This is a genomic window from Streptococcus sp. SR1, from assembly GCF_000526075.1.
In the GTDB taxonomy this organism is placed as follows: Bacteria; Bacillota; Bacilli; order Lactobacillales; family Streptococcaceae; genus Streptococcus; species Streptococcus halitosis.
The window spans coordinates 1-56,918 of sequence record NZ_JATR01000026.1; the positions used below are offsets into that span (position 1 = coordinate 1).

At 42.5% G+C, this 56,918-nt stretch carries 52 protein-coding genes; 8 read left to right on the forward strand and 44 right to left on the reverse strand.

The features are described 5' to 3' along the window. The 3 genes from HMPREF1518_RS09575 to HMPREF1518_RS09585 form a co-directional block, all read left to right on the forward strand. On the forward strand, positions 1–242 hold a 242-nt coding region (locus HMPREF1518_RS09575), incomplete at its 5' end, for an IS3 family transposase (RefSeq protein ID WP_033585757.1). 185 nt (positions 243–427) lie between these two features. After that, positions 428–1,996: an ABC transporter substrate-binding protein/permease gene (locus tag HMPREF1518_RS09580; RefSeq protein WP_033585758.1), complete on the forward strand. Its 1,569-nt coding sequence runs from the start codon at positions 428–430 to the stop codon at positions 1,994–1,996. After that, positions 1,993–2,733, forward strand: a complete 741-nt coding sequence (locus tag HMPREF1518_RS09585) for an amino acid ABC transporter ATP-binding protein (protein WP_000193355.1) — start codon at positions 1,993–1,995, stop codon at positions 2,731–2,733. Before HMPREF1518_RS09580 ends, HMPREF1518_RS09585 begins: the two co-directional genes overlap by 4 nt. 92 nt (positions 2,734–2,825) lie before the next feature. Here the strand turns inward: HMPREF1518_RS09585 and HMPREF1518_RS09590 are convergent, their stop codons facing one another. The 24 genes from HMPREF1518_RS09590 to HMPREF1518_RS09705 all read right to left on the reverse strand — a co-directional run bounded on the left by HMPREF1518_RS09590 (position 2,826) and on the right by HMPREF1518_RS09705 (position 24,872). Next, entirely contained in the window at positions 2,826–3,041 is a 216-nt protein-coding gene (locus HMPREF1518_RS09590) for a capsule biosynthesis transcriptional regulator (RefSeq protein WP_000241003.1), read from the reverse strand. Positions 3,042–3,147: 106 nt separating this feature from the next. Beyond that, positions 3,148–4,044, reverse strand: coding sequence for an SPFH domain-containing protein (locus HMPREF1518_RS09595; protein ID WP_000244068.1), 897 nt, complete (start codon positions 4,042–4,044; stop codon positions 3,148–3,150). Between the two features lie 82 nt (positions 4,045–4,126). After that, on the reverse strand, positions 4,127–5,377 hold the full coding sequence (ilvA, locus tag HMPREF1518_RS09600) for a threonine ammonia-lyase IlvA (protein WP_033585759.1): 1,251 nt from the start codon (positions 5,375–5,377) through the stop codon (positions 4,127–4,129). Between the two features lie 76 nt (positions 5,378–5,453). Further along, positions 5,454–6,476, reverse strand: coding sequence for a ketol-acid reductoisomerase (ilvC, locus tag HMPREF1518_RS09605; RefSeq protein WP_000290683.1), 1,023 nt, complete (start codon positions 6,474–6,476; stop codon positions 5,454–5,456). A gap of 91 nt (positions 6,477–6,567) precedes the next feature. Further along, positions 6,568–7,044 (reverse strand): acetolactate synthase small subunit, encoded by a 477-nt coding sequence (gene ilvN, locus HMPREF1518_RS09610; protein WP_001253806.1) that lies wholly within the window; start codon positions 7,042–7,044, stop codon positions 6,568–6,570. Next, the gene (locus HMPREF1518_RS09615) at positions 7,037–8,737 is read right to left on the reverse strand and encodes an acetolactate synthase large subunit (protein ID WP_033585760.1); all 1,701 of its coding nucleotides are present in this window, start codon (positions 8,735–8,737) and stop codon (positions 7,037–7,039) included. Before HMPREF1518_RS09615 ends, ilvN begins: the two co-directional genes overlap by 8 nt. Positions 8,738–9,067: 330 nt before the next feature. After that, a complete protein-coding gene (gene fusA / locus HMPREF1518_RS09620; RefSeq protein ID WP_000090342.1) occupies positions 9,068–11,149 on the reverse strand; it encodes an elongation factor G in 2,082 nt (693 codons plus the stop codon). A gap of 276 nt (positions 11,150–11,425) precedes the next feature. Further along, positions 11,426–11,896, reverse strand: a complete 471-nt coding sequence (gene rpsG, locus HMPREF1518_RS09625) for a 30S ribosomal protein S7 (protein ID WP_000087876.1) — start codon at positions 11,894–11,896, stop codon at positions 11,426–11,428. Positions 11,897–11,915: 19 nt separating this feature from the next. Next, positions 11,916–12,329: a 30S ribosomal protein S12 gene (rpsL, locus tag HMPREF1518_RS09630; RefSeq protein ID WP_001142332.1), complete on the reverse strand. Its 414-nt coding sequence runs from the start codon at positions 12,327–12,329 to the stop codon at positions 11,916–11,918. Between the two features lie 315 nt (positions 12,330–12,644). Then, the gene (locus HMPREF1518_RS09635) at positions 12,645–13,244 is read right to left on the reverse strand and encodes a response regulator transcription factor (RefSeq protein WP_000772061.1); all 600 of its coding nucleotides are present in this window, start codon (positions 13,242–13,244) and stop codon (positions 12,645–12,647) included. A 1-nt stretch (position 13,245) separates the two neighbouring features. Beyond that, entirely contained in the window at positions 13,246–14,343 is a 1,098-nt protein-coding gene (locus HMPREF1518_RS09640) for a sensor histidine kinase (RefSeq protein ID WP_033585761.1), read from the reverse strand. A gap of 4 nt (positions 14,344–14,347) precedes the next feature. Continuing rightward, a complete protein-coding gene (locus tag HMPREF1518_RS09645) occupies positions 14,348–15,082 on the reverse strand; it encodes an ABC transporter permease (protein ID WP_033585762.1) in 735 nt (244 codons plus the stop codon). A gap of 12 nt (positions 15,083–15,094) precedes the next feature. After that, positions 15,095–15,970 (reverse strand): ABC transporter ATP-binding protein, encoded by an 876-nt coding sequence (locus HMPREF1518_RS09650; RefSeq protein WP_033585763.1) that lies wholly within the window; start codon positions 15,968–15,970, stop codon positions 15,095–15,097. Further along, positions 15,957–16,151: a hypothetical protein gene (locus HMPREF1518_RS09655; protein ID WP_033585764.1), complete on the reverse strand. Its 195-nt coding sequence runs from the start codon at positions 16,149–16,151 to the stop codon at positions 15,957–15,959. The genes HMPREF1518_RS09650 and HMPREF1518_RS09655 overlap by 14 nt, the downstream gene beginning before the upstream one ends. Next, entirely contained in the window at positions 16,148–16,354 is a 207-nt protein-coding gene (locus HMPREF1518_RS09660) for a hypothetical protein (RefSeq protein ID WP_033585765.1), read from the reverse strand. Before HMPREF1518_RS09660 ends, HMPREF1518_RS09655 begins: the two co-directional genes overlap by 4 nt. Before the next feature lie 123 nt (positions 16,355–16,477). Then, entirely contained in the window at positions 16,478–18,145 is a 1,668-nt protein-coding gene (locus tag HMPREF1518_RS09665) for a DAK2 domain-containing protein (protein ID WP_033585766.1), read from the reverse strand. Between the two features lie 2 nt (positions 18,146–18,147). Further along, positions 18,148–18,513, reverse strand: coding sequence for an Asp23/Gls24 family envelope stress response protein (locus tag HMPREF1518_RS09670; RefSeq protein ID WP_000216435.1), 366 nt, complete (start codon positions 18,511–18,513; stop codon positions 18,148–18,150). Positions 18,514–18,771: 258 nt separating this feature from the next. After that, complete coding sequence (gene rpmB / locus HMPREF1518_RS09675; protein WP_001140948.1) at positions 18,772–18,960, reverse strand: 50S ribosomal protein L28; 189 nt, start codon at positions 18,958–18,960, stop codon at positions 18,772–18,774. Positions 18,961–19,066: 106 nt separating this feature from the next. Beyond that, positions 19,067–19,741: a LiaF transmembrane domain-containing protein gene (locus HMPREF1518_RS09680; RefSeq protein WP_033585767.1), complete on the reverse strand. Its 675-nt coding sequence runs from the start codon at positions 19,739–19,741 to the stop codon at positions 19,067–19,069. A gap of 5 nt (positions 19,742–19,746) precedes the next feature. Then, on the reverse strand, positions 19,747–20,193 hold the full coding sequence (locus tag HMPREF1518_RS09685) for a LytTR family DNA-binding domain-containing protein (protein ID WP_000776578.1): 447 nt from the start codon (positions 20,191–20,193) through the stop codon (positions 19,747–19,749). 113 nt (positions 20,194–20,306) lie between these two features. Beyond that, positions 20,307–20,810, reverse strand: coding sequence for a phosphatase PAP2 family protein (locus HMPREF1518_RS09690; RefSeq protein ID WP_000800935.1), 504 nt, complete (start codon positions 20,808–20,810; stop codon positions 20,307–20,309). Positions 20,811–20,907: 97 nt separating this feature from the next. Continuing rightward, a complete protein-coding gene (locus HMPREF1518_RS09695) occupies positions 20,908–22,668 on the reverse strand; it encodes an ABC transporter ATP-binding protein (protein WP_033585768.1) in 1,761 nt (586 codons plus the stop codon). Beyond that, on the reverse strand, positions 22,658–24,427 hold the full coding sequence (locus HMPREF1518_RS09700) for an ABC transporter ATP-binding protein (protein ID WP_033585769.1): 1,770 nt from the start codon (positions 24,425–24,427) through the stop codon (positions 22,658–22,660). Before HMPREF1518_RS09700 ends, HMPREF1518_RS09695 begins: the two co-directional genes overlap by 11 nt. Next, a complete protein-coding gene (locus HMPREF1518_RS09705) occupies positions 24,411–24,872 on the reverse strand; it encodes a MarR family winged helix-turn-helix transcriptional regulator (protein ID WP_033585770.1) in 462 nt (153 codons plus the stop codon). The genes HMPREF1518_RS09700 and HMPREF1518_RS09705 overlap by 17 nt, the downstream gene beginning before the upstream one ends. A 193-nt stretch (positions 24,873–25,065) precedes the next feature. Here HMPREF1518_RS09705 and HMPREF1518_RS09710 point away from each other — a divergent pair, with 193 nt between their 5' ends. After that, a complete protein-coding gene (locus tag HMPREF1518_RS09710) occupies positions 25,066–25,755 on the forward strand; it encodes a DUF308 domain-containing protein (protein WP_033585771.1) in 690 nt (229 codons plus the stop codon). A 47-nt stretch (positions 25,756–25,802) separates the two neighbouring features. On the opposite strand, the gene HMPREF1518_RS09715 is transcribed toward HMPREF1518_RS09710, so the two are convergent. Beyond that, complete coding sequence (locus tag HMPREF1518_RS09715; protein WP_033585772.1) at positions 25,803–26,519, reverse strand: YebC/PmpR family DNA-binding transcriptional regulator; 717 nt, start codon at positions 26,517–26,519, stop codon at positions 25,803–25,805. Between the two features lie 96 nt (positions 26,520–26,615). Then, a complete protein-coding gene (locus HMPREF1518_RS09720) occupies positions 26,616–27,986 on the reverse strand; it encodes an MATE family efflux transporter (protein ID WP_033585773.1) in 1,371 nt (456 codons plus the stop codon). Between the two features lie 109 nt (positions 27,987–28,095). Here HMPREF1518_RS09720 and HMPREF1518_RS09725 point away from each other — a divergent pair, with 109 nt between their 5' ends. Beyond that, positions 28,096–28,650: a GNAT family N-acetyltransferase gene (locus tag HMPREF1518_RS09725; RefSeq protein WP_000060287.1), complete on the forward strand. Its 555-nt coding sequence runs from the start codon at positions 28,096–28,098 to the stop codon at positions 28,648–28,650. A 119-nt stretch (positions 28,651–28,769) separates the two neighbouring features. Here HMPREF1518_RS09725 and recA read toward each other — a convergent pair whose 3' ends face one another. The 9 genes from recA to rpoB all read right to left on the reverse strand — a co-directional run bounded on the left by recA (position 28,770) and on the right by rpoB (position 41,987). Continuing rightward, the gene (recA, locus tag HMPREF1518_RS09730; RefSeq protein WP_033585774.1) at positions 28,770–29,918 is read right to left on the reverse strand and encodes a recombinase RecA; all 1,149 of its coding nucleotides are present in this window, start codon (positions 29,916–29,918) and stop codon (positions 28,770–28,772) included. Between the two features lie 54 nt (positions 29,919–29,972). Then, on the reverse strand, positions 29,973–31,229 hold the full coding sequence (locus HMPREF1518_RS09735; protein ID WP_033585775.1) for a competence/damage-inducible protein A: 1,257 nt from the start codon (positions 31,227–31,229) through the stop codon (positions 29,973–29,975). A gap of 74 nt (positions 31,230–31,303) precedes the next feature. Next, positions 31,304–32,344 (reverse strand): glycopolymer--peptidoglycan transferase LytR, encoded by a 1,041-nt coding sequence (lytR, locus tag HMPREF1518_RS09740; protein ID WP_000592173.1) that lies wholly within the window; start codon positions 32,342–32,344, stop codon positions 31,304–31,306. 4 nt (positions 32,345–32,348) lie between these two features. Next, positions 32,349–32,870 carry a GNAT family N-acetyltransferase gene (locus HMPREF1518_RS09745; RefSeq protein ID WP_033585776.1) on the reverse strand — a complete coding sequence of 174 codons (522 nt, stop codon included), beginning with the start codon at positions 32,868–32,870 and terminating at the stop codon, positions 32,349–32,351. Then, entirely contained in the window at positions 32,860–33,303 is a 444-nt protein-coding gene (tsaE, locus tag HMPREF1518_RS09750) for a tRNA (adenosine(37)-N6)-threonylcarbamoyltransferase complex ATPase subunit type 1 TsaE (RefSeq protein ID WP_000288252.1), read from the reverse strand. The genes HMPREF1518_RS09745 and tsaE overlap by 11 nt, the downstream gene beginning before the upstream one ends. Before the next feature lie 85 nt (positions 33,304–33,388). Then, a complete protein-coding gene (locus tag HMPREF1518_RS09755) occupies positions 33,389–34,012 on the reverse strand; it encodes a hypothetical protein (protein ID WP_081730854.1) in 624 nt (207 codons plus the stop codon). A 136-nt stretch (positions 34,013–34,148) separates the two neighbouring features. After that, the gene (ndk, locus tag HMPREF1518_RS09760; RefSeq protein ID WP_033585778.1) at positions 34,149–34,568 is read right to left on the reverse strand and encodes a nucleoside-diphosphate kinase; all 420 of its coding nucleotides are present in this window, start codon (positions 34,566–34,568) and stop codon (positions 34,149–34,151) included. 109 nt (positions 34,569–34,677) lie between these two features. Next, on the reverse strand, positions 34,678–38,343 hold the full coding sequence (gene rpoC, locus HMPREF1518_RS09765; RefSeq protein ID WP_000228779.1) for a DNA-directed RNA polymerase subunit beta': 3,666 nt from the start codon (positions 38,341–38,343) through the stop codon (positions 34,678–34,680). A 32-nt stretch (positions 38,344–38,375) separates the two neighbouring features. Further along, a complete protein-coding gene (gene rpoB / locus HMPREF1518_RS09770; protein WP_033585779.1) occupies positions 38,376–41,987 on the reverse strand; it encodes a DNA-directed RNA polymerase subunit beta in 3,612 nt (1,203 codons plus the stop codon). Positions 41,988–42,430: 443 nt separating this feature from the next. Between rpoB and HMPREF1518_RS09775 the strand changes: the two genes are divergently transcribed. Further along, positions 42,431–46,189, forward strand: a complete 3,759-nt coding sequence (locus HMPREF1518_RS09775) for a pullulanase (RefSeq protein WP_033585780.1) — start codon at positions 42,431–42,433, stop codon at positions 46,187–46,189. A 201-nt stretch (positions 46,190–46,390) separates the two neighbouring features. Here the strand turns inward: HMPREF1518_RS09775 and HMPREF1518_RS09780 are convergent, their stop codons facing one another. From HMPREF1518_RS09780 to HMPREF1518_RS09810, 7 genes are read right to left on the reverse strand one after another with little or no spacing between them, the layout of a single operon-like run. Continuing rightward, on the reverse strand, positions 46,391–47,155 hold the full coding sequence (locus tag HMPREF1518_RS09780) for an amino acid ABC transporter ATP-binding protein (protein WP_000942251.1): 765 nt from the start codon (positions 47,153–47,155) through the stop codon (positions 46,391–46,393). 9 nt (positions 47,156–47,164) lie between these two features. Then, on the reverse strand, positions 47,165–47,887 hold the full coding sequence (locus tag HMPREF1518_RS09785; RefSeq protein ID WP_000350563.1) for an amino acid ABC transporter permease: 723 nt from the start codon (positions 47,885–47,887) through the stop codon (positions 47,165–47,167). Between the two features lie 3 nt (positions 47,888–47,890). Continuing rightward, positions 47,891–48,583, reverse strand: coding sequence for an amino acid ABC transporter permease (locus HMPREF1518_RS09790; protein ID WP_033585781.1), 693 nt, complete (start codon positions 48,581–48,583; stop codon positions 47,891–47,893). Between the two features lie 32 nt (positions 48,584–48,615). Further along, complete coding sequence (locus tag HMPREF1518_RS09795; protein WP_033585782.1) at positions 48,616–49,494, reverse strand: transporter substrate-binding domain-containing protein; 879 nt, start codon at positions 49,492–49,494, stop codon at positions 48,616–48,618. Between the two features lie 11 nt (positions 49,495–49,505). Then, on the reverse strand, positions 49,506–50,504 hold the full coding sequence (locus tag HMPREF1518_RS09800; protein ID WP_033585783.1) for a uroporphyrinogen decarboxylase family protein: 999 nt from the start codon (positions 50,502–50,504) through the stop codon (positions 49,506–49,508). A gap of 2 nt (positions 50,505–50,506) precedes the next feature. Continuing rightward, positions 50,507–50,710: a hypothetical protein gene (locus HMPREF1518_RS09805; protein ID WP_033585784.1), complete on the reverse strand. Its 204-nt coding sequence runs from the start codon at positions 50,708–50,710 to the stop codon at positions 50,507–50,509. An 11-nt stretch (positions 50,711–50,721) separates the two neighbouring features. Then, complete coding sequence (locus HMPREF1518_RS09810) at positions 50,722–51,726, reverse strand: uroporphyrinogen decarboxylase family protein (protein WP_033585785.1); 1,005 nt, start codon at positions 51,724–51,726, stop codon at positions 50,722–50,724. Positions 51,727–52,093: 367 nt separating this feature from the next. On the opposite strand from HMPREF1518_RS09810, the gene HMPREF1518_RS09815 reads away from it, so the two are divergent. Continuing rightward, positions 52,094–52,951, forward strand: a complete 858-nt coding sequence (locus tag HMPREF1518_RS09815) for a 5'-nucleotidase, lipoprotein e(P4) family (protein WP_033585786.1) — start codon at positions 52,094–52,096, stop codon at positions 52,949–52,951. 227 nt (positions 52,952–53,178) lie between these two features. On the opposite strand, the gene HMPREF1518_RS09820 is transcribed toward HMPREF1518_RS09815, so the two are convergent. Then, positions 53,179–54,231 carry an LLM class flavin-dependent oxidoreductase gene (locus tag HMPREF1518_RS09820; protein WP_033585787.1) on the reverse strand — a complete coding sequence of 351 codons (1,053 nt, stop codon included), beginning with the start codon at positions 54,229–54,231 and terminating at the stop codon, positions 53,179–53,181. A gap of 110 nt (positions 54,232–54,341) precedes the next feature. Beyond that, positions 54,342–56,150 carry a glutamine--fructose-6-phosphate transaminase (isomerizing) gene (glmS, locus tag HMPREF1518_RS09825; RefSeq protein WP_033585788.1) on the reverse strand — a complete coding sequence of 603 codons (1,809 nt, stop codon included), beginning with the start codon at positions 56,148–56,150 and terminating at the stop codon, positions 54,342–54,344. A 215-nt stretch (positions 56,151–56,365) separates the two neighbouring features. Here glmS and HMPREF1518_RS09830 point away from each other — a divergent pair, with 215 nt between their 5' ends. Beyond that, the gene (locus HMPREF1518_RS09830) at positions 56,366–56,779 is read left to right on the forward strand and encodes an EamA family transporter (RefSeq protein ID WP_033585789.1); all 414 of its coding nucleotides are present in this window, start codon (positions 56,366–56,368) and stop codon (positions 56,777–56,779) included. Positions 56,780–56,918 lie beyond the last annotated feature (139 nt).

A 56,918-nucleotide genomic window follows, 5' to 3' on the forward strand; every position in this document is an offset into this window, starting at 1 on the left:
AGAGTAAGGGAATTCAAGCATCTATGTCCCGCAAGGGCAACAGCCCAGACAATGGGATGATGGAGTCCTTCTTTGGCATTTTGAAATCCGAAATGTTTTACGGCTATGAGAAGTCGTTTCAGTCGCTTAAGCAATTGGAACAAGCCATTGTAGACTATATCAATTACTACAACAATAAAAGAATTAAAGTCAAACTAAAAGGACTTAGTCCTGTGCAGTACAGAACTAAATCCTTTCAATAATTATTTGTCTAACTTTTTGGGGTCAGTACAAAGTCACCAACCATCTTTTTTTCATAATTGGTTCCCTTTCAATCTTTTCACCATTATATCATTTTTTATAAGTAAAGGCTTACTTGTATTGAAAATCTCACCATTTTTAGATACAATAGAGAGAAGTCATTTTTAGACTAGAAATAGGAGAAAACATGAAAAAATTATGCTTATCTATTCTTGCTAGCCTAGCCCTTACATTAGGACTGGTTAGCCAAGTCCAAGCCGACGAATATTTACGCATCGGGATGGAAGCAGCTTACGCTCCCTTCAACTGGACCCAAGACGACGATAGTAATGGTGCTGTCAAAATCGACGGTACCAACCAATATGCCAACGGCTATGATGTTCAAATCGCTAAAAAGATTGCCAAAGATCTAGGTAAGGAACCTTTGGTCGTGAAAACCAAGTGGGAAGGACTTGTTCCAGCCCTTACTTCTGGCAAAATCGATATGATCATTGCCGGTATGAGCCCAACCGCTGAACGTAAACAAGAAATTGCCTTTTCAAACAGTTACTATACTAGCGAGCCAGTTCTATTGGTTAAAAAGGACTCTGCCTATGCAAATGCCAAATCTTTGGAAGATTTTAGCGGAGCAAAAATCACTTCTCAACAAGGTGTTTACCTTTATGATTTGATTTCTCAAATTCCAGGTGCCAAAAAAGAAACAGCTATGGGCGACTTCGCTCAAATGCGTCAAGCTCTGGAAGCCGGTGTTATTGATGCCTATGTTTCGGAACGCCCTGAAGCACTGACTGCTGAAGCCGCTAACTCTAAGTTCAAGATGGTCCAAGTAGAACCCGGTTTCAAAACTGGCGAAGAAGATACAGCTATTGCCATTGGACTTCGTAAAGATGACAGCCGCATCAGCCAAATCAATGCGAGTATTGAAACCATCTCCAAAGATGAACAAGTTGCTCTGATGGATCGTATGATTCAGGAGCAACCTGCCGAAGCCACAACAACTGAAGAAAGTAGCAGTAATTTCTTCAGCCAAGTTGCTAAAATTCTTTCTGAAAACTGGCAACAGCTCGTGCGCGGCGCAGGTGTCACTCTTTTAATCTCAATCATCGGAACTATCGTAGGTCTCATTATCGGTCTTGCCATTGGTGTCTTCCGTACGGCTCCTCTCTCTGAAAACAAAGCCATTTACAGCCTACAAAAACTAGTCGGTTGGATTCTCAATGTCTATATTGAAATCTTCCGTGGTACACCGATGATTGTTCAATCCATGGTTATCTACTATGGAACTGCTCAAGCTTTCGGAATCAACCTTGACCGGACACTTGCAGCCATTTTCATCGTCTCAATCAACACGGGTGCCTACATGACAGAAATCGTTCGTGGTGGTATTCTAGCAGTTGACAAGGGACAGTTCGAAGCTGCAACCGCTCTTGGTATGACCCACAATCAAACCATGCGTAAGATTGTCCTTCCTCAGGTTGTCCGTAATATTCTACCTGCTACTGGTAATGAGTTTGGCATCAATATCAAAGATACCTCTGTATTGAACGTTATTTCAGTTGTCGAGCTTTATTTCTCAGGAAATACTGTAGCGACGCAAACCTATCAATACTTCCAGACCTTTACCATCATTGCAGTGATTTACTTTGTCCTCACCTTCACTGTGACCCGTATCCTACGTTTTATCGAACGCTATATGGACATGGACACTTACACTACAGGTGCTAACCAAATGCAAACGGGGGATTTGAAAAAATGACACAACCAATCCTTGAAATCAAACACCTAAAAAAATCCTATGGGCAAAACGAAGTGCTAAAAGACATTTCTCTCACCGTCCATAAAGGAGAGGTTATTTCCATCATCGGAAGCTCGGGAAGCGGAAAATCAACCTTCCTTCGTTCAATCAATTTACTCGAAACACCTACAGGAGGAGAGATTCTCTATCGCGGAGAAAATGTCCTGGAAAAAGGCTATAACCTCACCCATTATCGTGAAAAGCTCGGTATGGTTTTCCAATCTTTCAATCTCTTTGAAAATCTGAATGTCCTTGAAAATACTATCGTTGCCCAAACGACTGTACTCAAACGCGACCACTCTGAAGCTGAAAAAATTGCCAAAGAGAATCTCGAAAAAGTTGGTATGGGAGAACGTTACTGGCAAGCCAAGCCTAAACAACTTTCAGGTGGACAAAAGCAACGTGTAGCTATCGCTCGTGCACTCTCCATGAATCCTGACGCCATTCTCTTTGACGAACCTACATCTGCCCTTGACCCCGAAATGGTCGGGGAAGTCCTCAAAATTATGCAGGACCTAGCTCAAGAAGGCTTGACCATGATTGTTGTAACCCACGAAATGGAATTTGCTCGCGATGTCTCCCATCGTGTCATCTTCATGGACAAGGGAGTCATTGCAGAAGAAGGTAAACCTGAAGAACTCTTCACGAACCCTAAAGAAGAACGGACAAAAGAATTCCTTCAGCGTTATCTCAATTAATAAATAAAGACTGCATAAAGAATGCAGTCTTTTTAGTTTGTAATTGTAAAGAAAAGGCAGACTCGATTCAGGAATCTGCCTGTGACCACAGTTCAATCTTCAAATTTTTCATGATTTTTTTCATAGAAATCGATTAAACTAAGAGCTGTTTCAAATGAAATATTTTTAACTTTTGCGCGTCCTTGTGCTAGGGCAATGATAGACATTTCACGCGCATTCGTTTCTTTAGAGATACGGTATCCTGTAATCTTCTTATCACGAACCCAGCCAACAACTGCTTCTACCTTTTCAAAGTTTGACTTAACCATGTTCTTCTCCTGAATTATTCTTTACAATTCTTAATTGTATACGTTTTTATTTCATCTGTCAATAAAAAAACATATATTCGTCACAACTATATTATTCTGCATATTTTTATTTGGCTTTTAAAGCCGATAATATATGAGTTCTTATATCCTCAACTCCATTAGGATTTGCTGGTAGGAAGATTGTATTATTACCTTCTTTTTCTGCAAAATTATTCAACGTATCTAAATACTGGTTCGTTAATAGGATAGACATGATTTGTTCTTCAGTCAGCTCAACATTAGCTCCCTTTAACTCTTTGATAGAATCAGCCAGTCCGTCAACAATCGCTTTACGCTGTTCTGCAATCCCTACACCATGTAGGCGATCTTTTTCTGCTTCTGCTTCTGCTGCGGTCACGATCTTAATCTTATCTGCTTCAGCAAGCTCTTGCGCCGCAACTCTCTTACGTTGAGCCGCGTTAATTTCATTCATTGATTGTTTTACTTCAGCATCAGGTTCAACCTTAGTAATCAGCGTTTTGACAATGATATACCCATACGTAGACATTTCTTCAGCCACTTGTTTTTGAACTTCTAAGGCGATTTCATCCTTCTTCTCAAACAACTCATCTAGGGTTAGCTTTGGTACAGATGAACGCAAAGCATCTTCAATATAGGATTTGATTTGGGCTTCTGGACGCATCAATTTATAATAAGCATCTGTGACATTATTTTCATTCACTCGATACTGAGTTGCCACATTCATCGTTACAAATACATTATCTTGCGTCTTTGTCTCTACAACGATTTCACTCTGCAACAAGCGTAGTTGTACTCTTGCTGCAATTCTATCAATCCCAAAGGGAGCCCGCAAATGAATACCACTATTGCTCAACTTTTGGTATTTACCAAAGCGTTCTATAATAGCGACAGATTGTTGTCGTACCACATATACAGAACTAATCGTAATCACTGATGCAATCACCACTAAAATCAATACAACAAGTAAAATTTGTAAAACCATGGGAATCTCCCCCTTTCATCAACCTCATTATAACACCATCGTTATCATTACGCAAATAATATGATAATAATTTTATTTTAGTTTAAACTAACATGTTATACAATGTTTCATTTCCATTCAAATTAATATAAGACGGGTCGAACTTTTCCATTCGATGAATCAATCCAGCATAATCATGCTTATTGGCAAGAGCTACCCCAATCAATACAGGGCCTGTCCCCTTGCTTGCTCGTTTGATATATTCAAAACGAGTGATGTCATCATTTGGCCCCAAAATGTCATTTACAAACTCTCGGAGAGCTCCTGGACGTTGTGGGAAATTCACTACAAAGTAATGCTTGATTCCATCGTAAATCAAGGCACGTTCTTCCATCTCTGGCATACGGTTGATATCGTTATTTCCTCCAGAAATGATACAGCAGATCGTCTTGCCTTTGATATAGTCTGATAAAACTTCCAAGGCTGCAACGCTGGCAGCTCCGGCTGGTTCTGCTACAATTCCTTGTTTGGAATAAAGATCAATCAAGGTTTCAGAAATCAAGCCCTCGTCCACCCCAATCAGCGTTTCAACATTCTGACAGGTCGCTTCATAGGTTAGTTGTCCAACTTTCTGCACAGCTATACCATCAGCAAATTTGTCGATTTCTTTGAGTTTAACTGGTCCTCCAGCTTCAAAGGCAGCTTTCATAGAGCGGGCCCCATTAGCTTCTACCCCGATCACTTCAATAGTCGGATTGGTTTCCTTAATATAAGTAGAAACACCAGCAATCAATCCGCCACCGCCTACTGGTACAAGTACTGTATCAAAATCGATAGACTCTTTACGAGCTTCTTCAAGAATTTCATAAGCGACAGTCCCTTGACCTGCTTGGACATGAGCATCATCAAAGGGATCAATAAAGGTACGATTTTCAGAAACTGTAAATTCTTGAGCTGCTTTAGCTGAGGCATCAAAGGTATCTCCAACTAGTTTAATGGTCACGAAGTCTCCACCAAAAAAGCGGACCTGTCCAATCTTTTGTTGCGGTGTTGTGATGGGCATAAAGATGGTTGCAGGAATCTTCATCTCATTACAAGTATAGGCGACGCCTTGAGCGTGATTTCCCGCAGAGGCACAGACTACACCACGCTCACGTTCTTCTTTTGATAGTTGAGAAATGGCATAATAGGCTCCGCGAATCTTAAAGGAACGAACACGCTGGGCATTCTCCTTCTTCAAATAAATCTTAGCACCATACTTCTCCGATAAATAATGGTCATAATCAAGCGGAGTATTGACTACTACACCACTCAATACTTTGTGAGCTTTCACCACGTCTTTTGCACTTAGCATTGTCCCCTCCTCAAATACTTTTTAAGATAAAAAGCGAGTTAGTCCCCCAACTCGCCTTCACCTTAATTTCTATCAATTAGTTATAGATTTTGAATGCATCATCGTCGTTTTTACCAACGAAAGGCATTGCTTTACGCAATTCTGCACCAACTTTTTCAATTTCAAGGTTCGCTGCTTGTTCACGGTAAGCAGTCAATTTTGGACGTCCAGCCTTGTAGTCATTTACAAAGTCATTTGCAAATTTACCATTTTGGATATCTGCCAAGACAGCTTTCATATTTTCTTTAACTTGCTCAGTAATCACACGTGGACCTGATACATAGTCACCGTATTCAGCAGTGTTAGAAATTGATTGACGCATTTTCTTGAATCCACCTTCATAGATCAAGTCAACGATCAATTTCATTTCATGAAGAACTTCAAAGTAAGCCAATTCTGGGGCGTATCCTGCTTCTGTCAAGACTTCAAAGCCTGCTTCAATAAGGGCAGTCAAACCACCACAAAGTACGGCTTGTTCACCAAACAAATCTTCTTCAGTTTCTTCTTTGTAAGTTGTTTCAAGCAAACCAACACGAGCTGCTCCAACACCTTTACACCAGTCCATAGCAATATTTTTCGCATTTCCCGTAGCGTCTTGGTATACTGCATAAAGAGCTGGAACACCAAAACCTTCTTCGTAAGTACGACGTACCAAGTGTCCTGGCCCTTTAGGAGCACACATGAAGACATCTACATCTGCAGGAACTTTGATAAATTCAAAGTGGATGTTAAAACCATGGGCAAATCCAACTGCATTTCCAGCTTCCAAGTTTGGAGCGATTTCTGCTTCGTACAATTCTTGTTGGATTTCGTCTGGTGCCAAAATCATGATAACGTCAGCCAATTTAGTGGCTTCTGCTACTGTATAAGTGTCAAATCCATCTTCTTTTGCTTTGTCAAAAGATTTACCAGGACGTACACCGATGATGACATCGCGACCTGAATCACGCAAGTTTTGCGCATGCGCATGTCCTTGTGAACCATAACCGATTACGGCGATTTTTTTACCGTCAAGTGCTGCTACTTTAACATCTTTTTCGTATTCCATTTGAACTGCCATAGTTTTTTCTCTCTTTTCTATTTTTTATTGCCTTATAGGCCGGTTAAACAAATTTATGCTGGATTTTATACTCATTGAAAATCTAAGAGTATTAGTCGCGGGTAAATCCAGTTGCACCCGTACGAGCGATATTTTTAATACCATATGGTCGAATCACTCGCAATAAAGCTTCACTCTTTTCAGCATTTCCAGTCATCTGAATAGTGATGGAGCTTGGAGCCACATCTACTACCGTTGCACGGAAAGGTTGGATAATGGCCAAGATTTCTGCACGCTTTTCAGCAGGAGCAGATACCTTCACCAAGATAACTTCTCTTTCCAAGTGTGGTTTATCTGTGATATCTCGAATGCGAATCACATCAATCTGACGATTGAGCTGTTTAATGATTTGCTCTACTTCATCGTGTGAAGCTACATCGATAATGATGGTAATCCGTGATACATCAGGATTCTCTGTCGCACCAACTGAGATACTCTCAATATTGACTTGACGACGTGAAAGGACACCTGTAAAACGATTCAAAACTCCTGAACGATTTTGTAGTTTTGCTGTTAACATTCTACGCATGGAACTTCACCCCCAACATCTCATGATTACTCTTACCAGCTGGTACCATCGGTAAGACCTGTTCCTTACGAGAAATATCCACCTCGATAAACATGGGCACATCCTCCAGAATGACTTCTAGATCCTTCTCTATCGTCTCTGGATTATCAAATTTATAGTTTTTGATGCCGTAAGCCTGTGCCATCAGCTGGAAGTCAGGAAGTGTATCAAAGACTGATTCTGAAGTTCTACCCTCATAGAAGGATTCCTGCCACTGACGAACCATTCCTAGTGAGTGGTTATTCAACATGACAACCTTAATCGGCACCTTGTAGATGTTTAGGATTGCTAGCTCTTGGTTGGTCATTTGGAAACCACCATCACCGACAAAAAGGATGACCTCTTTTTCCGGATTGGCAATCTTAGCTCCGATAGCTGCAGGAACTCCGAATCCCATGGTACCCAAACCACCTGAAGTGACTAACTGGCGCTCATTTTGGTAAGGATAATACTGAGCCGTCCACATTTGGTGTTGACCAACATCAGTTACAACAATGGCATCTCCATTCGTCAACTCACCGATGCATTCAATAACGGCCTGCGGTTGAACCACACGTTCTTTCTTATCATAAGAACGGACTCGATTCTTGTCCTTGGTGACTTTTTCAATCCATTTCTCAGTATTGTTATGAACAGTTGGCTCTGCCAACAACATCTGCAAGGCTTTCTTAGCATCCCCCACCACAGGAATATCTGCACTGATAATCTTACCAATCTCAGCTGGGTCAATATCAATGTGAGCAACCTTAGCATTCTTCGCGAAGGTCTTGGGATTTCCAGTCAATCGGTCATCGAAACGGCAACCAATACTAATCATAAAGTCCGCTTCAGTCATTGCAATGTTGGCCGCGAAAGAACCGTGCATGCCTCCCATCCCTAGGAAGAGGGGATGACTCGTTGCAATCGTACCTTGCCCCAAAAGACTGGTCACTACTGGGATTTGGTAACGTTCAGCAAATTCATTGAGTTCTGTAGCTGCTTCTGCATAACTAACTCCACCACCTGCCAATAAAACAGGCTTCTTGGCTTTTGACAATTGCTTCAAAATTTTCTTGATTTGCATGTCATTTGGCTCTAGAGTCGGTTGATAACTTGGCAAATTCACTTCGGGTGAATAGATGAAGTCTGTTTCAAGAGCAGATACATCCTTAGGCAAGTCAATCACGACTGGACCTGGACGACCTGTGGTCGCGATATGGACAGCTTCCGTAATGATACGAGGAATATCAGCTGTCTCACGAACTTGGTAATTGTACTTGGTAATGGGCATGGTAATACCGACAATATCCGCCTCCTGAAAGGCATCCTTCCCAATCCCTGCTCGCGCCACCTGACCCGTAAAGACCAAAAGGGGAACGCTATCGCTCATGGCATCTGCAATCCCTGTAATGGCATTTGTAGCTCCTGGTCCACTCGTGACGACAGCAACACCCAACTTTCCAGTTGATTTGGCATATCCTTCAGCTTCGTGCAAACAACCTTGCTCATGGCGTCCTAAAATGTGACGAATGCCTTTAAAATTGTATATCGCATCATACAAAGGTAAGACTGCACCACCAGGATAGCCAAATATGGTATCAATTCCTAAATCACGAAGTGTTTCCAAAACTAGATCCGACCCCGTCTTAGGAGATTCTAAACTGATTTTCTCCATTGTTCCCCTTTCTCTTCTCTTAAAAATAGCTTGTTACTATCATACCATTTTTTCAAAAATTTTCAAGACAAAAGAAGCAATTTTCTGAATTTTCTATCTAAAAGTGTATTTATGAACTTTTTTATCATTTTTATTAACATATCATCAAAATAAGGAACTTTTCCTTGCTTTCATTTATTAAATCAGTCTAATTTCTTCGTATATGGGATGGAAGTTGGCAAGATTTTCATTTAATTCCTAAATTTCCATAATATATCCAGCAAATCTGTGTGAAATAAAGGTAATAAAAAAGGAAGCTACTAAGTGACTTCCTTCTATTGCGAAGACAGATTATTCTTCACCTTTGTTTTTCTTAATGATTTCTTCTTGTACTGACTTAGGTACATCTTCATAGTGGTCAAATACCATCATGAATGTACCACGTCCTTGAGATGCAGAACGAAGAACTGTTGCGTAACCGAACATTTCAGCAAGTGGAACGTAAGCACGAACGATTTGGCTGTTACCGTGTGCTTCCATACCATCTACACGTCCACGACGAGCAGTTACGTGACCCATAACATCACCAAGGTTTTCTTCTGGAACAGTGATTGTTACAAGCATCATTGGTTCAAGGATAGCTGGTTGTGCAGTCTTAGCAGCTTCTTTAAGTGCAAGAGATGCAGCAATCTTGAAGGCAGTTTCAGATGAGTCGACATCGTGGTATGAACCATCGTAAAGTTTAGCTTTAACGTCAACAATTGGGTAACCTGCAAGAACACCGTTAGCCATTGCTTCTACAAGACCTTTTTCAACCGCTGGGATAAATTCACGAGGAACCACACCACCGACGATTGCGTTTTCAAATTCGAATCCTTTACCTTCTTCGTTTGGAGTAAATTCAATCCATACATCACCGAATTGACCTTTACCACCAGACTGACGTTTGAAGAATCCACGTGCTTGAGTAGAAGCGCGGAATGTTTCACGGTAAGATACTTGAGGAGCACCTACGTTCGCTTCAACTTTAAACTCACGACGCATACGGTCAACAAGGACGTCAAGGTGAAGCTCACCCATACCAGAGATAACTGTTTCACCAGTTTCAACGTTTGTTTCAACGCGGAATGTTGGATCTTCTTCAGCCAATTTTTGAAGAGCGATACCCATCTTGTCTTGGTCTGCTTTAGATTTTGGCTCAACCATCAATTGGATAACTGGTTCTGGAACGTCGATTGATTCAAGGATGATTTTAGCTTTTTCATCAGTCAATGAGTCACCAGTTGTCGTATCTTTCAAACCAACGGCAGCAGCGATATCACCTGAGTAAACAGTGTCGATTTCTTTACGGCTGTTAGCGTGCATTTGAAGGATACGTCCGATACGTTCACGTTTACCTTTAGAAGTATTCAATACGTATGAACCTGATTGAAGAACACCTGAGTAAACACGGAAGAATGTCAAACGACCTACGAATGGGTCTGTCATGATCTTGAAGGCAAGAGCTGCAAATGGCTCTTCGTCAGATGCTGGACGAGTTTCTTCTTCATCTGTATCTGGGTTAACACCTTTGATTGCTGGGATGTCAAGTGGGCTTGGAAGGTAGTCGATAACCGCATCAAGCATCAATTGAACACCTTTGTTTTTGAAGGCAGAACCACACAATACTGGGAAGAATTCAACATTGATAGTAGCTTTACGGATACCCGCTTTCAATTCTTCGTTAGTGATTTCTTCACCTTCGAGGTATTTCATCATCAAATCTTCATCAGTTTCAGCAACTGCTTCGATCAATTTTTCACGGTATTCTTGTGCTTGTTCAAGATATTCAGCTGGAATATCCTCTTCAAGGATATCTGTACCAAGGTCGTTTGTATAGATTTCAGCTTTCATCTTGATCAAGTCGATGATACCACGGAAATCATCTTCAGCACCGATTGGCAATTGGATTGGGTGTGCATTTGCTTGAAGACGGTCATGAAGTGTGCTTACTGAGTAAAGGAAGTCAGCACCGATTTTGTCCATCTTGTTAGCAAATACGATACGTGGAACTCCGTACTCAGTTGCTTGACGCCAAACTGTTTCAGTTTGAGGCTCAACACCTGATTGTGAGTCAAGAACGGTAACCGCACCGTCCAATACACGAAGAGAACGTTGTACTTCGATTGTGAAGTCCACGTGCCCTGGTGTGTCGATGATGTTTACGCGGTGGTTGTTCCATTGAGCTGTTGTCGCAGCAGATGTGATAGTGATACCACGTTCTTGCTCTTGCTCCATCCAGTCCATTTGTGACGCACCTTCGTGAGTTTCACCGATTTTGTGGATTTTACCAGTGTAGTAAAGAATACGCTCAGTAGTTGTTGTTTTACCGGCATCGACGTGAGCCATGATACCGATATTACGAGTTTTTTCAAGTGAAAATTCGCGTGCCATGAGGTTTGTTTCTCCTATTTATTTTTGATTTCTATTCTATTATAACACGATTTTAATAAAAACGGATAGGCAGGACCTACCCGTTCTCAATGTTTATCTTGTTTTTGTTGGTTTCAACTTGTAGACAAGTTGAATTGAACTCGGGCTAAAGTTAATTAGCCGAGTTGAACTCAAGCTAAAAGTCTGGAGAAAAAGATGAATCTCATTGGTTGCAATCGCAACCTACTTCGATTCCCTATTTTCTCTGGGACTTTCTTAACGCTTTCGTATCCTATCTTACCAACGGAAGTGTGCGAAGGCACGGTTAGCTTCAGCCATACGGTGAGTGTCTTCACGTTTCTTAACTGCTGCACCAGTGTTGTTAGCAGCATCCAAGATTTCTTTTGCAAGACGGTCTTGCATTGTGTGTTCACCACGAAGACGAGCGATGGTTACCAACCAACGAAGTCCAAGTGTTGTACGACGTTCTGGGCGAACTTCAACTGGGACTTGGTAGTTAGATCCACCAACACGACGTGCACGTACTTCAAGTACAGGCATGATGTTTTCCATTGCTGTTTCAAATACTTCAAGTGCATCGTTGCCAGTAACTTCTTTGATTTGCTCAAAAGCACCGTAAACGATTGAAGCAGCTGTACCACGTTTACCATCAAGCATAACGCGGTTGATAAGACGAGTAACTAGTTGTGAATTGTAAAGCGGATCTGGCAATACGTCACGTTTTGGAGCTCTATTTTTACGACTCATTTCTCTTTATCCCCTTTCCTTATGCTTTTGGACGTTTAGTACCGTATTTAGAACGGCCTTGTTTACGATCGTTAACACCTGCAGTATCAAGTGCACCACGGACGATATGGTAACGTACCCCTGGAAGGTCTTTTACACGTCCACCACGAAGAAGCACCACGCTGTGCTCTTGCAAGTTGTGTCCGATACCTGGGATGTAGGCAGTAACTTCGATAAGGTTGCTCAAACGTACACGAGCAAATTTACGAAGGGCAGAGTTAGGTTTTTTAGGTGTCATTGTTCCAACACGAGTTGCAACACCACGTTTTTGTGGTGAAGAAACGTTTGTTTGAACTTTTTTATGACTGTTGTAACCAACGTTCAAAGCTGGTGATTTAGATTTTTCTACTTTTGATTTACGCGGTTTGCGAACCAATTGGTTAATTGTAGGCATCTACATTCTCCTGTGTTTTTTATTTTTGGTGATGATACACTTGGTGACAGCTACCATCTGTGTGTACTTTTGCAACATTTGTCAGCACGTCCCTGTACACTTTTGAGAGACCAAAAGTAAAAAGTACCGTCTATTATTGTAACACAATTTTCCCTTCATTGTCAAGATATTTTTCATTTTTATTCTGATCTTTTAACTCTTTGACACTAGTTTTCACCGCTTTTCTAAACAAAAAAGGAGGCAATCTGCCTCCTACATTCTAGTATGGATTTCCTTCGATTTAGTAATCATTTGAGTTGTTTTTTATCTTTCTTATCAAAGCCAACCAGATTCTTTTGCGATGTTGGCTGCCTCTGTTCGATTACCAGCATCTAGTTTCGAAAGAATATTGGTGACATAGTTTCGGACGGTTCCATTTGATAGATAAAGCTGATCCGCGATTTCTTGATTAGACAAACCCTGAGCGATTCCCTTTAAAACAGCGATTTCTTGCTCTGTTAACGGATTGGGGTGCGTCATCACCACTTCCATCAATTCAGGCGAATATTCCTTACGCCCTTCAAGAACAGTGTGCAAGGTTTGCATGAGGTCTGCAATGCTTCTTTCTTTTAAGACATAAGCATCCACTCCAGCCTTGACCGCACGTTCAAAATATCCGGGACGCTTGAAGGTCGTCACCACAACCACCTTTGTTTCTAGCTTTTCTGCTCGTATCCACTCCAGCACTTCGAGGCCTGTCTTAACAGGCATTTCTACGTCAAGAATGGCGATATCCACAGACTCTTTTTCTAAAAGTTGGATTGCTTCTTGGCCATCCTTGGCTTGTAGGACAGAATCTACATCTGGTTGAAAGGTAAGCAACTGGCACATAGCATCTCGCAACATACTTTGATCTTCTGCAACAAGTAGTTTCATCTTAGTTTCTCTCCTTATAAGGTAGTCGAACCTGCACTTCAGTCGGCTGTTTCTGACTGATCACTGTTACTTCTCCTGAAAAAGGAAGGACACGGTCTCGAACGGTATGGAGCTCATCTCCTTTTAAAGAAGCAAAGCCACATCCATCATCTCTCACTGTTAGAATGAGTTCTTTCTCAGTTCGTTCTAATTTCAAGTAAGCTTTCGATGCTTTAGCATGTTTGATGATGTTGGTCACTAACTCAAGTAAAATCATGGAGGCCGTTGATTCTAATTCCTGAGTAAGGCTAGCTGTATCTAGTTGGTGATTGATTTCCGTTTCAATTCCTGCAATTTCCAGCATTTTTTTAACAGTCGCAAATTCGGAAGCTAGAGTTCTGGTTTTAAGATTTTCGATAATTGTACGAACTTCATTCATGGATTCTTTACTGATCTGATGAATTTCTTTTAATTCTTTTTCCACTTGAGGATAGGCCTGCATTTGAAGAAGCTGGAGGGCAAGATCTGTCTTCACACTCAACATGGCAAAGGTATGACCTAGGCTGTCATGAAGATCCTGACCGATACGACTGCGTTCATTTTCAGCCAAGAAAAAACTGAGTTTGGCATTTTGTTTCATCTTTTCTTCTTTTATCTGTTCAGATACCTGAATCCGATAAAGACCGAAGGTCAAGGCATCAGAAAAGACAAAGGTCACCAAGAAAAAGAGCAGTTGCCAGGGACTAACTTGATCGACCATATAAATCCCTGTTAGAATCAATGGCTGCAAGACAACAAAGCTGACAAAACGCCAAGAGTGAAAAGAAATCTCATCCAGCTCATAAATAAGGAGATTGGATAAATAAAAGATAAACCATGTGAAACCCGAATTCAGCCAAACCGATGTATAAAAAATGTAGACAAGCATGGACCACCATGCTAGCCACTGCACGGTGCGATTCTGACTGATTAAAACCGAATAGAAGGCAAGTACAAATAGTAGGGTCCATAACAAGGTTAAAAGCGGGTACTCTCCAACGATGACACCCGCTATAGGAAAGATGATAAACACTATTGAAATATGAAACATATAATGAGTGTTTTTTAATTTTTCCAACATAGATTTATTTTACCTCGATCCGTTTTTTCAGTTGGATTACCAATACACTAAAGAAAACTGTATAACCTAGCACAACTAAGACAGCAAGAATGTTAAACTCGTGGTGCTCCAAATAAGTAGAGACAACCTGCATCAGTTGATAGGTTGGAGTCAGTTTTCCAATAGATTGGAGCCATTCTGGGAAGGAATTCAAAGGAAACCACAGTCCACCTAGGACAGCCAAAGCAATATAGGCAATATTTCCAATAACCGTCATCAGTTGAGCACTGGGAAGCAAGCTCACCAAGACACCCATGCTGATAAAGACCACGCTGCCGATCAGCAAAATAACTCCAATCACCAACCAATCAATCCAAGGCAGAGTCACTCCACGGACAAAATGACCAACCGAAAAGACAACAATAATTGATAACAAGAAAGTCAGTAGCGTACTGAACAGTTTTGATACATAATATTCTACCATAGATACAGGAGAATGTTGAATCAATTTTTGCCAGTTGTTTGTCTTATCAGACTCGAGTGTGCTAGGGATACTGAAAAAAGCACTTGACATGATACTAAAGAGCGTCATGGCAAAAAGGTAGGCTTGAAGAACAATTTCTGGAACATCTGACCCTGACATCATACCAGAAAAGATAAGGTAAAACACACTTGGAAGTCCGATGGATAGCAAGTAGTAGACTGCTTGCCGTTTCATCAGAATGATTTCCACTTTCATGAGACTTGTCATATTTTTCATCGTCAATCTCCTTTAGTCTTGAGTCGTTTCGAAGATACTGTCTAAGAGAGTTCGATTGCGAACTTCAATTTCTTCGATCGTGCAGCCCTGTTCTTGCAAGGCTTCCCATACCTGGCTGGCTTCTTTGGTTGTGAAGGAAAGAGCATTTTGCTTGATTTCAAGCTCTTGAACCTGGTCCAAAGTGCTGATAACTTCCTGATAAGTTAGAGGCACGGTAAAGTGTTTTTCCTGTTCTTCACCACGCATGGCATAAGGCGTCGTATCGCGAATCAATTCTCCCTTATGGAGCACCAAAATGCGGTCAGCCGTATGTTCTACCTCTTCGATATAGTGAGAAGAATAGACAATGGTGACACCATTTTTCTTTAACTGATTGACAATTTCCCAAAAATGCTGACGTGTCGACGTATCCATGGCTGCAGTTGGTTCGTCTAAAAATAGAATTTTCGGACGACCTATTAAAGCCAACACGAAAGAGAACAAACGTTTTTGCCCACCAGACAACTTGCCCGCTAGCTGATTTTTCTGCTTGTCTGAGAATCTCAACAAGTCATCAATTTCTTTGTCTGAAAGGTTGTCGGGATAAAGTGACTTGAAAAATGATAGAAGTTCTTTCACTTTCAAGCTTTGAACAACTGCATTTTCTTGGGGTAAGACAGAAATAAGCTGTTTTAATCGAGGATCTGTTGGTGCAAAGCCTTGAATGGCTATCTGACCTGAACTCATGAACTTGTCACCCAAGAGGCAATCAATCAAGGTTGTCTTTCCTGCTCCGTTAGGTCCTATCAAGGCGACACACTCACCATTGTTGATTTCAAAGGAGATGTTCCGCAAGATCTCCTTGTCTTTTATTTTCTTACTCAATTTCTCAACTTTAATCACAGCCATGAGATTCTCCTTTCAACCACTTCATTCCCATAGGGAAAACGACGAAAATCATAAACCCAAAACCCCAAGCACCACGAATAAATTGGCGAAGCACGGTTTGGTCAAACCAACCAGTAAACATTTCCACTAACCATACCAAGAGTGATAGGCTGATAAAGAAATAGATGATTGCTTTTTTCATTCCTCAAACTCCTTTTTCACATCTCTGACCAATTTCAAACTTTCTCTGACAAGCCAAGACATTATCCCAAAGCCAGCAAAGAGCTCCCAAGGAAAATGGTAGAAACCCTCGTCCAATCCTGAAAACATGAGATAGGTCATAACTCCTGCTGCTACTAAACTCACTGCGACAATCATTTTATTTTTCATTTCTTCTTCCTCCATTTCATACTTCAATTATAGGCTTTTGAAGTTAGCGGAGCTAGATGCTTCTGTCACTAGGAAATATGACAAATGTCATAAAAAAAGAAAGCTGTAAAATCAACTTTCTTTTTTATCTATTAAATTTTATTCCACACTGAAAAGATATGGATATACAGGTTGTTGACCTTGGTGAATCTCTACTTCAACATCTTCAAATTCTTCTGCGATTTCTTGGGCAATTTCATTGGCAAGTTCTTTGCTTCCGTCTTCACCGACATAGAAAGTCACGATTTCACTATCTTCGTTCAACATATGTTTCAATGTTTCTGTCAAGGTTTGGTGCATGTCAGGATTTGACACAAGGATTTTCCCATCGACCATACCAAGATTGTCATTTTCATGAATCTCTAAGCCATCAATCGTTGTATCACGAACGGCTGTTGTTACACTACCGCTGATAACATCACCAAGGGCTGCAGTCATACGTTCTTTGTTTTCTTCGATTGATTTGCTTGGATCAAAGGCAAGAAGACTGGTCAACCCTTGAGGAATTGTGCGTGCTTCTACCACAACAGCAGGTTGTTCAAGCACTTCAGCCGCAGACTGAGCTGCCATAAAGATATTTTTGTTGTTCGGCAAGAAGATGATGTTGCGAGCATTGACCTGTTCAACAGCCTTGATAAAGTCTTCTGTTGAAGGGTTCATCGTCTGACCACCTTCGATGACATAATCCACACCTTGGGCACGGAAGATATCTGCTAAACCTTGACCAGCTACTACTGCGATAAGAGCATACTCTTTTGTTTCAGCAGGCTTGTTGCCTTGAGTCGCTTCTTTTTCAACTTGCGCCTCGTGTTGGTTACGCATGTTGTCCACTTTTACCTTGATCAAGCTACCATATTTGAGACCTTCTTGCATGACAAGACCTGGATCTTCTGTATGGACGTGAACTTTGACGATCTCATCATCGTTGACAACAAGCAGAGAGTCGCCTAAGTCATTCAAGTAGTTACGGAATTCATCGTAGTCGAAGTCCTTAGAATAAGTTGGACCTTGTTTAAGAGCAACCATAATCTCAGTACAGTAACCGAAGGTAATATCCTCAGTTGCCACATGCCCTGCTACAGACTTGTGGTGCTCTGCATTGATCATTTCACTCATGTTGGCAGGAGTCGCTACAAAGTCTTCAGAAGCACTGTATTCACCAGTAAGAGCTGAAAGGAAGCCTTCGTAGATGAAGACCAAACCTTGACCACCTGAGTCTACCACACCAACTTCCTTAAGGACTGGAAGCATTTCTGGTGTCTTAGCCAAAGCTGCTTTCGCACCTTCCAAGGCTGCACGCATGACCTCAACAGCATCATCTGTCTCCTCGGCTTTTTTCTTAGCTCCAATAGCCGCTCCACGAGAAACAGTCAAAATGGTTCCTTCAACTGGTTTCATAACCGCTTTATAAGCTACTTCGACACCGGATTGGAAGGCAAGAGCCAAGTCTTGACCTGTTAATTCATCCTTTTCCTTGATAGCCTGAGAGAAGCCACGGAAGAGCTGAGATGTGATAACCCCTGAGTTCCCACGGGCACCCATCAAGAGCCCTTTGGCAAGAATGCTCGCTACTTCTCCAACTGTAGAAGCAGGCTTGTCTGCTACTTCTTTGGCACCATTTTCAATGGTCATTCCCATGTTTGTCCCAGTATCTCCATCTGGAACTGGAAAGACGTTCAATGAATTGACATATTCTGCTTGCTTATTCAAACGAGTTGATGCAGCCTGCACCATCTCTTGGAATAAACTGGTAGTAATTTTTGACACGATTATTCTCCTACAACTTTGATATTTTGAATGTAGACATTCACAGTCTGAGCAGTAATTCCTAGTTGATTTTCTAGACTAAAACGAACACGCTCTTGAATGTTTTTTGACACTTCGCTTATCTTTATTCCGTAGCTCAACACGGTATAAACATCAACTGCGATGCTACCATCTTCGGCTGCCTTCACGACAACACCCTTAGAATAATTTTCCTTACCAAGAAGGGCTTGGAAATTGTCTTTGAGGGCATTTTTACTAGCCATACCGACCACACCAAAAATCTCAGTTGCGGCACCACCTACTACGGTTGCAATCACTTCATCTGTCAGTTCGATTTGACCATCTTTTGTATTAATTTTTACAGTCATTTTTTTTACCTCAACTAGTTGATACTCTATTTTATCATATTTCAGCCCAAGTGTAAAAGCAGAATGCTGTATCGGCGGATATTTATACTCAATGAAAATCAAAAAGCAAACTAGGAAGCTAGCCACAGACAGTACTTGAGTACGGCAAGGCGAAGCTGACGTAGTTTGAATTTGATTTTCGAAGAGTATTACTCTATTTTTTAAATGGTTTTATCTCTAGAGCAAAAGAAAAAGACCTATGCGGTCTTTTCATTTTTATTAAACGCGTTCAACTTTACCTGATTTCAAAGCACGAGCTGAAGCCCAAACTTTTTTAGGTTTACCATCGATAAGAACAGTAACTTTTTGAAGGTTTGGTTTTACGGCACGTTTTGTTTGGTTCATCGCGTGTGAACGGTTGTTTCCTGATACAGTCTTACGACCTGTAAAGTAACATACTTTAGCCATTGTGTTTTCCTCCTATTAGATCTAATATAGCGGATGTGCTAGCACCACATACTGTACTATGTTATCACACTTTCTCTATTTTGGCAAGGAAATTAGGAGACTTTTTTTATTTAACGTAAACAACTCCAAGTTTACCAAAAGCGACTTCCCCACGAATAATCAAGGTTTTGTTTGTTGGGGCTACAGGAGCATCTGCCTTAGCTGCACCAAAGGATGTTTCTACTTTCAAATCGACACGCCAGTGTTGTGGAACATAGACGGTTGCATTTCCGAAAGCCACTTCAATATTTAAAGTCGCAAAATCACCTAACATCTCTGCATTGTCATAGTAGATTTTAGCGTCCCCAAAAGCGACTTCCACTTGGTCGTCTACAATATCTTGATCTTGCTTATAGAAGGTCCCGCTACCAAAAGCGACTTCCTTATCCGTGACGACTGTTTTTTTCCCATTGTACCACCATTTTTTTTCATTCCAGAACTTACTTGAGTGAGTAAGATAACCGACACCGAGTACTACCAAGATGCTAGCCCAGATGAGAGAATGATTGGTAACTGGCAACAAGTCATAAGCGTAATTTGCAATGATGAGTGCCAGTAAACCTGTAAAAACTGCCGCAGTTAGATGGCGTCTAAGGATAGACTCAATGGACTTATAAGCAAAAAAAACAATTCCTAGCAAAGGCCATATCTTACCATCCAAAGAAGGAATGCCAAAATTTCCTTGCAGCAAGATCCAAGCTGCTAAAACCAATAAAACAATACCAAATGCTTTCTTTTTCATGTTTTTTACCTCATGTTTCTTAGATTTTCTTTTAGGAGGGATTGGTAATGCCGTGAGACATGAACCTCCTTGTGCGTCTGATAAAAGGAAATGGTACCCGTTCCTGAAAAGGACTTGTCCACCGAGTATATCTGACGGATGTTTGTGATCGTTGACTTGGACACTCGACTAAAATAGCGAGGCAAGATGGACTCCAACTCATAGAGTTTGAGGCGAACCTCATAGGCTTCCTTCTGGGTATGAGCGTAAATCTTGCTCCCTTCTGTTTCAAAGAAGAGAATTTCTGACAGGTCTAGATAATATTCACCTGTCCCCTTGTAAAAAGTCAACCTCGGAGCCTTTGACTCTTGCAAGAGCCGTTGCAAGTCTGCAATTTCATCTGTCAAAGTGGGGGTCTTGATGACAATTTCAGTCTCCTCTAAATTGTCGTCAATCTCAATTCGTAACTTCATCACATCTCCTTTCTGACTCTACTATATCAAAGCTAAGTTAGGAATACAAGGGTAAAAAAGCAAGTGGTCAATATGAAGCAGTAAGTGGTTGTAGGACCAGCCTAACTTACATGTCAGAATAGGAAGAAAAGGAACCCCCACAACAGACCGCAGACATAGCCAACCAAGACGTCCTTTGGATAATGCACACCACCTAATACTCGGACCAAGGCTAAGACTCCTGAGCAAATAAGCAAGATCATTCCGATCAAAGTCCAAGCATGGAAATGGGCCATGGAGATGATAGTTGCCGAAAAGACATGACGACTGGGCATAGACTGTCCCGAACTATCCTTGTCAAGCAGAGGACTGATGTCCCAAGTTTCATAAGGTCGAGGGTGATTGATTTTCTTACGAAACAGGGACAAGATCACAAAGCCCGAGGCAGGGATAAACAAATAAATCCCAACTTGCTGACTAAGTCCTAGTTGCAGGTAAGTGGTGACTAGCAAGGCCAGGTAGACCAGGGGCATGGTGACTGTCATCAAACGATTGAAACTGCGTAACAGAAATAAAAGAGGGGGATGGCTGGTGAGTCTGGAGCTGATATTTCGATACCATTCTTGATAATTTTTCATTTATAATTCTCATTCATTACCTTGTTTTCGTCTACTGGTGAGACGTTTGTCTTCTAGTATAGTGCAGAAAAAGAAGGCCGTCAAGCCTTCTTTTGATTTATTCTTCTGCTTCGTCTTCTGTAAATTGACTATTGTACAAGTCAGCGTAGAAGCCACCTTGCGCCATCAGCTCCTCGTGATTGCCTTGCTCAATAATATTACCATCTTTCATGACAAGAATCAAGTCGGCATTACGAATAGTTGACAAGCGATGGGCAATGACAAAGGAAGTTCTTCCCTCCATCAAACGGTCCATGGCTTTTTGGATCAATTCCTCTGTACGTGTGTCGACTGAGGATGTCGCTTCATCCAAAATCAAGAGCGGTGCATCTTTCAACAAAGCACGAGCGATAGTCAAAAGCTGTTTCTGTCCAACAGACAAGGTCACAGTGTCATCCAAAACAGTATCGTAGCCATCTGGCAAGGTCATGATAAAGTGGTGGATTCCCACAGCCTTGCTAGCTTCTATCATCCGCTCATCGCTGATGCCTGTTTGATTGTAGATGAGATTATCTCGAATGGTTCCTTCAAAGAGCCAAGTATCTTGCAAGACCATTGAAAAGGCATCGTGTACTTCTGAGCGCTTCATATCCTTGGTATCGACACCATCGATACGGATACTTCCCTTATCAATCTCATAGAACTTCATCAAAAGATTGACAATGGTTGTCTTACCAGCTCCAGTAGGTCCAACGATAGCGACCTTCTGACCTGCATGAGCTGTCGCAGAAAAGTCATGGATGATGGTGCGTTCTGGTGTATAACCAAAGGACACATGATCAAAGACCACTTCTCCTCTCATGCCAGTCAATTGTCTTTCCTTATGGGATTCATCCTGCATCTCAGCTTCACCTAGAAATTCAAAGACACGTCCCATGGCTGCACTCGCTTGTTGTAAGCTGGTAATCCCTTGGGCAATCTGTGACAGGGGTTGGGAGAAGGTCCGTACGTAAACCATAAAGGCTACAATAACCCCGATAGTGATATGCCCTTCTAACGCCAGCGCGGCACCAACGATGATGACCAAAACATAGCTAAAATTCCCAACAAAGAACATGGCTGGCATCATGATACCAGAGATAAACTGAGATTTCCAGATGCTGTCGTGCAAGTTTTGGTTTAAACCTGCAAATCTCGCTTTGGAGGTGTCTACTGCGTTGTAGCTCGTTACAACATTGTGTCCCGAATACATTTCTTCTACGTAACCATTGACGGCCGCTAAATTATTTTGTTGGGCTTTAAAATAACCCTGTGACTTGGCCATAATTACAGAAACTGCCGCAAAACCAACAAGGGTTGATACAACGGTTACCAATGCCAAAATCCAGTTCATGCTAAACATGGTCACCAAGACAGCAATCAACAAGAAACTAGCTGAAAGAACTGTCCCTAGACTTTGGTTGAGAGATTGCGCCGCCGTATCCACATCATTGGTCACACGAGATAGAGTGTCCCCTTGCGAATGACGGTCAAAATAGCCAAGGGGCAAACGATTGATTTTTTCAGCGATTGCTGTCCGCAAGCGTTTTGAAAAATGCTGAATGCTCGTTGAAAAGATATAGGCCTGTGTATAGTTAAGGATGGCGCCAAATACATAGAGAATCACTAAAAAGCTAGCAATACTTGACACAGCCTCTAAATCAATTCCTGTCATCAAGCCATCTGAAATCAAGTTAGTAATTTCTTTAATCTTAGTTGGACCATAAACGGTAATGATACTTGAAATGACTGCAGCCACAACTGCTATTAGGAGAGGGAGTTGGAGGCCTGCCATATAAGGTTTGCACTGTTTCCAGACCGAAACTTTTTTATTTTCCATGTTCCAATTCCTCCTTCGATAGTTGTGAGTAGGCAATTTCTTGGTAGACTTCGTTGGTAGCTAGAAGTTCCTTGTGGGTGCCTTGCCCCACGACTTTTCCTTGATCTAAGACTAAGATCAGGTCAGCATCCATAATGGTAGAAATTCGCTGCGCTACGATAAGTTTGGTCATGGATTTTGTTTTCTCAGCTAGCTCTTGGCGCAGGACACGATCTGTCTTGTAGTCCAAGGCTGAGAAAGAGTCATCAAAGATGAGAATCTCTGGTTTACGAGCCAAGGCACGCGCAATGGCCAAACGCTGTCTTTGACCTCCTGAGAAGTTGGTTCCGCCTTGAGCCACTTCTGATGCAAGTCCTGCTTCCTTATCCTCGATGAAGCTTTTAGACTGGGCCAATTCTAGAGCTTGCCACATAGCAGCTTCGCTTAGAGGAGTTTCTTTGCTCTTACCAAAGTTCAAGTTCCCCTTGACATCTCCAGAGAAGAGCACAGCTTTTTGTGGAATATAGCCAACCTTATTGCGCAAATCTTCCAAATCGTAATCTTGCACATTGACACCATCCACTAGGATTTCTCCATCTGAAACGTCGTAAAAACGAGGCAAGAGGTTGACAAGCGTAGATTTACCAGAACCAGTCGATCCGATGAAGGCCACGGTTTGACCCGCTTCTACTTTGAAAGTGACATGTTCCACGACTGCTTCAGAGTTTTTAGAGTAGCGGAAAGTCACATCACGAAATTCCACTTGCCCTTGAACTGAAGGGTCCGCTGTCTGTGCATGACTAGGATTTTCAATAGAAGAATGCAAATCCAATACTTGATTGATACGTCCTGCCGAAACTAAGGTACGGGGAAGAACGATAAAGAGTGCTCCCATGAGCAAGAAGCCCATCACGACCTGCATGGCATAAGACATGAAGACCACCATATCACTAAAGAGTGGTAGACGGTCTGTCAAATTTGCGTCATTGATGATATAGGCTCCAATCCAGTAGATAGCTAGACTCAAGCCACTCGAAATCGCCATCATAATAGGATTTATAATCGCCATCAAACGGGTGACAAAGAGATTGAGACGGGTGACTTCAGTATTAGCTTCCTCAAATTTCTGATCTTGGTAGTCTTCAGCATTATAAGCACGCACCACTCGAATCCCTGTCAAACTTTCACGAGTAATACTATTGAGTTTATCTGTCAATTTTTGGATGACAGATTGTTTTGGAAAGGCCAGAGTCAGGAGAACAGTTGTCATCAAAACATTGACGATAACAGCGATTACTACTGCCCAGAGCCAGTACTCAGACTTCCCAAGGATTTTTCCAATAGCCCAGATAGCCATGATTGGTCCACGAGTGACCACCTGGAGTCCCATGGTAAAAAGCATCTGAACCTGTGTGATATCATTAGTCGTCCGAGTCAAGAGACTTGGGATTGAAAAACGTTTGATCTCTGTCTGCGAGAAATCTAGAACACGATTAAAAATATCGCTTCGTAAATGAGTTGTGTAAGACGCTGCAACGCGAGCGGCAAAAAATCCAACAGTAACGGATGACAGAAAAGCAAGTAGAGACAAGCCTATCATCTTAATGGCTGGTGACCAAAGTGCACCCATATCCGTACCTGGAGTTCCAAGTAGTTCTGTAATTTCTGAAATGTAAGTCGGTACTTCTAACTCTAGATAGACCGAGAAACAGGTAAAGAGGACAGTCAAGAGAATCATTCCCCACTCTTTTCCTGTGATACGTTTAGCGAGTTTCTTCATTCTCTCCTCCTATCTTCTCAACATTTTCTTGCAACTGACAGAGGACCTTTTCAAAGATTGCCAAGTCTGACTTTGAAACACCCTCTAGCAGACTCTGATTGATCCGATCAAAAAAGGCCTTAACTTCTTGCATCTGCGAACGCGATTTATCCGTCAAGCGAACAAACTTTGCCCGCTTATCACTCGGGCTGGCCTCTAGTTCAACCAAACCATTTTGTACCATGCGCTTGACTAGATTACTCGCAACAGATTTAGTAATATTGAGTTCCTGCTCGATATCCTTAATTAAGACCAGATTTTCAGACTGTTCTTGGCAATCTAAAAAACGCAGAACCTGCCCCTGCGGTCCACCCATAAATTCAAGGCCACATCGCTTGGCTTCTTTCTGTATCATCAGATGAGCCTGGTATCCAAAACGTTTAAACATCAACATCGGCTTGTCCATGATTGCTCCTTTCTCACGATTAAATATAGTTCTCTGGAGAACTAATTACGTTTCCATGAGAACTATTTTATCACTTTCAGAAGAGATGTCAAGAAAAAAGTTTCCTAGAGAACTATTTTAGTCTGAATTGACATTGGAGAATATTTTCTCTATAATAAGCACTAGCTACCGTGGATAGGAATCCATTCACTTGATGAAGGGAGAAAACGTTCAAATGAAACCAGAAGAACAAAAAGTTTTAGGGATTTTAGCAACCATTTTTGGAGCCATCGCACTTTTAGGATCTTGGATCCCGTTTATTAACTATCTATCGTTTTTCATCGCTATTGTCGCGTTGATCTTAGGTATTATCGGACTTATTGCCAATCTCAAAAAACGGAAAACAATGGCCATTATCGGAACATCCCTCGCAGTTGCTTCTGTTGTACTTTTCTTTACGACCCAAATGTTGTATGCTAATGTCTACAAAGAGTTTGTCAAAGAGTTTAACCGTTCCTATAGAGAAGCTAGCTCCTCAATGGAACGCGACTTGACAGATGATACCATTGATTCACTCCCCGAAGATGAGGAAGAAGACGATACCTTCACTTGGACACAAGAACAGTTCGACGCTTTAATTGAAGGTGACCTTGATAACAAAGGAAAAGGTGGTACCAACTACAAGGATATTATCAAAAAACACGGACTGCCAGACTCCGAGTTTGATTCCACTATTGAGGGCTACGACACAAAGAAAATTACCTATATTGGCATTGATGATAGAATCAAGACCGTTACTCTAACCTTTGTAAAACAGGATAATGGTCAACTCTTACTAGTTCATAAAATAGCTGTAGGCCTAGGAGAAAGCCAGCAGCAAAGAGATTCTGGAACCAGAATCTAATCTCAAATATAAAAAGCGAACAGCTAGCAAGTCTGTTCGCTTTTTTATTAGAATCCATCGACATTCGTGTAGATCTTTTGGACGTCCTCATCATCCTCAAGAACGCTGTAAAGTTTTTCAAAGGTTTCCAAATCTTCACCTGACAGCTCAACTTCTGACTGAGGAATCATTTCCAGTTCAGTAACTTGGAATTCTTCGACACCTGACTCACGAAGGGCAACGATAGCCTTGTGAAGGTCAGTTGGAGCTGTGTAAACAGTGATTGTTCCTTCTTCCGCTTCTACATCATCCACATCAATATCTGCTTCAAGCAACAATTCAAAGATAGCATCCGCATCATCACCAGCAAATACGATCACACCCTTGTTGTCAAAGAGGTAAGAAACCGAACCTGAAGCTCCCATGTTTCCGCCATTTTTACCAAAAGCAGCACGAACGTTCGCAGCTGTACGGTTGACGTTTGAAGTCAAGGTATCCACAATCAGCATAGAACCATTTGGTCCAAATCCTTCGTAACGTCCTTCTGTAAAGGTTTCGTCTGTGTTTCCTTTTGCCTTATCGATAGCCTTATCAATAACGTGTTTTGGCACCTGCGCTTGTTTAGCACGATCGATAACGAATTTCAAAGCAGTGTTTGATTCTGGATCTGGTTCCCCTTTTTTAGCTGCTACATAGATTTCTACACCAAATTTTGCATATACTTTAGAGTTAGCTCCATCTTTAGCCGTTTTCTTGGCTACGATATTGGCCCATTTACGTCCCATTAGGAATCTCCTTTTTTCACATTTTAATCTTTCTTATTATAACACAAGTCTAGCTGATTTTCACTAGAGGAAATGGATTTTCTTTTGCAAAGCAAGCTAGGCTTTCCCTCCGACTGCCACGATTTTCTTGCCTTCTTTTATCCAAGGGTGTCGGGAAAGGGAGAAGCAAAGTTGGACAGTCATCACAACCCAGAGTAGCGGTTCACAGAGAATAACACCTGTATAGCCGGTCCAAGGAATAATCCAAGCTACGAAAATAATTTTCCCAAACAACTCGATAAAGCTAGATATAAGTGGCAAAAGTTTTTGCCCTAGTCCCTGCAAGCTATTTCTATAAATCAATAAAAGACTTAAAAATGGATAAAATACAGAACTGATACGTAAGTACAAGGTCCCGTTTTCTACCAAATAGCTGTCTGTCGAACTCGCCAAGAAAGAAACTAGGCTAGGACTGGCAAAAAATAGGAAAATACAGGCAAAGGCTGCCCAAGACATACTCAAATAGCTCCCTAAACGAAGGCCTTGAACAATACGTTCGGGACGTTTCGCCCCAAAGTTTTGAGAGATAAAAGTCGTCATCGATGCTGAAATAGCTGTCATTGGCAGCAAGGCAAAGGCCATGATTCGCCGTGCTGCCGTTTGAGCACTGATAATGACTGCACCAAAACTATTGACAGAGGATTGTAAAATGACACTCCCGATAGAGACGATCGACCCCATCAGACCCATGGCTAGTCCCTGCTCCAAGAGATCCACATAGAGAGCCTTATTCCATTTAAAATGTTTGAGACCCGGAAGAAGCTCTGGAACACTCTTACGAATATAAAAATAACAGAGGATTGCTGACAAACCCTGCGAGATAATGGTTGCAAGACCCGCAGACTGAACTCCCAGATGCAGTTGCGTAATAAAATACAAATCCAAGATCACATTAACGATAGCTGAAAAGATAAGAAAAGCAAGAGCCGCAAGGCTATCGCCAATCGAGCGCAGTAAGCCTGCAAAAAGATTGTAGGCGAAGCTGACGCCTACACAGGTAACAATCATGGAGATATACTCGTAGGATTGAGGAAGGATTTCTACAGGTGTCTCTAAATATTGCAAGAGTGGATACAGGCCGAAGAAGCCCATCAGCATGACAAGAGCACTCAGGATGGCACCCAGAAGCCAAGTTGCCGCAACAGCCTCTTTAATCTTAGCAAAATTACGAGCCCCATAATAGCGAGCAATGACAATCCCCATGCCATTGCCAACACCAAGCGTAAAGCCTATAATCAAGTCAAAAACGGCCGTTGTCGCTCCTACTGCTGCTAAGGATTCTTGTCCAAGGAACCGCCCTACAATCAAGACGTCAGCTGTATTATATAGTTGTTGAAAGATATTGGACAACAGAATTGGAAGGGCAAAGCTCAAAAGTGAGGGAAGAATGGGGCCATGAATCAGGTCCACTGTTTGTTTTTTATTCATAAAGATATTATATCAGCTTTCCAGAGGACCGACAAGATTCTTTAACGAATACCGAAATCAATTGCTTACAGAGAGACAATTTGCTATAATCAAGAAAAGGAGGTCATTTATGAGTTTGACCAGTCAATTAATAACCGATGTGTTTCCAGATCTTGATAAAGTTGAAAAGCTAAATAACGAAGCTTTCCCCGAGGAAGAACGGGTCCCCCTTTCTGAGTTTTTGCGCTATCAGGACCGAGATGACGCCCACTTTTTTGCTTTTTATAACGAAGAAGAATTTGTTGGCTTTGCTTTTGCCATCTCCAACCAAAAGGCCTTCTATATTAGCTTTTTTGCCATCATGCCTCACTTAAGAAGTCATGGGTATGGGAAGGAAATTATCGACAAACTAACTGATTTTTACCAGCGAACCATGTTGCTTGAAGTAGAGCGACTGGATGAAGAATGCGATAACTTGGAACAAAGAAAAGCTCGTATGAGCTTCTATCAACAAAATGGCTTCAAAACAGCTAACGCTTTTCTAGAGTATGATGGCTTGAGTTTTGAAATTCTCTACCGCGGTGACCATTTCGACGAGGAAGCCTATCGCGACATCTTCCAAAAATTACAAGATGAACATTATTTTGACTTTCACATCAAATACAGGCGCTTTAGTGATCATTAGTTGTTTCAAGGAAGAGAAATCTAGAGAGTTTTCTCACGATAAAAACGCATAATACCAAGGTTCTGAATACCTGATATTATGCGTTTTTATGATTTTGAAAACTTTCCCTAGTTTTATCTTTAATCTTCAATTTCGATTTCAAGTCCATCACCTAGGTCAAGCGTCACTTCTTGGTTAGGTGCCAAATCTTCAGCGACAGAAGTAGGAGTGGATCCCTCTTCATCTTCAATCAAACCATATTGAACACGAACCTGATGGTCAATCTCATCAAAAATCTCTGGGTGATCTGCCAAGTATTTCTTAGCATTCTCCGATCCTTGCCCGATTTTTTCACCCTTGTAAGAGTACCATGCTCCTGCTTTTTGGATGATATCGAGATCACTTGCGATCTTCAAGAGCTCACCAGTCTTAGAAATCCCTTCTCCGTACATGATTTCAACGAAGGCTTCCTTAAATGGTGGAGCCACCTTGTTTTTCACGACCTTGATCTTGGTTTCTTTACCGACATTGGTATCTTTTTGGTCACCAGTTCCTTTGATTTGTGTGCTTCCACGAACATCCAAACGGACCGAAGCGTAGAATTTCAGAGCACGTCCACCAGGTGTTGTTTCTGGATTTCCAAACATAACCCCAACCTTTTCACGCAACTGGTTGATAAAGATGGCAATTGTTTTGGTTTTATTGATAGAAGCACCAAGTTTACGCATGGCCTGACTCATCATACGAGCTTGCAAACCAACGTGGCTGTCTCCAATATCTCCATCAATTTCTGCACGAGGTACAAGGGCCGCAACCGAGTCGATAACGACAAGGTCAACTGCACCTGAGTCAATCAATTTTCCAGCAATTTCAAGACCTTGCTCTCCTGAGTCTGGTTGTGACAAGAGCAATTCGTCAATGTTCACACCAAGGGCTGCAGCATAGGCTGGGTCAAGAGCATGTTCCGCATCGATAAAGGCTGCAATACCACCTTCTTTCTGTGCTTGCGCAACAGCGTGAAGGGCAACCGTTGTCTTACCAGATGATTCTGGTCCATAGATTTCGATGATACGTCCTTTAGGATAACCACCTGAACCAAGAGCAATGTCAAGAGCCAAGGACCCTGAACTCATGACTTGCACTTTTTGTTCTGCGCGTTCACCCAAGCGCATGATTGATCCCTTACCGAAGTCTTTTTCAATCAGTTTAAGAGCATCGTTCAAGGCTTTTTCACGATCCGCTCCAAACTTTTTTGAAATTTCATCTAATTTTTTTGGTTTTTTCGCCATTCTGTTCTCCTATATTCTACTGGTCCTTAGACCTACTTACTATTATATCAAAATTTAGTCACTTAATAAAGCCTTGCGAACTAGGTTAAAGGCATGCATAACCGCGATGTGACGTACATCTGCTCGACTCCGTCCTGCGATATTAGCCTTGATCACCTCTGTCCCTTTTGCATGTGCCAGTCCAATAAAAACTGTGCCGGCTGGATGCCCCTCTAGGCTATCTGGCCCAGCTACACCTGTCAGACTGACTCCATAATCAGACTGAGTCTTGAGCCGTGCCTGCTCTGCCATTTTTCGAGCCGTAAACTCAGAAACGACCCCGTGTTCTTTTAGCTCTTGCTCGGAAATATCCAACATCTTAGACTTTTCTTCTAGGCTGTAAGTGATAAAACCGCCATTAAAGATTGCTGAGACGCCCGAAAAGTCTGCTAAAGTAGCTTGAAAGAGACCCGCCGTCAAGCTTTCTGCCGCAGTAATGCTTTTCTGTCTCTTCTTTAGCTCTTCTACAACGACACTTGCGAGGCTGGTTTCTTCCCCATATCCGTAACAGATGTCTCGTAGAGAAATTCCCTCGAAAGTCTGGCGACTTAAGATTTGATTTTCTAGGATGTCCAGTGCTTGATCAGCCTTTTCTTGACTAACTGCTTTTGTAGACAAGCGCAAGGTCACTTCTCCCGTTTTGGCATACGGTGCCAAAGTCGGATCGGTTTGATGGTCAATCAAATCCGCCAAAATGGTCACCAACTGACTCTCACCAATTCCAAAGAAACGAAGCACTCGGGAATAGAGCTTAGTACCAGTCATTAACTTGGGTAAGAGTTGATTTAAGACCATGGGTTTCAACTCACTTGGCGGTCCTGGAAGTACCACGTAGGTCACTCCATCCACTTCCGACACCCCTCCTACTGCTAAACCTGTCTCATTTAGCAGCGGAGTTGCCCCTTCTACAATTTGGGCTTGGCGCTCATTATTCGGTGTCCGAGCATAGTCTGGCCTTTGGGCAAAAAAGATATCTAGTTTTTCCTGGGCTTGAGGATCAAACACTAGATTTTTTCCCAAAAATTTAGCCAGAGTTTGTTTGGTCAGATCATCCTCAGTTGGTCCCAAGCCCCCTGTCAAAATCACAAGATTACTACGTTGACTCGCAATCTCCAGCAAAGACAAAAGACGAGCTTCATTGTCTCCGACAGCTGTTTGGAAATAGACATCTACCCCGATTTCTGCTAGCTTCTCTGATAAAAACTGAGCATTGGTATTGACGATCTGCCCTGTTAAAATTTCTGTTCCAACAGCAATAATTTCTGCTTTCATGTTTCCTCCTACTTATCTATTCGAATTCTTTTTGAAAAAATCGCAGGAAATTTCCCACGATTTGATTCTTTGTTTTATTCTACCTCTTCGTTTGAAACACTAGTACTGGTTGAAGGCGCTGTCCGGCCAAAGGCTGTTTCGTACAGTACCGCATTGGTTTCCAATTCTGTCACTGGCTCTTTACCTAGTGAACTACGCAAGAGATTTTGCATTTCGAGCATATGTTCTGAAGTGACAATCTGATAAGAAATTCCCTGTAGCTCAGCATCTTCCCCACGCAATTGATGCGTTTCGATATTCTTAAAGGAATCTTGATAGCCGAGCAATTGTGGAATGCTCTTAGCTGATAAATCCACATTGGTCTGCATGTTGTCACTCAAAGCTTTGAGGATACCTTGATAATGGCTCACACTGTTCAGACTCAAAACCTTCTCTACGATTTTTTGAATGACTTCACGTTGACGTTTTTGACGCCCATAGTCTCCTTCAGGATCTTGGTAACGCATCCGTGAATACACCAAGGCTTCCTCACCATTCAAGTTTTGTTCCCCAACACCAATGGAAATCTTATTAAACTCTTCTTGGTCAGTGATGGAAATTGGAAAACCAAGTGTATTGTTGACAGTGATTCCACCAACTGCATCCACCAATTGTTGAAGGCCTTGCATGTTGACCATTACATAGCGGTCAATGTGGATATTCATCATCTTTTGAATAGTAGAAATTGCAAGTTCCGCACCACCATTAGCATAGGCCGCATTGAGTTTGGCTTCCTGAACTTGGCCATTTTCATTCTCGATCTTAGTCAAAATATCCCGTTCCAAACTCATCATAGTGGTTTTCTTTGTTTTGGGATTAACCGTCAGGAGTATCATAGAATCACTATTCCCTGCCCACGGATCTGTACGTTCCGAATTTCCCGTATCTACCCCCATCAAGAGGATAGTCAGTGGCTCCGTCGCTTCGATAACGTTGGTTTCTTCCCCGATTTTTTTGTAAGTCTTTTTACTTAGGGTTTCTGTTCCCTGTTGGTAGATGGTATAGCCATAAACCGCTACACCTAAAACTGTTACTGCCAGGAAACCTAGCACCATTCCAATTAATTTTTTGATCATCTCGTTATTCATCTATCAATTTGCCCATCAGACAAACATCTAAAAATATCCCTTCTGCTAAATAGGCTCCTCTTTCTTGCAAGCCTTCTATGATAAATCCCATTTTTGAATAGAGGTGGATAGCAGCCTCATTTCGTTTTTGTACACTAAGTTGCAAACGGCGCAAGACACCACTGGCTTTAGCCCACTCGATGCCTTCTTCTAGAAGTATAGTCGCCAAGCCTTGGTTCCAAATTTTCTTGCGAACTGCTAGAAAAACATCTCCAATATGCCGAACTCTTAAATGTTGATCCGCTGTGATATTTAAGATACCTGCAATCTCATCATTCAGTAAGGCGAGAAGAGTAATTTGATTCTCCGATGCAGCTTGTTTTTCGATAAAAAGAGCCATTTCAGACGCTGTCATCATGATACCATTTTCATCTAGGCTAGTGAGGTCTGTCTCTTGACCGACACAATCTAAAAATGCAATCAAAGCTGTAGCATCTGAAGTCTCTGCCTCACGAATGCACAACTCATACTCCATCATGAAGCTCCTTGATGAGTTGTTCAGCCCGAGGGCCATGAGCCGTAAAATGAAGACAACGACCCTCTGCTTCTTTCAAAATTTCCAATTCCAAATAGGAATCTGGTAAATCCTCACCCAAAAGATGCCCCCACTCAATAACAGTCACACCGCCACCAAAGAGAAACTCATCCAAGTCAATAGAATCAGCGTCTCCTTCGATACGGTAGACATCCAAGTGGTAAAGTGGCAGACGCCCTTCATACTCTCTCACGATAGTATAAGTTGGACTTTTAATCATCTGACGGATATCCAAACCCTTGGCAAGGCCTTTTGTAAAGGTTGTTTTACCCGCACCCAACTCTCCCGTCAAGATCAGAACATCGTCTTTTTGAAGCAAATGACCTAATCTTTCTCCGAGAGCTCGAAGCTCTTCTTCATTTTTTGTGTACATGTTACTATTATACCAAAAAGTTTTCTTTTGTGTGAATTTTCTTTATAGACTTACTATGCTAAATTTATAGTTCTCCTTTCCTTTCTTAGAAAAAGGTAAAAATACAAATAACAAATAAAACATCGCGAATCACATGTCCGTAAAATGAAATTTCGCTTTGCACGGATTTGGGAAAGAGGAAACGCGCACATAAAAAACCGAGACCGATATAAAGGAGAATGGAGGAGATCGTTACGGGATTTCTCAAGAAAATAATCGTACCTAAAACGGAAATCACAACCGTTCTCTTCTTGTTGAGATAGTTGTCCATATCCCGAATATATTTATCAAAAGGTAAGAAAATCCATAGATCTACTCCCAGCAAGAAAAAGAATGAGGGCAAAAAGAGGTCAACCAGATCCTGCTGGAGCTCAGTACCAACTTGGATACTTTCTGATAAAATGAAACAGCTGGCTAAAAGATTGATGATTAAAAGAAGATTATGGATAAGCTTCACTTTCTCTGCAGAATGCAAAATACTATGACTTTTCTGACCCAAGGTATGGAAGTAATTAATCCCAGCACAAAAGCCAGAAACTCCCACTATGAGAATTAAAAAATAGACATTTCCTTCTCTTAAGGATAAAAATGATTCCTTCCACAATAAACAACTTCCAAATAAAATTTGAGCGACAGCTAATAATAATAAAACACGAATTGATTTCATCATTTCCTTTTCTTCCTCCGTATAAGAAATTATACTCTGACAGGATTAGAAAATGATAAATGACTTCCAAAATGTCACATTAGGACGCTGAACGGTACAAAAAACAGTTCCGTCATTCACAGAACTGTTCTCTTCTAATCTAATCCTTAAACCAGAGGGCGATTTCTCGTTTAGCTGACTCTTCTGAATCTGACCCATGTACGACGTTTTGAATGGCTTGATTTTCTCCTGCCGCCTTAGCAAAATCCCCCCGGATGGTCCCCGGAAGAGCCTCTTCTGGACGAGTAGCCCCCATCATGTCACGCCAGCTTTCAATTACCTTGGGACCTGAAATGATTCCCACAATTATTGGACCTGAGGTCATAAATTGGCGGATAGGAAGATAAAAACTTTTTCCAACTAAGTCGCGATAATGTTGGTCAATCAAATCTTCTGAAACGGTTGAACGTAACTCTAATTTTTCGAGTTTGAAACCACGTCGCTCAATTCTTTTCAAAACCTCGCCAACTAGACCTCTCTTCACACCATCTGGCTTAATGATAAAGAATGTTTGTTCCATATAAATCCCCTTGTCATTTTAGTTCTTCTATTCTACCACACTTTATGGAAAAGTGGGAAAATTTTCTGAAACAAAGCAAAGAGAACCCGAAGGTTCTCTTGTTTACTTTTTATTCTACAGTTTCTTCAGATTGGATTTCCACAGTTTCATCCACTGGAGCAAGTTCTGCCTCTTCTTGTTCAGGAGCCAGATATTCTGCATCATTGATTGCCTGTGGTTCAAGATTACGGTAGCGAGCCATACCAGTACCTGCTGGGATGATCTTACCAATAATAACATTTTCCTTGAGTCCAAGGAGATGGTCTTTCTTACCACGGATGGCCGCATCTGTAAGGACACGAGTTGTTTCCTGGAAGGAAGCCGCTGACAAGAAACTGTTTGTTTCAAGTGAGGCTTTGGTAATTCCCATAAGAACTGGGCGACCAGTCGCTGGAACTCCACCTGCGATAAGGACATCTTTATTAGCATCTGTAAAATCGTTGATGTCTAAAAGGGTACCCATGAGAAGATCTGTATCACCTGGATCCATGACACGGACTTTACGGATCATTTGACGAACCATAACCTCAATGTGTTTGTCACCGATTTCTACCCCTTGGCTACGGTAAACTTTTTGGACTTCACCGAGAAGGTAAGTTTCAACTGACAAGACATCACGAACAGCAAGGAGATGTTTTGGTTGGATAGAACCCTCTGTCAATGCTGCACCACGAGAAACTTGGTCTCCAACTTCAACACGCATACGTGCTGTAAATGGAACGACGTATTCACCTTCGCCAGTTTCACCCTTAACAAAGACTTTCTTGGTACGAGTTGAAGCGTCTTCTTCGATTGCTGTAACTTGTCCTTTGACCTCTGTAATAACCGCTTCCCCTTTAGGATTGCGGGCTTCAAAGATTTCTTGGACACGAGGAAGACCCTGAGTGATATCGGTATTTGAGGCAACCCCACCCGTGTGGAAGGTACGCATTGTAAGCTGTGTACCAGGTTCCCCGATAGATTGGGCAGCGATTGTACCAACTGCTTCACCAACTTCAACCGCATCACCAGTCGCCAAGTTGATACCGTAACAGTGACGGCAAACACCATGACGAGTGTTACATGTAAATACGGAACGGATAGTCACTTCTTCCACACCAGCATTGACAATCTCGCGCGCCTTGTCTTCTGTGATTAATTCATTTGGACCAATGATCACTGCACCAGTTTCTGGGTGTTTAACAGATTTCTTAGTGTAACGACCATTGAGACGTTCTTCGAGAGACTCGATCATCTCTTTTCCTTCCGCGATAGAGCGGATCAAGAGACCACGGTCTGTTCCACAGTCGTCCTCACGGATGATAACGTCTTGGGCAACGTCAACCAAACGACGAGTCAAGTAACCTGAGTCGGCTGTCTTAAGGGCCGTATCGGTCATACCTTTACGGGCACCGTGAGTTGAGAAGAACATTTCAAGTACTGACAAACCTTCGCGGAAGTTTGAAAGAATTGGCAATTCCATGATACGTCCGTTCGGAGCAGCCATCAGACCACGCATACCGGCAAGTTGTGAGAAGTTCGAGATGTTACCACGGGCTCCTGAGTCCATCATCATAACGATTGGGTTCTTCGGATCTTGGTTATCGACCAAGCGTTTTTCCAATTTCTCACGAGCTGCACGCCATTCAGCTGTAACAGCATTGTAACGTTCATCATCAGTGATCAAACCACGACGGAACTGTTTTGTGATTTGTTCTACACGCTTATGAGATTCTTCAATAATTTCAGCCTTGTCTTCAACCACTGGGATATCAGCAATCCCCACTGTCAATCCAGCAAGTGTTGAATGATGGTAACCTAAGTCTTTCAATCGGTCCAAGAATGCAGAGGTTTCTGTTGTACGGAAACGTTTGAAAATCTCAGCGATGATATTTCCAAGGTTTTTCTTCTTGAATGGAGGATTGAGTTCAAGGTTGCGAATGGCTTCCTTGATATCACCACCTAGTGGCAAGAAGTATTTAGCTGGAAGCCCTTCTGTCAAGTTCGCATTATTTGGTTCTTGCAAGTAAGGTAGACCCTCTGGCATGATGTCGTTGAAGAGGATTTTACCAACTGTTGTCAGCAAGACCTTGTGTTTTTGCTCTTCTGTCCATGGTTTGTTGAGGCTGTCTGTCGCGATACCAACACGTGAGTGGAGGTGTACATAACCATTGCGGTAAGCCATGACAGCTTCATCACGGTCTTTGAAGACCATTCCTTCACCTTCACGACCAGCTTCTTCCATAGTTAAGTAGTAGTTACCCAAAACCATGTCCTGAGATGGAGTAACAACTGGTTTACCATCTTTCGGATTCAAGATGTGCTCTGCAGCGAGCATCAAGATACGAGCTTCTGCTTGAGCCTCTTCTGAAAGCGGTACGTGGATGGCCATTTGGTCCCCGTCAAAGTCGGCATTGTAGGCTTCACAGACAAGCGGGTGCAAACGAAGGGCCTTACCATCGATCAAGACGGGCTCGAAAGCTTGGATACCCAAACGGTGAAGGGTCGGTGCGCGGTTCAAAAGCACTGGGTGTTCTTTGATTACTTCTTCAAGGATGTCCCAGATACGCTCATCACCGCGTTCCACCAAGCGTTTAGCTGCTTTGACGTTTTGCACGATGTCGCGGGCAACGATTTCACGCATAACAAATGGTTTAAAGAGCTCGATCGCCATTTCGCGTGGCACACCACATTGGTACATCTTAAGAGTTGGACCAACGGCGATAACGGAACGTCCTGAGAAGTCAACACGTTTACCGAGCAAGTTCTGACGGAAGCGTCCTTGTTTCCCTTTGAGCATGTGGCTCAATGATTTCAGTGGACGGCTACCTGGTCCTGTAATCGGACGACCACGACGACCATTGTCAATCAAAGCATCAACCGCTTCTTGAAGCATACGCTTCTCATTTTGAACGATAATACCAGGTGCATTCAACTCAAGCAAACGAGCCAAACGGTTGTTACGGTTGATAACACGGCGGTAAAGGTCGTTCAAGTCAGATGAGGCAAAACGGCCACCATCCAACTGCAACATTGGGCGGAGATCTGGTGGAATAACTGGGAGGATGTTAAGAACCATCCATTCAGGTTTGTTCCCAGACTTGTAAAAGGCATCCAAAACATCCAAACGACGGATAGCTTTGACACGTTTTTGTCCAGTAGCTGTTTTCAACTCTTCTTTGAGTTCAGCAATTTCTTTTTCAAGATCTACTTGTTTCAAGAGGTCTTGGATGGCTTCGGCACCCATCTTGGCAACGAATGATCCATAACCATACTCACGCAAGCGCTCACGGTATTCGCGCTCTGTCATGATAGACTTGTGCTCAAGTGGTGTATCCTTAGGATCAATGACCACATAAGCCGCAAAGTAGATAACTTCCTCGAGGGCACGAGGGCTCATATCAAGGGTCAAGCCCATACGGCTTGGAATCCCCTTGAAATACCAGATGTGAGATACAGGAGCTTTCAACTCGATGTGCCCCATACGCTCACGACGAACTTTTGTACGCGTTACTTCAACCCCACAACGGTCACAAACAATCCCTCTGTAACGAATGCGTTTGTACTTACCACAAGCACATTCCCAGTCTTTTGTAGGACCAAAGATGACTTCGTCAAAGAGTCCTTCACGTTCTGGTTTCAACGTACGGTAATTGATTGTTTCAGGTTTTTTGACTTCTCCATAAGACCATGAACGGACTTTGCTTGGAGAAGCTAGGGTGATTTGCATACTTTTAAAACGATTTACATCAACCACTATTTCTTCCCTTTCTATTCTAAGTGAACTGCTTATTCTTGTTCAGCAGTTTCTTCTGTTGCTTCCGCTTTTGCTTCTTTCTCAGCTTCTTCAGCTTCAAAGGCTGCTTTAGCCTCTTGAGCTGCTTTTTCGCGGGCTTTTTCAAGGTCATCTACGTGGATGACATCTTCGTCCATTCCTTCATCCAAGTCGCGAAGTTCCACTTCTTGGTCATCTTCGTCAAGGACACGCATGTCAAGACCAAGAGATTGCAATTCTTTCACAAGAACTCGGAATGATTCTGGAACACCTGGTTTTGGAATTGGTTTTCCTTTTGTAATAGCTTCATAAGCTCTCAAACGTCCGTTGATATCGTCAGATTTGTAAGTCAAGATTTCTTGAAGGACATTTGACGCACCGTAGGCTTCAAGGGCCCAAACCTCCATCTCACCGAAACGTTGTCCACCAAACTGAGCTTTACCTCCAAGTGGCTGTTGAGTAACGGTTGAGTAAGGTCCGACTGAACGCGCGTGCAATTTATCATCAACCATGTGGTGGAGTTTGATCATGTACATGACACCAACTGATACACGGTTGTCAAACGGCTCACCTGTACGTCCATCGTATAGGATTGTCTTAGCATCGCTATCCATACCTGCTTCTTTAACAGTGTCCCAAAGGTCTTCAGAACTTGCTCCGTCAAAGACTGGTGTTGCGATGTGGATACCAAGAGTACGGGCTGCCATACCAAGGTGGAGTTCCATAACCTGACCGATATTCATACGTGATGGCACCCCAAGTGGGTTCAACATGATATCGACTGGAGTTCCGTCTGGAAGGTAAGGCATGTCTTCTACAGGGACGATACGAGAGACAACCCCTTTGTTTCCGTGACGTCCGGCCATCTTATCTCCGACCTTGATCTTACGTTTTTGAGCGATGTAGACACGAACCAGCATGTTAACTCCTGATTGCAACTCATCTCCATTTGCACGTGTAAAGATCTTAACATCACGAACGACACCATCGGCACCGTGTGGTACACGAAGAGAAGTATCACGCACTTCACGAGACTTGTCTCCGAAGATAGCGTGCAAGAGACGTTCTTCAGCTGAGAGGTCTTTTTCACCCTTAGGTGTGACTTTCCCTACAAGAATATCCCCTTCTTTAACTTCGGCACCAATACGGATAATTCCCATTTCGTCAAGGTTTTTAAGGGCATCTTCCCCAACGTTTGGAATTTCACGAGTAATTTCTTCAGGCCCAAGCTTTGTATCACGCGTTTCTGATTCGTATTCTTCGAGGTGGACAGATGTGTAGACATCGTCTTTGACCAAGCGTTCGCTCATGATAACGGCATCCTCGAAGTTGTAACCTTCCCAAGTCATGTAGGCAACGATTGGGTTTTGTCCAAGCGCCATTTCCCCTTTTTCCATAGAAGGTCCGTCAGCGATAAAGTCGCCTTTTTCAACGATGTCCCCAACTTTAACAAGGGTACGTTGGTTGTAGGCAGTGCCTGAGTTTGAACGACGGAATTTTTGAACATGGTAGACATCTAGGGAACCATCTTCACGGCGAACTTCTACCTTGTCCGCATCTGCGTAGGTAACTTTACCGTCATGCTGAGCAATAACCGCAGCTCCAGAGTCGTGAGCTGCTTGGTATTCCATACCAGTACCAACGTAAGGTGCTTTTGGATCAATCAATGGCACAGCCTGACGTTGCATGTTGGCACCCATGAGGGCACGGTTGGAGTCATCGTTTTCCAAGAAAGGAATACATGCAGTCGCAACGGCAACTACCTGTTTTGGTGACACGTCCATGTAATCAACCACTTCTGCTGGATACTCTTGGTTGACCCCTTGGTGACGTCCCATGACAACTTTCTCAGCAAAAGTACCATCTTCGTTCAATTTTGAATTAGCCTGTGCTACAGTAAATTCATCTTCTTCATCGGCTGTCAACCAAACGATTTCGTTTGTGACTACACCAGTTTCACGGTCAACCTTACGGTATGGTGTTTGAACAAATCCATACTTGTTCAAGTGACCGTATGATGACAAGTTATTGATCAAACCGATGTTAGGTCCTTCAGGTGTTTCAATTGGACACATACGACCATAGTGAGTGTAGTGCACGTCACGTACTTCATATCCAGCACGGTCACGAGTCAAACCACCAGGCCCTAAGGCTGACAAACGACGTTTGTGAGACAACTCAGAAAGTGGGTTGTGTTGGTCCATGAACTGGGACAATTGTGAAGAACCAAAGAATTCTTTGATCGCAGCTGTCACAGGGCGGATGTTGATAATTTGTTGCGGTGTCAAAACTTCATTATCCTGAACAGACATACGTTCACGGACATTACGTTCCATACGAGAAAGTCCAAGACGTACTTGGTTTGCAAGCAATTCACCAACTGCACGGATACGACGGTTTCCAAGGTGGTCGATATCATCCACACGTCCGATACCTTCTGCCAAGTTGAGGAAGTAGCTCATCTCTGCAAGGATATCCGCAGGAGTTACAACACGAACCTTGTCGTCTGGATTGGCATTTCCGATGATGGTTACGACACGGTCTGGATCCGTTGGGGCAACAACCTTGAATTTTTGAAGGACAACTGGTTCTGTCAAAACAGCTGCATCGTTCGGAATATAAACGATCTTGTTCAAGTCGCCATCCAAATGACTCTCGATACTTTCAATCACACTGCGAGTCATAACGGTACCAGCTTCTACCAAGATTTCACCAGTTTCAGGGTCTACCAATGGCTCCGCAATGGTTTGGTTGAGCAAGCGTGTTTTGATGTTCAATTTTTTATTAATCTTGTATCGACCAACAGCTGCCAAATCGTAGCGACGTGGATCAAAGAAACGAGCTACAAGCAAGCTACGTGAACTTTCAGCAGTCTTAGGCTCACCTGGACGAAGGCGTTCGTAGATTTCTTTCAAGGCTTCGTCTGTACGAGAGTCCATTGGATTCTTGTGGATATCTTTTTCAACGGTGTTGCGAACCAATTCGCTGTCACCAAAGATATCAAAGATTTCATCATCACCTGAGAAACCAAGCGCACGAACCAAGGTCGTAAATGGAATCTTACGAGTACGGTCGATACGAGTATAAGCGATGTCTTTTGAGTCGCTTTCAAGTTCCAACCAAGCTCCACGGTTAGGGATAACAGTAGAACCGTAACCCACTTTACCATTCTTGTCTACTTTATCGTTAAAGTAAACACCTGGTGAGCGGACCAACTGAGAAACGATAATACGTTCACCACCATTGATGATGAAAGTACCCATTTCGGTCATGATTGGGAAATCACCAAAGAAGACTTCTTGAGTCTTGATTTCGCCTGTTTCTTTATTAATCAAGCGGAAGGTTACAAAAATGGGTGCTGAGTAGCTAGCATCGTGGATACGAGCTTCTTCGAGCGTGTATTTTGGTTCCTTGATTTCATAGCCAACAAATTCCAACTCCATTGTGTCTGTGAAGTTTGAAATTGGCAATACATCTTCAAACACTTCCTTAAGTCCGTGATCTAGGAAATCTTTGAATGAATCCGTTTGAATTTCAATCAAATTTGGTAAGTCAAGAACTTCTTTGATTCTTGAAAAACTACGACGGGTACGATGTTTCCCGTATTGAACGTCATGTCCTGCCAAGATGATTCTCCTTTGTAAATAAAGTTCCAAGCCTGCTTCATCAGGCTATTGATTATCGTCAAATGGTTGTTAAACCCCTATCACCATGTCCTTTTGGATAATTTTCAGAATTTTTAAATTTATGTTACAAAGACTCAAAAAACCGAAAAAAAGCACAAAAAGAGCAGCTAAATCCGACTTTTTCAGGAGATTTAACTGCTGTGAGTCCTGTCTGGACAATATTTCAGACAAAACCTACGACAAATGATTATTCTTATTATACCTTATTGGCCAAGATTTTTCAAGGTTTTTTTACCATTTTTCAAACAATCTTTTCCTATAAAATGCTTTAACTTTTCAAAAGAATGAAGCATAAAATTTTCTCTCAAAAACTAGGAAAACGCTTGCATAAATGTTTACCTCATGCTATACTGATAGGGAATAACTACACAAGGAGAATTGTGATGAAAAAGATTCCATCTCAAACTGAGAAAAAAATGGTTTACGGTATTCGTTCCTTGAAAAATGGAACAGGCTCTGTCCTTATCGGTGCCAGCATTGTCCTACTTTCTGCTGCAATGCCAACCATTTCGGCTAACGAAAACCTTCCTCAAGCTCAGGAAAATACTAGTGCTGTGGCTAAGGCTCCTACCGAGACTGAAGCAAGTCAAACACAAGACCAAAGCCCAGTTTCTGAGGAAAATAATGCAAACGCTTCCCTTGACACTAAAAAGGAAGCCCCCGCAACTGACGCTGTTCTAGAAGCTGAAACACCTAAAAAAGAAGCTCCAGCTGTGGAAACTACTACAGCGCCAGAAACACCTAAAACAGAAGACGCTAGCACAAACCAGGCTAACAGCAAGGAAGAGAAAGTAGACGCCAACACTTCGACACAAACTTCAGGCCAAAAACCACAAGCTGACACATCTTCTGAAGAACCCATCGCAGACAACCACTTCCGCATCCATGTGAAAAAACTCCCTGAGGAAAACAAGGATTCCCAAGGTCTTTGGACTTGGGACGATGTTGAAAAACCTTCTGAAAACTGGCCCAATGGAGCCAAGTCCTTCAAGGATGCCAAGAAAGATGACTACGGCTATTATCTCGATGTCAAACTCAAAAATGAGCAAGCCAAGAAAGTCAGCTTCCTCATCAACAATACTAAAGGGGATAACCTGACAGGGGACCGTTCGGTAGAGCGCCTCTCTCCAAAAATGAACGAGGCCTGGCTAGATGAAAACTACAAGGTATACAACTACCATCCTCAGCCAGCGGGAACAGTCCGTGTCAACTACTACCGTACCGACGGGAACTATGACAAAAAATCTCTTTGGTATTGGGGCGATGTTAAAAACCCAAGCAGCGGAGAATGGCCTGACGGTACTGACTTTACCGCAACTGGAAAATATGGCCGTTACATTGATATCCCACTCAATGAAGCTGCGAGAGAATTTGGATTTTTATTACTAGACGAAAGCAAGAAAGGCGATGATGTGAAAATCAGAAAAGAAGATTATAAATTCACTGATCTAAAAAATCACAGTCAGATTTTCCTCAAAGATGATGACGAAACCATCTACACTAACCCCTACTATGTGCACGATATCCGCATGACTGGTGCCCAACACGTGGCTAAGTCTCGTATCGAAAGCAGCTTTTCTACCCTAGTTGGAGCTAAGAAAGACGATATCCTCAAACACTCCAGCATCACTGATTACCAAGGGAATAAAGTAGATATCACAGACGTGGAAGTGGATGAGGCAGGTAAAAAAGCGACCTATATCGGCGACTTCTCTGACACTCAACACCCGTACACTGTCAGCTACAATTCAGACCGATTTACCACACGTTCAAGCTGGCGCCTCAAGGATGAGTCCTACAGTTACGACGGTCCACTCGGCGCAACTCTAAAAGAAGATGGCAAGCGTGTTGATCTCACCCTCTGGTCTCCAAGTGCTGATAAGGTTTCCGTTGTCGTCTATGACAAGAAAGACCCTGAAAAGGTAGTCGGAACTGTCGCCCTTGAAAAAGGAGAAAAAGGAACCTGGAAACAAACTCTGGACACAAACTCTGGTCTCGGTATCAGCAACTATACTGGCTACTACTACCACTACCAGATCGAGCGCCAAGGTAAAACCGTTCTCGTTCTTGACCCTTATGCCAAGTCACTAGCAGCTTGGAACAGTGACCTAGCAAAAACAGATGTCGCTCATAAGGTCGCTAAAGCTGCCTTTGTCGACCCATCCAAACTAGGACCGCGAGACTTGACCTATGGGAAGATTCGCAACTTCAAATCGCGTGAAGATGCCGTCATCTATGAAGCTCATGTACGTGACTTCACTTCGGATCCTGCCATCGCAAAAGACTTGACCAAGCCATTTGGTACCTTTGAAGCCTTTATAGAAAAATTGGACTATCTCAAAGACTTGGGTGTGACCCACATCCAGCTCCTTCCAGTCTTGTCTTACTACTTTGTCAATGAATTGAAGAACCAAGGACGTTTGTCTGCCTACGCTTCAAGCAACAGCAACTACAACTGGGGATATGACCCTCAAAACTACTTCTCCTTGACTGGTATGTACTCAAGCGATCCTAAGGATCCAGAAAAACGTATCGCAGAATTCAAAAACCTCATCAACGAAATCCACAAACGTGGCATGGGGGCTATCTTGGATGTGGTCTACAACCATACTGCCAAGGTTGACATTTTTGAGGATATTGAGCCAAACTACTATCACTTTATGGACGCAGACGGAACTCCACGTACTAGCTTCGGTGGCGGTCGTTTGGGAACTACCCACTACATGTCTAAACGTGTCTTGGTAGACTCTATCAAGTATCTGGTTGAAACTTACAAAGTAGATGGTTTCCGCTTTGATATGATGGGTGACCACGATGCGGCTTCTATCGAAGAAGCGTACAAAGCTGCACGCGCCCTCAATCCAAATCTTATCATGTTAGGTGAAGGCTGGAGAACCTATACTGGTGATGAAAATACGCCTGTACAACCTGCTGACCAAGATTGGATGAAGAAAACAGATACTGTCGCTGTCTTTTCAGACGACATCCGTAACAACCTCAAGTCTGGCTATCCAAACGAAGGTCAACCTGCCTTTATCACAGGTGGCAAACGCGATATCAATACCATCTTTAAAAATCTCATTGCCCAACCAACTAACTTTGAGGCTGACAATCCTGGAGATGTTATCCAGTATATCGCAGCCCATGATAACTTGACCCTCTTTGACATCATTGCCCAGTCGATCAAAAAAGACCCAAGCAAGGCTGAAAACTACGCTGAGATTCATCGTCGTTTGCGACTTGGAAACCTCATGGTCTTGACTGCTCAAGGAACTCCGTTTATCCACTCTGGTCAGGAATACGGACGTACCAAACAATTCCTAGACCCAGCCTATAAGACTCCTGTTCCTGAAGATAAGGTTCCAAACAAGTCTCACTTGTTGCGTGACAAGGACGGCAAGCCATTTGTCTATCCTTACTTTATCCATGACTCTTACGACTCTAGTGATGCTGTCAACAAGTTTGATTGGACCAAGGCAACAGATGGTAAAGCTTTCCCTGAAAATGTCAAGAGCCGTAACTATATGAAAGGTTTGATCGCCCTTCGTCAATCGACAGATGCCTTCCGACTCAAGAGTCTGCAAGACATCAAAGAGCGCGTCCACCTCATTACTGTCCCAGGACAAAACGGCGTTGAAAAAGAAGATGTGACCATCGGCTACCAAATCACTGCTCCAAACGGTGATATCTACGCAGTCTTTGTTAATGCAGATGATAAGGCTCGCGAATTTACTCTAGGAACTGCCTTTGCCCACTTGAAAAAGGCTGAAGTCCTGGCAGATGAAAATCAAGCCGGACCAGTAGGAATCGCTAAACCTCAAGGTCTCGAATGGACTGAAAAAGGCTTGAAATTGAACGCTCTCACTGCCGTTGTTCTCCGCTTATCTCAAGGTGGTGCCATCGTTGCCCCAGCTGTGGAAGAAAAACCAGAATTTAATCTTTCTAGCTTGGAAACCCAACAAGACCAAGCCCAAAACCTAGTAGCAAATCCTGACTCTCAAGAAACTGCTGCAGAGACTCACTCTCAGAACCTCCTTCCAAACACAGGAACTGAGAGCAAATCCCTCCTTGCCCTTGCTGGATTCAGTATCCTTGCCCTTCTCGGACTTGGATGGTTGATAAAAAACAAGAAAAAGAAATAACACTCAATGAAAATCAAAGAGTAAACTAGGAAGCTAGTCACAGGCTGCTCAAAGCACAGCTTTGAGCTTGTAGATAAGGCGAAGCTGACTTGGTTTGAAGAGATTTTCGAAGAGTACAACCTAGCCCTCCTATAGAAAAACACCCCATGGTCAGAAGAATCTTCTAGTCATGGGGTGTTGTTTTTATGATACACTTATCTATCAAATCATGTATTCTACACTATAGCTAGCGTCTGATAAGATACGAGCCAGGAACTGCTTGGTTCGTTCTTCTTGTGGACGACTAAAGAAATCGTGGGGATTATTCTCCTCTACGATACGGCCTCCGTCCATAAAAATAACGTGGTTGGCAACATCTCTAGCAAATCCCATCTCATGCGTGACGACCACCATGGTCACACCTTCTCCCGCCAACTGTTTCAGAACATCCAAAACATCTCCAACCAACTCAGGGTCTAGTGCTGATGTTGGTTCATCTAGCAAAATGACCTCGGGCTTGACGGCAATAGCACGCGCAATTCCTATTCGTTGTTGTTGCCCTCCAGATAGTTGTGAAGGGTAGTAGTCTTTATAGGCAAGTAAACCAACTTTTTCCAAGGCAGATTCTGCACGTTTGAGCGCTTCTTCCTTAGGAACTTTACGAGCCACTATTAGGCCTTCTAGAATATTTTCCAGAGCAGTTTTGTTTGCAAAGAGATTGTAGTGTTGGAAAACAAAGGCTGTTTTTTGGCGAATTTCTAGAATGTCTTTCTTGCTTAATTTGGCTAAGTCATAGGTTTTTCCTGCCAAGGTCAAACGGCCACTGTCAGCTTTTTCTAAGTGATTAAGACAACGGAGAAAGGTCGTTTTCCCCGAACCTGATGGTCCTAAAATAACGACGACATCCCCTTGGTTGACCTGAAGATTAACATCCTCCAAGACCTGTCTCTCTCCAAATGTTTTTGCGATATGTTCTACTTGTAACATCCTGTCCTCCTATACGAAACGCGCGCTAGATGCTTTTGCACTCTTTTCTTTTTTCACATAGCCTTTCTCCAGTAGGGAGAAGCCCCACTGAATCAAACCACAGATCAAAATATACTGCAAAAAGATCACAAAATAAGACTCAAAATACTGGTAGCCGTAGGACGCTTCTACACGGGCAATAGCAGTGATATCCTTGATGGTCATGACAAAGACCAAGGAAGTCCCTTTGACGATATTAATCACCAGATTGGCCAAGTTAGGCAAGGCTGAGCGCAAGGCTTGAGGAAAAACAATCCTTAGATAGGCCTGGGTCGTAGTCAGCCCAATCGCATGCGCTGCCTCTAGTTGTCCCTTGTCCACCGTCAAGATAGCTGAGCGCAAAATCTCCGATAAACTCCCGACTGTCATTAAACTATAAATGATAAAGGCATAATAGAGAGGATCAAGCTTGAAAATATCAAAGTCACTGCCTATGCTTTTGAGAAATTGATTCAGCAAACTTGGAAACAAACTATAAAAGAAGAGAATCAATAAAATCGGAGGAGTCGCTCGGATAAACGCCAGATAGACCAGAGAAAAACTCCTCACCCCTCGAACCTTGTAAATCTGCCCCAAGGCTAAAAATAGAGCTGGTAAAAAGCTTAAGACCATAGCCACAATCATGATAATCAAGGTGATTGGCACACCCTTCAAGGTCTCCAGAAAGGTCTTTACAATATAGTCTATATCCATTTCTTACCTCCCTTTTGTTTCCAAAGACTTCTCAAGCAAACGACTCAAGCTAGAAATAACCAAGGCAATCCCCCAGTAAAGAAGCGCAACTGCCGTATAGGTTTCCAGTGAATAGTTCCCTAAATTGCGGCTGATTAAGAGATTGCCTGCCCCCATAACATCAACGAAACCAATCGTATAGGCCAAGGCAGCATCCCGCATGAGATTGAGAATAGCGGTCGTTATATTGGGAAGAGCAACTTGAAAAGCTTGGGGAAAAATGATTCTCCAAAAAGTCTGACTTGGAGTCAAACCAATACTAAGCCCGGCCTCTGTCTGCCCCTTTGGAATAGCTTGATAGGCCGCCTTGAAAACTTCGGCAACAATAGCCGCAAACAAGAGAATCATCGTCAGAAGAACAAAAATAGTTTTAGACCAGTTGTTGATATCCAAACCAAGCCACCATTTCAGAAATTCTGGCAAGCCATAAAAGACTAGAAAAAGCAAGACAATCGGCGGTGTACAACGTAGGGTAAAGATATAGCCTTTGGAAATCGCTGCAAAACTCTTGTCTTCTCCTACTTGTGTCCAGGCCAAGAGACCTCCAAAAAGGGAACCAAGAAGAGTGGTAAAAAAGAGAATGGACAAGGTCATAGGAAGTGCCTGCCATAAGGTCGGTAAAAACTGAAAGACCTTGGAAAAATCATAAGAAACCATGCAAAACCCTTTCTAGTCTTGGAATTTCTGGCCTAGTCTTTGTCTACATAACTAAAGACATCTTCTTTAAAGTATTGCTGAGATAGCTTAGCAAGCGTGCCATCTTCTTTCAACTCTTTGATTGCTTTTTCATATTCTTTAGCGAATTTCTCACCCTTTTCATCACGGTGAATCAAGGGATAAGTTGGAATACCCTTGTATGGGAACCAGCTGAGTTTGTCCGCATATTGGTGGTAAGGGCCATCTTCTGCGGTAACTGCTTTTTCAAAGGACAGTTTGATATCAAAGAAGGCATCATAACGTCCTTCCAAGACCCAGGCATAGGCATCTGCTACCTTAAAGAATTCCGCTGCAGTTAGCTCAATTGGTGCATCTTGATGTTTTTCATTGTAGCTAGTGATGACATTCCATTGAGCATTCTGTGGAGAGATAGGAACCAATTTCCCTTTATTCTTTGCAAAGTCATCAATGGTTTTGTATTTCTGTTCGTCTTCTTTTCTGACAGTAAATCCGATAATACTCGCTCCGACTGGTTCAGATGGAATGACAAACTTTTTAGCTCGTTCATCTGTGTACCAAGCTCCCTTGGTTCCGATGTCATACTTGCCCGATTCCAGACCAATCAAGAGATCGTCATCACTAGTACCCGTATATTCAAATTGATAGTTTGCCAACTTCTCATCAACAGCCTTCAAAACAGCTACTTCATAACCATCTGACTCCCCTTTTTCATTGACAAAGTCATAAGGTACGTAGTTCTGTGTATGGGCAACCTTCAAGGTTACGACCTCACCAGACGAAGCCGTTTCTCCCTCCTTGGCTGGAGCACCAGCTAAACTTCTCCCGATAATCGTTGCCCCAATTACTGCAACCACTGCTACACCACCGATAATCCATGCTTTTTTACTCATCTTTTTCTCCTTTAGTTTTCAAGCGCTTCTCTCACCCACTGGATACGTTCAACTGCGATATCACTTGGAATGGTACAATCTGCCCCAAGTACCAAGCCCTGTTCCCCAGCTTCTGCAACTAGTTTCTTTGCCTCAGCCTGAATGGCGTCCTTGCTGCCAGTATACAGCAAGCCTGTCTTACCATTTTCGAATCCTCCAAGAACCGTACGTCCCTTGAAAATCTCACGACCTTCCTTGAGAGTGATTCCTTCTGGTCCTACTGCCCAGTTAAAGACTTGGGCTGGATAGTCTGCAAAAAGATGAATATCATTTCGCGCTCCCTCGTAGCCACAGATATGAAGAACAGTGACGCCACCAACAGCACTAGCCGCTTCCAGAACAGTTATCTCGCTAGGGGCAATGACGGCTTGATAATCTGCTGCCGACACTCGTTTATCTTGGATACTCTGCACACTGAGATAGATTCCATCTGCACCAGCCTCTTCGATGACAGCTCGACTGAGACTCGCAATATCTTCTGCAATCACATCCAACACCTTTTTAAGGGCTTCAGGATCTTCCACCAGAAAGTCCGCGATAAGGTCATCGCCACCAGATACTTCCCCTAGTAGCCACTTGAGATAGGTCACAGGAGCAAAAATATTGTAAATCGCAACGATATCTTCTGTAAACTCTTGCTTGATTTTCTTAACCAAGTCAACCTGCTCTTTTATCCAAGCGTGATCTGGCCCGAGTGGTTGAATGGCCGCCAATTCTTGAAGTGATTTTCCTTTGGCAATCACTGGATTTGGATAGGCAAAGTAGCCATCACTCATGAGTTTGATAAAGTCTGGCTGAACTTCTCGGATAAAGCGCTTATGCCCCTCGATATTCTTCTCGATAATGGCTGGATTTGAGAAACCTTGTAGCCATTCGTCTTCGGATGTGAAATGATGCCAAAAGCCAACTGGCATACGATCAACCTTTTCACCTCTAAATGCTTTTAAAACCCATTCTTTTTTTTCTGACATTCTTATTCTCCATTTCTTACTTTTTCAACTAATAAACTGCTTGCGATATCATTCGAGCGTAGAAAGGGGAGACTGGACTTGGAAAAATCCTGAACTCCACGACATCTCTCTCCATTTTTGCAATGCTCATTTTTTACGACACTTATGGCGACCAAGGCCAGCAAGCCGACAACTGCAATGAAGATTCCCCATCTTTTACTTTTCATAGCTCCTCCTTTTAGAGAACAGCTGCCTGCCGAATCCAGTCCAACCTCTCTAAGTCAAAGTCATCTGGAACAGTACAGTCAGCTCCCAAAAGAACACCTTTATTACCAGCTTCGGCCAGTAACCGCCTTGTTTCATTTTGCAATTCCGCCTTGGAACCTTGATAAAGCAGGCTTTTCTTGCCATTTTCAAATCCACCTAAAACGGCCTTGCCTGGAAACAACTCCTGACCCTGTGTCAAACTAACTTCCTCATGGTGGGTCGCCCAGTTGACCACTTGAGCTGGATAATCCTTAAATATCGTCACATCATTACTCGCACCTTCAAAACCACAGATATGGAGGATATTGGTCCCACCAACCTGATTAGCTGCCTCCAAAATCGCTATATTGCTCGGTTCGATATAGGTTTGATAGAGTGCTGGTGTAATGCGCTCATCTTGAATTTCCTGGGTGCTGAGGTAAATCCCGTCAACTTCACCTTGCTGGATGATTTTCTGAGTTAGGATAGCAATATCTCCTGCAATCACATCTAGAATCGCTCTGAATTGCTCAGGATTTTCAAGCAATAGATCAGCTACTTCCCTATCTCCTCGAGAAGTTTCTGTACGGAACCAACGCTTGAGGTAGGAGATAGGCGAAAAGATATTGTAGAAAGAAGCAATCTCTTCGGTAAAGGTCTCTCGAATCGCTTGTACCACTTCCACCTGTTGCTGAATCCATGGGTGTTCCTCACCAATCGACTCAATAGAAGTCAGCTCCTGAATGCTTGCAATCGTAGGACTATAAACATTACTTGGATAAAGGAAAAAACCGTCGCTCATAATTTTGACAAAATCAGGGCGAATCCTTTCCACATAGTTGCGATGCCCGTCAACACTTTTTTGAAAGATACGTAGATTGTTTAATCCCTGCCCCTTTTCTTCGAGTGTTACAAAATGAAACCAAAATCCCACAGGAACTCTTTCCACTTCATCGCCTCGAATCGCTCTAAAGACTAAATCTCTTTTACTTGCCATACCTTTCTCCTTCCATTTGGATTGAAACCATCTTACCACTCCTTTTCCCCTTTTCCCAATATATATTGACTATCAACTCGATTGAAAATTTTTATATCTATAAAGAAAAAAAAAACTGAAAAGCTTGATGTTACTAGCCTTTCAAAGATTCACTTTATTTTCATCTATTTTCCAAAAAGAAGCTGATATAGATTTTCTATCAAGCCGATTGAGTTTTTTTATATCCATCTTCATTCCCAAATTAAGTACATAATTTTATCCTAATACCAAATTACTACTGAAAAATTTCTTTTCTCTCGATATTTCCTTGCACAAATCCCATGAAAACGCTACAATATTAATAGACTATTATTAGGAGGATGGGATTATGAAAATATCCAAAGTTACCATTACAATTGCTTCTACACTTACTTCCGTCATTTTACTGACTGGCTGTGGCACAAATTCGGCAAATTCACAGACAACACAAAGTAGTACATCTGACAATCAGGTTACCATGACCTATGATCAGTTGCGTTCAAGAGAAAATACTATGTCAACTCTTTGGTATCAAAAAGCAGCTGAGACCAAGGCACTCTATCTACAAGGTTACAATGTCGCTACTAATCGTTTGAAAGAACTACTAAAAACACAGACAGATAAACCCTACTCTATCGTTTTGGACTTGGACGAAACCGTATTAGACAATAGCCCTTATCAAGCACAAAATGTCAAAGACGGAACAGCATTTACCCCAGAAAACTGGGATGTCTGGGTAAAAAAAGCCTCAGCCAAGGCTGTACCAGGTGCTAAAGACTTTCTCCAATTTGCAGACCAAAACGGTGTCCAAATTTACTATGTATCTGACCGCACAATAGATCAGGTAGATGATACGATCAAAAACCTAGAAAATGAAGGAATTCCTGTACAAAGCCGCGATCATCTCATGTTCTTAGAAAAAGGCGTCAAATCTAAAGAAGGTCGTAGACAAGCAGTCCAAGAAAAAACCAACTTAGTCATGCTACTAGGAGATAATCTTGTGGACTTTGCAGAGTTTTCAAAGACCTCTGAAACTGAGCGCGACCAAAAATTAGAGGAATTACAAAAAGAGTTTGGTGAGAAATTCATCATTTTCCCTAACCCAATGTACGGATCATGGGAAAGCACTGTTTACAATGGTAATAAATTGGATGCCAAGGGTCAAACTGAAGAGCGCCAAAAAAACTTACAAGGTTTTGATAAATAAAATAAGAGAACTATCTACCAGTTTACACCAACCACAAGATATCGTATTTGTGAGAATATCAAAAAAGACGATTTCCGCTTGGATAATCGCCTTTTTTGCTATTTTATCTTGTACTTGGTATAAACTAGTATATATTCCACTAGATAGTATGCTCTATCGCTTGTACCACTTCCACCTGTTGCTGAATCCATGGGTGTTCCTCACCAATCGACTCAACTGAAATTTTTTTATAACTCCTCTTTCATAGCAAAGTAAGCATGTATTTTCGGCGCCACTTGTGTGCTGAAGAGTTCAATAGCTCTCAAAACTTGATCATGTGGCATAGAACCAAGCGGTAGATGGAGCATGAAACGGTCCAAGTCTAAATCCTCAATCATGCGAATCAATTTTTCTGCTACCTGATCTGGATTTCCTACAAACATGGCTCCATTTGGCCCAACTTGCTCCAAATATTGCTCATAGGTCAACTCCTGCCAGTGTGGACGGTCCTTGGAAATCGCATCCACCACTTGCTTGGTCGGATGGAAATAATCTTTCACCGCCTGCTCGCCATCTTCCGCAATCCACCCCCAAGAATGAGCGCCCACTTTCAGGTCTTTATCCGCATAACCGGCTTCCCTACCAATCTCACGATAAGCTTGAATCAACTTTTTAAAATAACACGGATTGCCACCGATAATGGCATAGACAATCGGAAACCCCGCCTGAGCAATCTTCACTGTTGATTCGACATGACCACCTGTCGCCACCCACAATGGCAATTTGTCCTGAACTGGACGGGGATAGACTTCTTTTCCAGCAATGCTTTGGGTCAATTGACCTTGCCAGTCTATCTTGGTCTTTTCATTGACTAACTGGAGCAAGTCTAATTTCTCATCAAAAAGGGCTTCGTAGTCTTTCAAGTCATAGCCAAACAGTGGGAAGGACTCGGTGAATGAACCACGCCCAGCCATGATCTCTGCACGTCCATTTGACAAGGCATCGATGGTAGCATATTGTTGGAACAAGCGAATCGGATCCATACTCGAGAGAATGCTGACCGCACTAGTCAAACGAATCTTCTTGGTATTGACTGCCCCAGCTGCAAGAACAATCTCTGGCGCCGATACCGCAAAGTCCTCCCGATGATGCTCCCCAATCCCGTACACATCCAAACCAACCTTATCAGCTAGCTCTATCTCTGCCACCAACTGACGAATACGTTCATCATGACTGTAAATCTGTCCAGTCGCTTCTAGAGCTGTTGTTTCACCAAATGTTGAAATTCCTAATTCTACCATCCTGTTTCCTCGCTATCTCTTTTAGTTTTAGGGTATTTTATCACTAATTAGTTTTATTTTCAATAAATTTGCTCATTAGAAAAAGCCTAGATCAACTAGACTTTCTTGGTTTATTCTACTGTTACTGACTTAGCAAGGTTACGTGGTTTGTCCACATCAAGGCCACGGTGGAGTGTTGCAAAATAAGCGACCAATTGCGTTGGTACGACCATTGAGATTGGTGAGAGGTAAGGGTGGACGGTCGTAAGGACGATATCGTCTGTCTCTTTAGCAACATTCTCTTCTGCAATAGTGAGAACCTTGGCACCACGGGCTGCGACCTCTTGGATATTTCCACGAGTATGGTTGGCAAGGACTGGATCTGATAAGAGGGCCAAGACAGGCGTTCCTTCTTCAATCAAGGCAATGGTTCCATGCTTGAGTTCCCCTGCCGCAAAACCTTCACACTGGATGTAAGAAATCTCTTTTAGCTTAAGACTGGCTTCCATGGCTACATAGTAGTCTTGACCACGTCCGATGTAAAAGGCGTTGCGAGTTGTTTCGAGAAGGTCACGAACCTTTGCATCAATGGTTTCTTTCTCAGAAAGAGTTGATTCGATAGACTGAGCTACGATTGACAACTCATGAACCAAGTCAAAGGCTTGAGCTTTGGCATTACCGTTTGCTTCTCCGACTGCTTTTGCTAGGAAGGCAAGAGCTGCGATTTGCGCAGTATAAGCCTTGGTTGATGCTACGGCAATTTCAGGACCTGCATGAAGGAGCATGGTATGGTTGGCTTCACGTGAAAGAGTTGAGCCTGGAACGTTTGTCACTGTCAAGCTTGGGATTCCCATTTCATTGGCCTTAACCAAAACCTGACGACTGTCAGCTGTTTCACCAGACTGGCTGATAAAGATAAAGAGTGGTTTCTTGCTGAGAAGTGGCATACCGTAGCCCCACTCAGATGAGATTCCAAGTTCAACTGGTGTATCCGTCAATTCTTCCAGCATCTTCTTAGAAGCAAATCCTGCGTGGTAAGATGTTCCAGCTGCAAGGATGTAGATGCGGTCTGCATCTTGAACAGCCTTGATGATAGCTGGATCTACGACAACTTGACCTGCCTCATCTGTGTAGGCTTGGATGAGTTTACGCATAACCGTTGGTTGCTCATCAATTTCCTTGAGCATGTAGTAAGGGTAAGTCCCCTTACCGATATCTGACAAGTCGAGCTCAGCAGTATAGCTAGCACGCTCACGACTGTTACCATCATAGTCTTGAACTTCGACGCTATCAGCCTTGACGATTACCAACTCTTGGTCATGAATTTCCATGTATTGGTTGGTCTCACGAATCATAGCCATAGCATCTGAGCAGACCATGTTATAACCTTCCCCAAGACCAATCAAGAGTGGTGATTTGTTCTTAGCGACATAGATGACATCAGGATCTTGTGAATCAATCAAGGCAAAGGCATAAGACCCACGGATGATGTGAAGGGCTTTTTTGAAGGCTTCAAGAACTGACAAGCCATCTTCTTCTGCAAATTTCCCAATCAAGTGAACGGCGATTTCAGTATCTGTCTGCCCCTTAAAGTGGTGACCTGCAAGGTATTCTTCCTTGATTTCAAGGTAGTTTTCAATCACTCCATTGTGCACCAAGACAAAACGTCCTGTCTCAGAGCGATGTGGGTGAGCATTGTCCTCAGTTGGTTTTCCATGAGTCGCCCAACGCGTATGTCCGATACCAGTTGTTCCCTCAACGCCAGCTGTCTTAGCAGACAATTCTGCGATACGGCCGACAGCCTTAACTAGATGATTTTCAGCACCACCTAGGACAAAAATCCCCGCAGAATCATAGCCACGGTATTCAAGCTTTTCAAGCCCTTGAATCAAAATATCAGTTGCATTTGTGTTTCCAACAACACCAACAATTCCACACATAGTATATACGACACAGACCAGCTGTGCTTTCTCCTTAAATTGGTATAGTCTAATTCTCACTTTACGGAATCAGCAAAAACAGTATATACTTGTTTTTCTCACTTGTCAAGGATAAAAATTGGTATAGTTTTTCTATCTGGTATTTTATCAAAATTTCACTTGATACCTGACAAGTCAGCATCAATTACTTATAATAAAAAGAGGAGGTATTTGCCATGTGGTTTTTCTTCGCACTTTTATCAGCTATCTTTGCAGCCTTAACGTCAATTTTAGCCAAGATTGGGATTGTAGGAGTTCCATCCAATCTAGCAACCGCTATTCGTACAGTCGTCGTCATTCTTATGGCCTGGGCCATGGTTTTCTTGACAAATAGTCAGACCGAAATTGTCAACATCAGTAGAAAAAGTTGGCTCTTTCTCATCTTATCAGGCTTGGCCACTGGCGCCTCCTGGCTCTGCTACTACAAGGCCCTACAGATGGGCAATGCGACTGAAGTATCTGCTGTCGATAAATTCAGTCTCGTCATTACCCTCGTTCTAGCCTTTTTCTTCCTACAAGATATCCTGTCGTTTAAAACAGTTATTGGCTGTATCCTGATTACGATTGGGACCTTGGTGATGATATTGTAATAAAAAGTGAGATGAACGCCATTGAACTGCACCCCAAAAGTTAGACAGAAAGAATCTAACTTTTGGGGTGTTTTATTATGAAATTGAGTTATGAAGATAAAGTTCAAATCTATGGACTAAGAAAACAAGGATATAGCTT

Excerpts from the sequence above, each read along its gene's own strand:
- HMPREF1518_RS09580 (WP_033585758.1), top strand. The coding sequence starts at position 428 with ATGAAAAAATTATGCTTATCTATTCTTGCTAGCCTAGCCCTTACATTA.
- HMPREF1518_RS09585 (WP_000193355.1), top strand. The coding sequence starts at position 1,993 with ATGACACAACCAATCCTTGAAATCAAACACCTAAAAAAATCCTATGGG.
- HMPREF1518_RS09590 (WP_000241003.1), bottom strand. The coding sequence starts at position 3,041 with ATGGTTAAGTCAAACTTTGAAAAGGTAGAAGCAGTTGTTGGCTGGGTT.
- HMPREF1518_RS09595 (WP_000244068.1), bottom strand. The coding sequence starts at position 4,044 with ATGGTTTTACAAATTTTACTTGTTGTATTGATTTTAGTGGTGATTGCA.
- ilvA (WP_033585759.1), bottom strand. The coding sequence starts at position 5,377 with ATGCTAAGTGCAAAAGACGTGGTGAAAGCTCACAAAGTATTGAGTGGT.
- ilvC (WP_000290683.1), bottom strand. The coding sequence starts at position 6,476 with ATGGCAGTTCAAATGGAATACGAAAAAGATGTTAAAGTAGCAGCACTT.
- ilvN (WP_001253806.1), bottom strand. The coding sequence starts at position 7,044 with ATGCGTAGAATGTTAACAGCAAAACTACAAAATCGTTCAGGAGTTTTG.
- HMPREF1518_RS09615 (WP_033585760.1), bottom strand. The coding sequence starts at position 8,737 with ATGGAGAAAATCAGTTTAGAATCTCCTAAGACGGGGTCGGATCTAGTT.
- fusA (WP_000090342.1), bottom strand. The coding sequence starts at position 11,149 with ATGGCACGCGAATTTTCACTTGAAAAAACTCGTAATATCGGTATCATG.
- rpsG (WP_000087876.1), bottom strand. The coding sequence starts at position 11,896 with ATGAGTCGTAAAAATAGAGCTCCAAAACGTGACGTATTGCCAGATCCG.
- rpsL (WP_001142332.1), bottom strand. The coding sequence starts at position 12,329 with ATGCCTACAATTAACCAATTGGTTCGCAAACCGCGTAAATCAAAAGTA.
- HMPREF1518_RS09635 (WP_000772061.1), bottom strand. The coding sequence starts at position 13,244 with ATGAAACTACTTGTTGCAGAAGATCAAAGTATGTTGCGAGATGCTATG.
- HMPREF1518_RS09640 (WP_033585761.1), bottom strand. The coding sequence starts at position 14,343 with ATGTTGGAAAAATTAAAAAACACTCATTATATGTTTCATATTTCAATA.
- HMPREF1518_RS09645 (WP_033585762.1), bottom strand. The coding sequence starts at position 15,082 with ATGAAAAATATGACAAGTCTCATGAAAGTGGAAATCATTCTGATGAAA.
- HMPREF1518_RS09650 (WP_033585763.1), bottom strand. The coding sequence starts at position 15,970 with ATGGCTGTGATTAAAGTTGAGAAATTGAGTAAGAAAATAAAAGACAAG.
- HMPREF1518_RS09655 (WP_033585764.1), bottom strand. The coding sequence starts at position 16,151 with ATGAAAAAAGCAATCATCTATTTCTTTATCAGCCTATCACTCTTGGTA.
- HMPREF1518_RS09660 (WP_033585765.1), bottom strand. The coding sequence starts at position 16,354 with ATGGAGGAAGAAGAAATGAAAAATAAAATGATTGTCGCAGTGAGTTTA.
- HMPREF1518_RS09670 (WP_000216435.1), bottom strand. The coding sequence starts at position 18,513 with ATGACTGTAAAAATTAATACAAAAGATGGTCAAATCGAACTGACAGAT.
- rpmB (WP_001140948.1), bottom strand. The coding sequence starts at position 18,960 with ATGGCTAAAGTATGTTACTTTACAGGTCGTAAGACTGTATCAGGAAAC.
- HMPREF1518_RS09680 (WP_033585767.1), bottom strand. The coding sequence starts at position 19,741 with ATGAAAAAGAAAGCATTTGGTATTGTTTTATTGGTTTTAGCAGCTTGG.
- HMPREF1518_RS09685 (WP_000776578.1), bottom strand. The coding sequence starts at position 20,193 with ATGAAGTTACGAATTGAGATTGACGACAATTTAGAGGAGACTGAAATT.
- HMPREF1518_RS09690 (WP_000800935.1), bottom strand. The coding sequence starts at position 20,810 with ATGAAAAATTATCAAGAATGGTATCGAAATATCAGCTCCAGACTCACC.
- HMPREF1518_RS09695 (WP_033585768.1), bottom strand. The coding sequence starts at position 22,668 with ATGGAAAATAAAAAAGTTTCGGTCTGGAAACAGTGCAAACCTTATATG.
- HMPREF1518_RS09700 (WP_033585769.1), bottom strand. The coding sequence starts at position 24,427 with ATGAAGAAACTCGCTAAACGTATCACAGGAAAAGAGTGGGGAATGATT.
- HMPREF1518_RS09705 (WP_033585770.1), bottom strand. The coding sequence starts at position 24,872 with ATGGACAAGCCGATGTTGATGTTTAAACGTTTTGGATACCAGGCTCAT.
- HMPREF1518_RS09710 (WP_033585771.1), top strand. The coding sequence starts at position 25,066 with ATGAAGGGAGAAAACGTTCAAATGAAACCAGAAGAACAAAAAGTTTTA.
- HMPREF1518_RS09715 (WP_033585772.1), bottom strand. The coding sequence starts at position 26,519 with ATGGGACGTAAATGGGCCAATATCGTAGCCAAGAAAACGGCTAAAGAT.
- HMPREF1518_RS09720 (WP_033585773.1), bottom strand. The coding sequence starts at position 27,986 with ATGAATAAAAAACAAACAGTGGACCTGATTCATGGCCCCATTCTTCCC.
- HMPREF1518_RS09725 (WP_000060287.1), top strand. The coding sequence starts at position 28,096 with ATGAGTTTGACCAGTCAATTAATAACCGATGTGTTTCCAGATCTTGAT.
- recA (WP_033585774.1), bottom strand. The coding sequence starts at position 29,918 with ATGGCGAAAAAACCAAAAAAATTAGATGAAATTTCAAAAAAGTTTGGA.
- HMPREF1518_RS09735 (WP_033585775.1), bottom strand. The coding sequence starts at position 31,229 with ATGAAAGCAGAAATTATTGCTGTTGGAACAGAAATTTTAACAGGGCAG.
- lytR (WP_000592173.1), bottom strand. The coding sequence starts at position 32,344 with ATGATCAAAAAATTAATTGGAATGGTGCTAGGTTTCCTGGCAGTAACA.
- HMPREF1518_RS09745 (WP_033585776.1), bottom strand. The coding sequence starts at position 32,870 with ATGGAGTATGAGTTGTGCATTCGTGAGGCAGAGACTTCAGATGCTACA.
- tsaE (WP_000288252.1), bottom strand. The coding sequence starts at position 33,303 with ATGTACACAAAAAATGAAGAAGAGCTTCGAGCTCTCGGAGAAAGATTA.
- HMPREF1518_RS09755 (WP_081730854.1), bottom strand. The coding sequence starts at position 34,012 with ATGATGAAATCAATTCGTGTTTTATTATTATTAGCTGTCGCTCAAATT.
- ndk (WP_033585778.1), bottom strand. The coding sequence starts at position 34,568 with ATGGAACAAACATTCTTTATCATTAAGCCAGATGGTGTGAAGAGAGGT.
- HMPREF1518_RS09775 (WP_033585780.1), top strand. The coding sequence starts at position 42,431 with ATGAAAAAGATTCCATCTCAAACTGAGAAAAAAATGGTTTACGGTATT.
- HMPREF1518_RS09780 (WP_000942251.1), bottom strand. The coding sequence starts at position 47,155 with ATGTTACAAGTAGAACATATCGCAAAAACATTTGGAGAGAGACAGGTC.
- HMPREF1518_RS09785 (WP_000350563.1), bottom strand. The coding sequence starts at position 47,887 with ATGGATATAGACTATATTGTAAAGACCTTTCTGGAGACCTTGAAGGGT.
- HMPREF1518_RS09790 (WP_033585781.1), bottom strand. The coding sequence starts at position 48,583 with ATGGTTTCTTATGATTTTTCCAAGGTCTTTCAGTTTTTACCGACCTTA.
- HMPREF1518_RS09795 (WP_033585782.1), bottom strand. The coding sequence starts at position 49,494 with ATGAGTAAAAAAGCATGGATTATCGGTGGTGTAGCAGTGGTTGCAGTA.
- HMPREF1518_RS09800 (WP_033585783.1), bottom strand. The coding sequence starts at position 50,504 with ATGTCAGAAAAAAAAGAATGGGTTTTAAAAGCATTTAGAGGTGAAAAG.
- HMPREF1518_RS09805 (WP_033585784.1), bottom strand. The coding sequence starts at position 50,710 with ATGAAAAGTAAAAGATGGGGAATCTTCATTGCAGTTGTCGGCTTGCTG.
- HMPREF1518_RS09810 (WP_033585785.1), bottom strand. The coding sequence starts at position 51,726 with ATGGCAAGTAAAAGAGATTTAGTCTTTAGAGCGATTCGAGGCGATGAA.
- HMPREF1518_RS09815 (WP_033585786.1), top strand. The coding sequence starts at position 52,094 with ATGAAAATATCCAAAGTTACCATTACAATTGCTTCTACACTTACTTCC.
- HMPREF1518_RS09820 (WP_033585787.1), bottom strand. The coding sequence starts at position 54,231 with ATGGTAGAATTAGGAATTTCAACATTTGGTGAAACAACAGCTCTAGAA.
- glmS (WP_033585788.1), bottom strand. The coding sequence starts at position 56,150 with ATGTGTGGAATTGTTGGTGTTGTTGGAAACACAAATGCAACTGATATT.
- HMPREF1518_RS09830 (WP_033585789.1), top strand. The coding sequence starts at position 56,366 with ATGTGGTTTTTCTTCGCACTTTTATCAGCTATCTTTGCAGCCTTAACG.